General features: G+C 71.8%; 53 protein-coding genes (1 of these 53 running past the window's edge). 26 read left to right on the top strand and 27 right to left on the bottom strand.

The features are described from left to right. Positions 1-485: the 3' portion of a 4'-phosphopantetheinyl transferase superfamily protein gene (locus tag AB0O28_RS07505; RefSeq protein WP_363637373.1), read on the top strand. Its footprint begins 202 nt before the window's first position; the window shows 485 of its 687 coding nt (coding positions 203-687); the start codon falls outside the window, past its left edge; the stop codon is at positions 483-485. A 111-nt stretch (positions 486-596) separates the two neighbouring features. Here the strand turns inward: AB0O28_RS07505 and AB0O28_RS07500 are convergent, their stop codons facing one another. After that, a complete protein-coding gene (locus AB0O28_RS07500) occupies positions 597-1,529 on the bottom strand; it encodes an SDR family oxidoreductase (RefSeq protein ID WP_363637371.1) in 933 nt (310 codons plus the stop codon). Positions 1,530-1,651: 122 nt separating this feature from the next. Between AB0O28_RS07500 and AB0O28_RS07495 the strand changes: the two genes are divergently transcribed. The 5 genes from AB0O28_RS07495 (at position 1,652) to AB0O28_RS07475 (ending at position 8,071) form a co-directional block, all read left to right on the top strand. Continuing rightward, positions 1,652-2,218 (top strand): helix-turn-helix domain-containing protein, encoded by a 567-nt coding sequence (locus tag AB0O28_RS07495; RefSeq protein WP_363637369.1) that lies wholly within the window; start codon positions 1,652-1,654, stop codon positions 2,216-2,218. A 260-nt stretch (positions 2,219-2,478) separates the two neighbouring features. Next, a complete protein-coding gene (locus AB0O28_RS07490; RefSeq protein WP_363637367.1) occupies positions 2,479-3,372 on the top strand; it encodes an SMP-30/gluconolactonase/LRE family protein in 894 nt (297 codons plus the stop codon). Positions 3,373-3,446: 74 nt separating this feature from the next. Continuing rightward, the gene (locus AB0O28_RS07485; RefSeq protein ID WP_363637365.1) at positions 3,447-4,460 is read left to right on the top strand and encodes an alcohol dehydrogenase catalytic domain-containing protein; all 1,014 of its coding nucleotides are present in this window, start codon (positions 3,447-3,449) and stop codon (positions 4,458-4,460) included. Positions 4,461-4,500: 40 nt separating this feature from the next. Continuing rightward, positions 4,501-7,392: an FAD-binding and (Fe-S)-binding domain-containing protein gene (locus AB0O28_RS07480; RefSeq protein WP_363637364.1), complete on the top strand. Its 2,892-nt coding sequence runs from the start codon at positions 4,501-4,503 to the stop codon at positions 7,390-7,392. A gap of 256 nt (positions 7,393-7,648) precedes the next feature. After that, positions 7,649-8,071, top strand: coding sequence for a hypothetical protein (locus AB0O28_RS07475; RefSeq protein ID WP_363637362.1), 423 nt, complete (start codon positions 7,649-7,651; stop codon positions 8,069-8,071). A gap of 57 nt (positions 8,072-8,128) precedes the next feature. On the opposite strand, the gene AB0O28_RS07470 is transcribed toward AB0O28_RS07475, so the two are convergent. Further along, positions 8,129-8,755, bottom strand: a complete 627-nt coding sequence (locus tag AB0O28_RS07470; protein WP_363637360.1) for a MarR family transcriptional regulator — start codon at positions 8,753-8,755, stop codon at positions 8,129-8,131. A gap of 81 nt (positions 8,756-8,836) precedes the next feature. Here AB0O28_RS07470 and AB0O28_RS07465 point away from each other — a divergent pair, with 81 nt between their 5' ends. The 4 genes from AB0O28_RS07465 to AB0O28_RS07450 all read left to right on the top strand — a co-directional run bounded on the left by AB0O28_RS07465 (position 8,837) and on the right by AB0O28_RS07450 (position 12,759). After that, the gene (locus AB0O28_RS07465) at positions 8,837-10,018 is read left to right on the top strand and encodes a flavin-dependent oxidoreductase (RefSeq protein ID WP_363637358.1); all 1,182 of its coding nucleotides are present in this window, start codon (positions 8,837-8,839) and stop codon (positions 10,016-10,018) included. Continuing rightward, a complete protein-coding gene (locus tag AB0O28_RS07460) occupies positions 10,015-10,464 on the top strand; it encodes a DUF3237 domain-containing protein (RefSeq protein WP_363637356.1) in 450 nt (149 codons plus the stop codon). Before AB0O28_RS07465 ends, AB0O28_RS07460 begins: the two co-directional genes overlap by 4 nt. Positions 10,465-10,482: 18 nt before the next feature. After that, entirely contained in the window at positions 10,483-12,075 is a 1,593-nt protein-coding gene (locus AB0O28_RS07455; protein ID WP_363637354.1) for a CocE/NonD family hydrolase, read from the top strand. 165 nt (positions 12,076-12,240) lie between these two features. Then, on the top strand, positions 12,241-12,759 hold the full coding sequence (locus AB0O28_RS07450; protein ID WP_363637352.1) for a hypothetical protein: 519 nt from the start codon (positions 12,241-12,243) through the stop codon (positions 12,757-12,759). A 219-nt stretch (positions 12,760-12,978) separates the two neighbouring features. On the opposite strand, the gene AB0O28_RS07445 is transcribed toward AB0O28_RS07450, so the two are convergent. From AB0O28_RS07445 to AB0O28_RS07435, 3 genes are all read right to left on the bottom strand, one after another. After that, positions 12,979-13,908: a hypothetical protein gene (locus AB0O28_RS07445; RefSeq protein ID WP_363637350.1), complete on the bottom strand. Its 930-nt coding sequence runs from the start codon at positions 13,906-13,908 to the stop codon at positions 12,979-12,981. 404 nt (positions 13,909-14,312) lie between these two features. Continuing rightward, on the bottom strand, positions 14,313-16,421 hold the full coding sequence (locus tag AB0O28_RS07440) for a hypothetical protein (protein ID WP_363637348.1): 2,109 nt from the start codon (positions 16,419-16,421) through the stop codon (positions 14,313-14,315). 94 nt (positions 16,422-16,515) lie between these two features. Further along, positions 16,516-17,055, bottom strand: a complete 540-nt coding sequence (locus AB0O28_RS07435; protein WP_363637346.1) for an RNA 2'-phosphotransferase — start codon at positions 17,053-17,055, stop codon at positions 16,516-16,518. Positions 17,056-17,167: 112 nt separating this feature from the next. Between AB0O28_RS07435 and AB0O28_RS07430 the strand changes: the two genes are divergently transcribed. Continuing rightward, positions 17,168-18,085: a phosphorothioated DNA-binding restriction endonuclease gene (locus tag AB0O28_RS07430; protein WP_363637344.1), complete on the top strand. Its 918-nt coding sequence runs from the start codon at positions 17,168-17,170 to the stop codon at positions 18,083-18,085. Positions 18,086-18,132: 47 nt separating this feature from the next. After that, positions 18,133-18,870, top strand: a complete 738-nt coding sequence (locus tag AB0O28_RS07425) for a helix-turn-helix domain-containing protein (RefSeq protein WP_363637342.1) — start codon at positions 18,133-18,135, stop codon at positions 18,868-18,870. 20 nt (positions 18,871-18,890) lie between these two features. Here the strand turns inward: AB0O28_RS07425 and AB0O28_RS07420 are convergent, their stop codons facing one another. After that, a complete protein-coding gene (locus tag AB0O28_RS07420; protein WP_363637340.1) occupies positions 18,891-21,104 on the bottom strand; it encodes a hypothetical protein in 2,214 nt (737 codons plus the stop codon). Positions 21,105-21,519: 415 nt separating this feature from the next. On the opposite strand from AB0O28_RS07420, the gene AB0O28_RS07415 reads away from it, so the two are divergent. Next, complete coding sequence (locus AB0O28_RS07415) at positions 21,520-21,897, top strand: helix-turn-helix transcriptional regulator (RefSeq protein WP_363637338.1); 378 nt, start codon at positions 21,520-21,522, stop codon at positions 21,895-21,897. Between the two features lie 3 nt (positions 21,898-21,900). Here the strand turns inward: AB0O28_RS07415 and AB0O28_RS07410 are convergent, their stop codons facing one another. Next, positions 21,901-22,497, bottom strand: a complete 597-nt coding sequence (locus tag AB0O28_RS07410) for an ATP-dependent Clp protease proteolytic subunit (protein ID WP_363637336.1) — start codon at positions 22,495-22,497, stop codon at positions 21,901-21,903. Further along, positions 22,494-23,102, bottom strand: coding sequence for an ATP-dependent Clp protease proteolytic subunit (locus AB0O28_RS07405; RefSeq protein WP_363637334.1), 609 nt, complete (start codon positions 23,100-23,102; stop codon positions 22,494-22,496). The genes AB0O28_RS07410 and AB0O28_RS07405 overlap by 4 nt, the downstream gene beginning before the upstream one ends. Before the next feature lie 214 nt (positions 23,103-23,316). Here AB0O28_RS07405 and AB0O28_RS07400 point away from each other — a divergent pair, with 214 nt between their 5' ends. From AB0O28_RS07400 to AB0O28_RS07385, 4 genes are all read left to right on the top strand, one after another. Further along, positions 23,317-23,592 carry a StsA-related sactipeptide RiPP gene (locus AB0O28_RS07400; RefSeq protein WP_363637332.1) on the top strand — a complete coding sequence of 92 codons (276 nt, stop codon included), beginning with the start codon at positions 23,317-23,319 and terminating at the stop codon, positions 23,590-23,592. A gap of 84 nt (positions 23,593-23,676) precedes the next feature. After that, the gene (stsB, locus tag AB0O28_RS07395) at positions 23,677-25,140 is read left to right on the top strand and encodes a StsB family radical SAM/SPASM domain sactipeptide maturase (RefSeq protein ID WP_363637330.1); all 1,464 of its coding nucleotides are present in this window, start codon (positions 23,677-23,679) and stop codon (positions 25,138-25,140) included. A gap of 11 nt (positions 25,141-25,151) precedes the next feature. Beyond that, positions 25,152-25,463: a PqqD family protein gene (locus tag AB0O28_RS07390; protein WP_363637328.1), complete on the top strand. Its 312-nt coding sequence runs from the start codon at positions 25,152-25,154 to the stop codon at positions 25,461-25,463. A 22-nt stretch (positions 25,464-25,485) separates the two neighbouring features. Further along, positions 25,486-26,967 (top strand): FAD-dependent oxidoreductase, encoded by a 1,482-nt coding sequence (locus tag AB0O28_RS07385; protein WP_363637326.1) that lies wholly within the window; start codon positions 25,486-25,488, stop codon positions 26,965-26,967. A gap of 120 nt (positions 26,968-27,087) precedes the next feature. On the opposite strand, the gene AB0O28_RS07380 is transcribed toward AB0O28_RS07385, so the two are convergent. Then, a complete protein-coding gene (locus AB0O28_RS07380) occupies positions 27,088-27,423 on the bottom strand; it encodes an EthD domain-containing protein (protein WP_204052833.1) in 336 nt (111 codons plus the stop codon). Positions 27,424-27,563: 140 nt separating this feature from the next. On the opposite strand from AB0O28_RS07380, the gene AB0O28_RS07375 reads away from it, so the two are divergent. Continuing rightward, a complete protein-coding gene (locus AB0O28_RS07375; RefSeq protein WP_363637324.1) occupies positions 27,564-27,935 on the top strand; it encodes a MerR family transcriptional regulator in 372 nt (123 codons plus the stop codon). A gap of 346 nt (positions 27,936-28,281) precedes the next feature. Here AB0O28_RS07375 and AB0O28_RS07370 read toward each other — a convergent pair whose 3' ends face one another. After that, entirely contained in the window at positions 28,282-29,361 is a 1,080-nt protein-coding gene (locus tag AB0O28_RS07370) for an amidohydrolase family protein (protein WP_363637322.1), read from the bottom strand. Between the two features lie 109 nt (positions 29,362-29,470). Between AB0O28_RS07370 and AB0O28_RS07365 the strand changes: the two genes are divergently transcribed. Then, positions 29,471-30,049 (top strand): TetR/AcrR family transcriptional regulator, encoded by a 579-nt coding sequence (locus AB0O28_RS07365; RefSeq protein WP_363637319.1) that lies wholly within the window; start codon positions 29,471-29,473, stop codon positions 30,047-30,049. A gap of 124 nt (positions 30,050-30,173) precedes the next feature. On the opposite strand, the gene AB0O28_RS07360 is transcribed toward AB0O28_RS07365, so the two are convergent. From AB0O28_RS07360 to AB0O28_RS07335, 6 genes are all read right to left on the bottom strand, one after another. Then, positions 30,174-31,238, bottom strand: coding sequence for a methyltransferase (locus tag AB0O28_RS07360; protein ID WP_363637318.1), 1,065 nt, complete (start codon positions 31,236-31,238; stop codon positions 30,174-30,176). Next, positions 31,231-32,496 carry a cytochrome P450 gene (locus AB0O28_RS07355; RefSeq protein ID WP_363637316.1) on the bottom strand — a complete coding sequence of 422 codons (1,266 nt, stop codon included), beginning with the start codon at positions 32,494-32,496 and terminating at the stop codon, positions 31,231-31,233. The genes AB0O28_RS07360 and AB0O28_RS07355 overlap by 8 nt, the downstream gene beginning before the upstream one ends. Before the next feature lie 198 nt (positions 32,497-32,694). Continuing rightward, a complete protein-coding gene (locus tag AB0O28_RS07350; RefSeq protein WP_363637314.1) occupies positions 32,695-34,050 on the bottom strand; it encodes a TfuA-like protein in 1,356 nt (451 codons plus the stop codon). Positions 34,051-34,102: 52 nt separating this feature from the next. Next, positions 34,103-35,266: a YcaO-like family protein gene (locus AB0O28_RS07345; RefSeq protein WP_363637312.1), complete on the bottom strand. Its 1,164-nt coding sequence runs from the start codon at positions 35,264-35,266 to the stop codon at positions 34,103-34,105. A gap of 115 nt (positions 35,267-35,381) precedes the next feature. Next, positions 35,382-36,194 carry an ABC transporter permease gene (locus AB0O28_RS07340; RefSeq protein ID WP_363637310.1) on the bottom strand — a complete coding sequence of 271 codons (813 nt, stop codon included), beginning with the start codon at positions 36,192-36,194 and terminating at the stop codon, positions 35,382-35,384. Between the two features lie 2 nt (positions 36,195-36,196). Further along, a complete protein-coding gene (locus AB0O28_RS07335) occupies positions 36,197-37,114 on the bottom strand; it encodes an ABC transporter ATP-binding protein (RefSeq protein ID WP_363637308.1) in 918 nt (305 codons plus the stop codon). A 309-nt stretch (positions 37,115-37,423) separates the two neighbouring features. Between AB0O28_RS07335 and AB0O28_RS07330 the strand changes: the two genes are divergently transcribed. Then, the gene (locus AB0O28_RS07330; protein WP_363637306.1) at positions 37,424-37,675 is read left to right on the top strand and encodes a LuxR C-terminal-related transcriptional regulator; all 252 of its coding nucleotides are present in this window, start codon (positions 37,424-37,426) and stop codon (positions 37,673-37,675) included. A gap of 78 nt (positions 37,676-37,753) precedes the next feature. On the opposite strand, the gene AB0O28_RS07325 is transcribed toward AB0O28_RS07330, so the two are convergent. Both AB0O28_RS07325 and AB0O28_RS07320 read right to left on the bottom strand, forming a co-directional pair. Further along, positions 37,754-38,068, bottom strand: a complete 315-nt coding sequence (locus AB0O28_RS07325) for a hypothetical protein (RefSeq protein ID WP_363637304.1) — start codon at positions 38,066-38,068, stop codon at positions 37,754-37,756. 112 nt (positions 38,069-38,180) lie between these two features. Further along, on the bottom strand, positions 38,181-39,032 hold the full coding sequence (locus AB0O28_RS07320; RefSeq protein ID WP_363637302.1) for a siderophore-interacting protein: 852 nt from the start codon (positions 39,030-39,032) through the stop codon (positions 38,181-38,183). A 175-nt stretch (positions 39,033-39,207) separates the two neighbouring features. On the opposite strand from AB0O28_RS07320, the gene AB0O28_RS07315 reads away from it, so the two are divergent. From AB0O28_RS07315 to AB0O28_RS07305, 3 genes are all read left to right on the top strand, one after another. Continuing rightward, entirely contained in the window at positions 39,208-39,873 is a 666-nt protein-coding gene (locus tag AB0O28_RS07315; RefSeq protein WP_363637300.1) for a GntR family transcriptional regulator, read from the top strand. A 47-nt stretch (positions 39,874-39,920) separates the two neighbouring features. Further along, positions 39,921-41,183, top strand: a complete 1,263-nt coding sequence (locus AB0O28_RS07310) for an MFS transporter (RefSeq protein ID WP_363637298.1) — start codon at positions 39,921-39,923, stop codon at positions 41,181-41,183. 253 nt (positions 41,184-41,436) lie between these two features. Further along, positions 41,437-42,753, top strand: coding sequence for a glycoside hydrolase family 6 protein (locus AB0O28_RS07305; protein WP_363638372.1), 1,317 nt, complete (start codon positions 41,437-41,439; stop codon positions 42,751-42,753). Between the two features lie 90 nt (positions 42,754-42,843). On the opposite strand, the gene AB0O28_RS07300 is transcribed toward AB0O28_RS07305, so the two are convergent. After that, positions 42,844-43,452 (bottom strand): TetR/AcrR family transcriptional regulator, encoded by a 609-nt coding sequence (locus AB0O28_RS07300; RefSeq protein WP_363637296.1) that lies wholly within the window; start codon positions 43,450-43,452, stop codon positions 42,844-42,846. A 226-nt stretch (positions 43,453-43,678) separates the two neighbouring features. Here AB0O28_RS07300 and AB0O28_RS07295 point away from each other — a divergent pair, with 226 nt between their 5' ends. Continuing rightward, positions 43,679-44,239, top strand: coding sequence for a hypothetical protein (locus AB0O28_RS07295; protein WP_363637294.1), 561 nt, complete (start codon positions 43,679-43,681; stop codon positions 44,237-44,239). A gap of 114 nt (positions 44,240-44,353) precedes the next feature. Here AB0O28_RS07295 and AB0O28_RS07290 read toward each other — a convergent pair whose 3' ends face one another. From AB0O28_RS07290 to AB0O28_RS07280, 3 genes are all read right to left on the bottom strand, one after another. Beyond that, on the bottom strand, positions 44,354-44,722 hold the full coding sequence (locus tag AB0O28_RS07290) for an MmcQ/YjbR family DNA-binding protein (protein ID WP_363637292.1): 369 nt from the start codon (positions 44,720-44,722) through the stop codon (positions 44,354-44,356). Between the two features lie 21 nt (positions 44,723-44,743). Then, on the bottom strand, positions 44,744-46,159 hold the full coding sequence (locus tag AB0O28_RS07285; protein ID WP_363637290.1) for an MFS transporter: 1,416 nt from the start codon (positions 46,157-46,159) through the stop codon (positions 44,744-44,746). A 151-nt stretch (positions 46,160-46,310) separates the two neighbouring features. Further along, the gene (locus AB0O28_RS07280) at positions 46,311-46,613 is read right to left on the bottom strand and encodes a hypothetical protein (RefSeq protein WP_363637288.1); all 303 of its coding nucleotides are present in this window, start codon (positions 46,611-46,613) and stop codon (positions 46,311-46,313) included. Positions 46,614-46,837: 224 nt separating this feature from the next. On the opposite strand from AB0O28_RS07280, the gene AB0O28_RS07275 reads away from it, so the two are divergent. Then, on the top strand, positions 46,838-47,275 hold the full coding sequence (locus AB0O28_RS07275; protein WP_363637286.1) for a Fur family transcriptional regulator: 438 nt from the start codon (positions 46,838-46,840) through the stop codon (positions 47,273-47,275). Positions 47,276-47,308: 33 nt separating this feature from the next. Beyond that, positions 47,309-49,540 carry a catalase/peroxidase HPI gene (katG, locus tag AB0O28_RS07270; RefSeq protein WP_363637284.1) on the top strand — a complete coding sequence of 744 codons (2,232 nt, stop codon included), beginning with the start codon at positions 47,309-47,311 and terminating at the stop codon, positions 49,538-49,540. Positions 49,541-49,607: 67 nt separating this feature from the next. Here katG and AB0O28_RS07265 read toward each other — a convergent pair whose 3' ends face one another. From AB0O28_RS07265 to AB0O28_RS07245, 5 genes are all read right to left on the bottom strand, one after another. Beyond that, positions 49,608-50,633: an alpha/beta hydrolase gene (locus AB0O28_RS07265; protein WP_363637282.1), complete on the bottom strand. Its 1,026-nt coding sequence runs from the start codon at positions 50,631-50,633 to the stop codon at positions 49,608-49,610. A 208-nt stretch (positions 50,634-50,841) separates the two neighbouring features. Next, entirely contained in the window at positions 50,842-52,842 is a 2,001-nt protein-coding gene (locus tag AB0O28_RS07260; protein WP_363637280.1) for an erythromycin esterase family protein, read from the bottom strand. A gap of 168 nt (positions 52,843-53,010) precedes the next feature. Beyond that, positions 53,011-53,613 carry a hypothetical protein gene (locus tag AB0O28_RS07255; protein WP_363637278.1) on the bottom strand — a complete coding sequence of 201 codons (603 nt, stop codon included), beginning with the start codon at positions 53,611-53,613 and terminating at the stop codon, positions 53,011-53,013. Between the two features lie 107 nt (positions 53,614-53,720). After that, positions 53,721-55,262, bottom strand: a complete 1,542-nt coding sequence (locus AB0O28_RS07250; RefSeq protein ID WP_363637276.1) for a protein kinase — start codon at positions 55,260-55,262, stop codon at positions 53,721-53,723. Positions 55,263-55,571: 309 nt separating this feature from the next. Continuing rightward, positions 55,572-56,402, bottom strand: an 831-nt coding sequence (locus AB0O28_RS07245; protein ID WP_363637274.1) for an endo-1,4-beta-xylanase, incomplete at its 5' end; no start/stop codon positions are given.

Raw genomic sequence — 56,402 nt, 5'->3', positions numbered from 1 at the left:
AGCGGGGCGCGCCCGTCTGGCCGGCGGGCACGGTCGGCAGCATCACGCACTGCCCGGGATACCGCGCGGCGGCCGTCGCCTCCGCCGAGGTCGCGCGCGCCGTCGGCATCGACGCCGAGACGCACGAGCCCCTCCCGGAGGCGGTCCTCTCCATGATCGCCTCCCCCGAGGAGATAGCCGCCCTCGAGGCACTGGGCCGCGCGGACGGGGCCGACGCGGAGGGCACGGACGCCGTAGGCGCGGGCGGCGCGATCTGCTGGGACAGGATCCTGTTCAGCGCCAAGGAGTCGATCTACAAGGTGTGGTTCCCGCTGACCGGCCGCTGGCTCGACTTCTCCGAGGCGGTCGTCGACATCGACCCCTCGGGCACGTTCCGGGCGAGGCTGCTGGTCGCCGACCCCGCCATGGGAACGCACACCCTGTCCGGGCGGTGGCTGGTGCGCGACGGGCACATCGCCACGTCGGTCGCCCTCCCCCGCCCCTGAGAAACGCTGTCTCTGAGAACCCCCGCCCCGGGAAGGCCCCGCGCCCGAGCCCCCCGCCCCCGGGAGATCGTGGAGGCGGGCGGACCGGCAGAGAGCAGATCGGCCGCCGTGTCAGGCGGACGGGCGGCGGAAGTAGTGGCCCTTGCCGAGGTCGTCGAGCAGCCCCGGCTGAGTCGGCTGCCATCCCAGCAACTCGCGGGTCAGCGCGCTCGACGCCGGGGCGTCGAGCCCCACCATGCCGCCCAGCCAGGAGAAGTGCTCGCCTGCCTCCTCGGGGGAGATCGAGACCACCGGCAGGCCGAGGTGGCGGCCGATCACCTCGGCGACGGCGCTGATCGGCACGCCCTCGTCGGCGACCGCGTGCAGCACCGATCCCGCCGGGGCCTCCTCCAGCGCGAGGCGGAACAGGCGCGCGGCGTCGAGCCGGTGAACCGCCGGCCAGCGATTGGATCCGTCGCCGACGTGACCGGAGACGCCCTTGTCGCGGGCGATGCCGACCAGGGCCGCCATGAAGCCGTGGTCGCCCTCGCCGTACACGGTCGGGGGCAGACGCAGCACCGACGAGCGGACCCCGTGGGAGGCGAGGTCAAGGGCCCTGAGCGCGGTGGCGTGCCGGGCCCGCGGGCCGTCGTCGTGCGCCACGTCGGAGCCGGAACCACGCCCGTCCCGTTCGGTCGCCACCCGTCCCGGCGCGAGCCCGAGGAGCCCGGAGGCGAGGACGAACGGGCGATCGGTGCCCGCGAGCGCATCGCCGAACGTCTCGACGGCGCGGCGATCCGCCTCGGCGGCGCCCCGGAAGTCGCCGGTGAAGGCGATGTCGTGCTTGAACGCGAGGTGGACCACGCCGTCCGACGCGGCGGCCGCGTTCCGCAGGGTGCCGAGGTCGTCGATGGTGCCGCGGCACACCTGCGCCCCGGCCTCGGTGAGGGCGGCGGCCGAGGCGTCGGACCGCGCCAGCCCGACGACCTCGTGACCCGCGCCGATCAGTTCGGGGACGACGGCGGAACCGATCCAGCCGGACGCGCCGGTGACGAATACCCGCATGACGTACTCCAAGTGGTTGGTCGCCCTCCACGCCGGATAACCACCCGGTGGAGGGCCATGTCAGTGACTGTCATCAACCTAGCACCGATGTCAGGAACTGTCATCAGGGTAGGATCCGGGGCATGGGTCGATGGGAGCCGAACGCGCGCGGCCGCCTCTCGGAGGCGGCGCTGGAGCTCTACGTCGAGCGCGGCTACGAGCAGACCACGGTGGCGGAGATCGCCATGCGGGCCGGGCTGACGGAGCGCACGTTCTTCCGGCACTTCGCCGACAAACGCGAGGTGCTGTTCTCCGGCTCGGACGCGCTGCGGGAGCACCTCGTGAACGCGGTCGCCGGCGCCCCGGACTCCGCGGCGCCGATCGACGCGGTAGCGGCGGCCTTCGAGAGTGTCGGCGTCCTGTTCCAGGAAGGCCGCGAGCGCTCCTTGCGGCGGCAGGCCGTCATCACCGCCAACGCCGAGCTGCGGGAGCGCGAACTGATCAAGCTCGCGTCGCTGTCCGCGGCCCTCGCCGACACGCTGCGCCTGCGCGGCGTCCCGCATCCGGCCGCGAGCCTGGCCGCCGAGGCCGGGGTCGCCGTGTTCAAGGTCGCGTTCGAGCGCTGGGCCGACGACCCCGGCGAACCCGACCTGTCACAGCTCATCCGGGAGTCGTTCGACGAGCTGAAGGCCGTGACCGCGGGCAGGTGACCGTCTCGGCCGATCACGGCCGGTCGCGGAGCGGCGACGGGAGCGGCCGGTCGCCGGCGGGGCGTCGGAGCCCGATCTCCGATAGGCAAAGACCTTTCGGGGCCGGCCCGCCATTCCGGAAGGTCCCGGCGAATGCCTTTTCTCCCGCCCGATATCGGCTCTAGTATCCGGGACATGACCGCAGTTCCGCTCGCTCCGCCGCGGGCGGTTCCGGGGGACCCGCCGTCCGCCCGTACGGCAGCCGGCGGCGAGGAGGTCTCATGACCAGGCGGTTCACCGCCACCCAGGCCTGTGGCGAGGTGTACGCCCTCGCCGAGGGGCCCGTGTGGGACCCCCTCAGGGAACGCCTGCTGTGGGTGGACATCGACGCGGGCGCGGTGCACGAGGGACGGCTCGACCCCGTGACCGGCGCCGTCACCGCCACCACCGCGCACACCTTCGGCGGCACCGTGGGCGCGGTCGCGGTCTCGGCCGACGGCGAGCTCGTCGTCGCCGAGCGCGAGGTCCTCACCCGGGTCGACACCGCCGGCCGCCGCACCGAGATCGCCCGGGTGCTGCCCCCCGGCGTACGGAGCAGGCTCAACGACGGCGCCGTGGACCCGGCCGGGCGTTTCCTGATCGGCAGCATGGCGCTGGACGACCGGGAGGGCCAGGAGGTCCTGGCCCGGCTCGACGGCACCACCTGCGTCCACATCGACGAGGACCTGACCCTTTCCAACGGCCTGGCCTGGAGTCCCGCCGGCGACCGCCTGTACAGCATCGACAGCACTCCGCACGTGGTGTGGGAGCGCGACTACGACGCCGCCACAGGGCGGACCGGGCCGCGGCGGGAGCTGTTCAGGCTCGCCGACGGCATGCCCGACGGGATGTGCGCCGACTCCGAGGGCAACCTGTGGATCGCCGTCTTCGGCGGCGGCAGGGTCGAGTGCCGCGACCCCGGCGGGCACCTGCTCGCCGTCGTCGAGGTCGGCGCGCCCAACGTCACCTGCCCCGCCTTCGCGGGACCGGATCTCGACGTCCTCGTCATCACCACCTCGACCAACGACCTGTCGGCTCGCGACCTGGCCGAACATCCGGGATCGGGGCATCTGTTCACCGCCGAAGTGGGCGTCCGCGGCGTGGCGACGCCCTATTGGGCGCCACCGCGCCCATGAGCTCCGCTTACTCCCGAGGAGAAACGGTCGTGCCCGTCGTTCCCGTCGTCCCCGTCTCGCGGTAGGGCGGGCGGGTGCGGGCATTGGTCATCACCGGCCCCGGCAGGGCCGAGGTCGGGGACGTCGAGCCGCCGGTCGCCGCGCCCGGGCAGGTGATCGTGGACGTCGAGCGGGTCGGTGTCTGCGGCACCGACGTGGAGCTGTTCACCGGCGAGATGAGCTACCTGCACTCCGGTCACGCCTGGTACCCGCTGCGCCCCGGCCACGAGTGGTGCGGCGTCGTCACGGCGCTCGGCGAGGGCGTCGACCCCGGCTGGCTGGGCCGCCGCGTCACCGCCGACACACAGCTCGGCTGCCGCCACTGCCGCCTGTGCGGCGACGGCCTCCACCACGTCTGCCCCGACCGGGCCGAGATCGGCATCCGCAAGGGCTTTCCCGGGGCGCTGGCCGAGCGGCTGGCCGTACCGGCGTGGGCCCTGCACGCGCTGCCGGAGACGATCGACGCGACGATGGGCGCGCTCGTCGAACCCGGCGGCAACGCCCTGCGCGCGGTGCGCGGCGCCGCCGCAGGACCCGGCGACCGGCTGCTGGTCCTGGGCACGGGCACGATCGGCCTGCTCGTCGCGCTGCTCGCGCGGGCGCGCGGCGCCGAGGTGCACCTGCTGGGCCGCGACGAGCCCACACTGCGGCTGGCCCGCGACCTCGGCTTCACGGGCGTCTGGACCCGTGCGTCACTGCCGTCCCTGCCGTGGAACGCCGTGGTCGACGCGTCCAACGCGGCGGACCTCCCGGCGCTCGCGATCGACCTGGTCAGGCCCGGTGGCCGGGTAGTCTATATCGGTCTCGCGGGGTCCCCCAGCCGCATCGACACCCGCGACCTCGCGTTCAGGGACGTCACCGCCGTGGGCGTGCTCAGTGGCTCGGCCGGTCTGGCCGGGACCATCGAGGCGTACGCGGACGGATCGGTCGACGCCCGCCCGCTCGTGGCCGCCACCGTGGGCCTGGACGACGCCGCCGGCGTGCTGGCGGGGCGCCGCCCGGCCGGTGCGGGCCCGGGCCCGAAGATCCACATCGATCCCCGGCGATAGAGGGGGCGCATCGGCGCCTCCGGACGGAAGCGTTGAGATCATGAGCCTTACCCACGCCGAACCGCGACGGCCCGGGCCGTCCGACCCCGCTGTGCTCGCGGCGGTGGAGGCCGCCGTCCCGGGGATCACCCGTGCGCGGGCCAGTGACCGGCTCGGCATGGCGCACGACGCCTCGCATTACCTGCTGACTCCGCAGGCCGTCGTGGTGCCGGAAAGCGCCGCGCAGGTGGCGGCGCTGATGCGGACGGGGCTGCCGCTGACCTTCAGGTCCGGCGGCACCAGCCTGAGCGGGCAGGGCGTGAGCGAGCACCTGCTCGTCGACACCCGCAGGCACTTCAGGGGCATCGAGGTGCTCGACGGCGGCGCCCGGGTCCGGGTGCAGCCCGGGGCCGTGCTGCGTCAGGTCAACGCCCGGCTCGCCGCGTACGGCCGCAAGCTGGGTCCCGACCCGGCCAGTGAGTCGGCGTGCACGATCGGCGGGGTCGTGGCCAACAACTCCAGCGGCATGACCTGCGGCACTCACGCCAACACCTACCAGACGCTGGAGTCGATGGTCCTCGTGCTGCCCAGCGGGACCGTCGTCGACACCGGCGCGCCGGACGTCGACGCGCGCCTGCGCGCCCTCGAACCCGCCCTGGCCGAGGGCCTGGAACGGCTGCGTGACCGGATTCGCGGCAACCCCGGCTCCGTACGCCGGATCAAGGCGCAGTTCTCCCTCAAGAACACCATGGGCTACGGCCTCAACAGCTTCCTCGACCACGACTCGCCCGCGCAGATCCTCGCCCACCTCGTCGTGGGCAGCGAGGGCACCCTCGGCTTCGTCGCCGAGGCCGTCGTGCGGACGGTGCCGGCGCACCGCCTCGCCGCGACCGGCCTGGTGGTCTTCCCGACACTGCGGGAGGCGATGGCGGCCGTGCCGGAGATCGTCGCCGCGGCGCCCGCCGCCGTCGAGCTGCTCGACGCGGAATCGCTCCGGGTGGCCGGGACCGACCCGTACGCCGACGACGTCCTGCGCACCCTTGAGGTGCGCGACCACGCGGCGCTGCTGGTGGAGTGGCAGGAGTCCGGCCCCGAACCGCTCGCCGCCCGCGAGCGGGAGGCCGGACGGGTCTTCGCCCGCCTGAACCTCGCCGCCCCGGCACGGCTGAGCGGGGACACGGCCGGCCGGGCGGCCCTGTGGCGCATCCGCAAGAACCTGTACGCCGCGGTCGCGGGCGCCCGGCCCAGCGGCACGACGGCCCTGCTGGAGGACGTGGCCGTCCCGGTGCCCGCCCTGGCCGATCTCTGCGACGACCTGGCGGAGCTGTTCGCGAAGCACAGGTACGAGCGCAGCGTGATCTTCGGCCACGCCAAGGACGGCAACCTGCACTTCATGCTGAACGAGCGTTTCGGCACCGGCCTCGGCCGCTACGCCGAGTTCACCGAGGAGATGGTCGACGCCGTGCTCGACCGCGGCGGCACGCTCAAGGCGGAGCACGGCACCGGACGGGTCATGGCCCCCTTCGTGCGCCGCCAGTACGGCGACGAGCTCTACGAGGTCATGCGGGAGGTCAAGCGGCTGTGCGACCCCGCGGGCACCCTCAACCCCGGGGTCGTGCTCACCGACGACCCGCGGGCGCACCTGCGCGACCTGAAGACGGTGGTCAGCGTCGAGCCGGAGGTCGACCGGTGCGTGGAGTGCGGCTACTGCGAGCCGGTGTGCCCGAGCCGCGACCTCACCACCACTCCCCGCCAGCGGATCGTGCTGCGCCGCGAGATCGCCGCGGCCCGGGCGGCGGGCGACGACGCGCTCGCACGGCGGTTGGAGGAGGAGTACGGCTACGACGCCGTCGACACCTGCGCCGTGGACGGCATGTGCGCCACCGCCTGCCCCGTGCTGATCAACACCGGCGACCTCACCAAGCGCCTGCGCGCCGAGCGTCACGGGCGTGCGGCGCGAGCGGGGTGGAAGACCGCCGCCAGGCACTGGGACGCGGTCACCCGTGCCATGGACCTCGCGATGGACGCGGCCGCCGCGGCCCCGGCCGGGCTGGCCGAGGGGGCGAGCCGGGCGGCCCGCGCCGTCGGCGACCCCGACGCCGTTCCCCAGTGGAGCCGCGACCTGCCGCGCGGCGGCACCCCCCGGCGCGCCGCGCCGCACGACGAGGCCGACGCGGTCTACGTGCCGTCGTGCCTGAACACCATGTTCGCTCCCGCCGGCGGCGGACCCGGGGTGATGACCGCGGTGCGGCGGCTCGCCGAGCGGGCCGGCCTGCGGCTGCGCGTGCCGGAGGGCGTCGGGAGCCTGTGCTGCGGCACGCCGTGGTCCTCCAAGGGCTTCGGCGAGGGCTACGAGGTGATGCGCCGCCGGGTGCGGGAGACGCTCCTGACGGCGACCGACGGCGGCCGTCTTCCGGTGATCAGCGACGCCGCCTCCTGTACGGAAGGCTTCGAACGCCTCGCAGCCGCGGGCGTGCCCGGACCGCCCGCCACGGACGTAAATAAGGCGCCCGGCGTGGGAGGCGTGGGGAGTGCGCCCGGCGCGGCGGCCCCCGTCGTGCGGGTGCTCGACGCCGTGACCTTCGTGGCCGAGCACGTCCTGCCGAGGCTGCCCGCACCGCCAGAAGGCCGCAGGCTGGCCTCGCTCGCCCTGCATCCGACCTGCTCCTCGGTCCGCCTCGGCCTCGACGCCGCCATCACGGCGATCGCCGAGGCGGTCGCCGAGAAGGTCGTCGTCCCCGACGGCTGGCAGTGCTGCGCGTTCGCCGGCGACCGGGGCATGCTGCATCCGGAGCTGACGGCCTCCGCCACCCGCGCCGAAGCCGCGTCGGTGGCCGGCGGCGGTTTCGCCGCGCACGCGTCGGTCAACCGCACGTGTGAGATCGGCATGACCCGCGCCACCGGGAAGACCTATCACCACCTGCTCGAACTGCTCGACCAGGTCACCGCCTGACGCCGTCACCGCCCTGAGGGACGCCGCGGCTCACCTGCGGGATGTCGACGGCCCGCTGGACGCGTACGCGCGAAGGGGGGTCGCCCCGGCGGAGGCCAGGGCCTGCGGACTGGGGTGGGCGACCCGACCGCGGCAGTGCCGGTCGGCTCCGGCAGGACGCCGTGCTCGCTCGTACGGCCCCGGTCGCCGGTTCCACCCGCCGGGCGAGTATCGTCGCAGGCCGGACGGCACGGACCGACACGGACAGGAGTCGCCGATGAAGTTCATGAAGGCACGGGAAGTGCCGGGCCGCGTCGCCACGGGCGCCTACATCCTGCACTCCGGTGTGGAGAAGTGGAACGGCGGCGACGAGCAGGCCGCCGGTCTCCACGGCATGGCCGTCGGCGCCTTCCCGTTTCTGAAGTCCGTCCCGCCCCGCCGTTTCCTCAAGCTGCTGTCGGCTGCCGAGATCGCGACAGGTGTGGCGCTCCTGGCGCCGTTCGTGCCGGCCGCGGTCGCCGGGGCCGCGCTCACCGGGTTCTCCGGCAGCCTGGTCGCGCTCTACCTGCGGACGCCCGCGCTGCACAAGCCCCGCAGCATCTGGCCGAGCCAGGCCGGCATCGGCGTCAGCAAGGACATGTGGCTGCTGGGCGTCGGGCTCGGGCTGCTCGCCGACGCCGCGAGCCGGCGGCGCGACTGACCCGCGAGGTCCTCACGCGTAGTTTTCGACCAACCGCCCCGGCTCGTCCCGGCGCGACTACGAAAGGTCCGCCGGGCGGGCGCGGAGGATGCGGGACAGCAGGGCCGTCATCTGCTCGCGCTCGGCGGCGCCGAGACAGGCGAACCACTCCCGCTCCCTGACGGCCTGATCGGCGAAGGCCTCGCGCACGGCCGCCTCCCCCGCCTCGGTCAGCGCGACCACCACCGCACGGCCGTCCTCCGGCACCCGGCTGCGCTCGACCAGGCCGCCGCGTTCCAGGGTGTTGACGGCGTTGGTCACCGCGGACCGCGACATGGCGGAGATCTCGGCCAGCCGGACGGGCTGGGTGGGACCGAGCAGCCAGAGCTTGAACATCAGCCGGAATCCGGGCAGCGTCAGGCCGCGCGGGCGGTGGATGCGGGTCTCCAGGTCGGTCACCAGCAGGTAGGCGAGCTGCAGCAGGTGATAGGCCAGCGCGAACGCCTCGGCGTCGGCCGGAGGCGACATGGCCGCCAGGCGCTCGCGCGCGTACGCGGCGTACCGCAGATCCGGCGGCAGGGAGGCGGAGCCCGGGGCCGGGTCCGATCGCCCACCGGGGGCCTCCCCACGCCCGGCACGACGCTCCGCGCTGTCGCCGCGGCCGTCCCCGCCGAGGTCAGGCCGGATGTCGCTATCCCTGTTCACCGGTCAAGTCTTGCGCAGTCACAGGGGCGTCGTGAATATTGTTACGGTCATAACAACCCTCTCTCTTTTCCGGAGGCGCGCGTGCGCATCGTCATCGCCGGAGCGGGCATCGGCGGGCTGACCGCCGCGCTCAGCCTGCACGCGGCCGGCTTCGAAGACGTGACCGTGCACGAGGCCGCCCCCGAGATCCGGCCGCTGGGCGTCGGGATCAACCTCCTCCCCCACGCCGTACGGGAGCTGACCGAGCTGGGGCTGGCCGACCGGCTGGCGGAGATCGGCGTGGCCACGGCCGAGCTGGCCTACTTCAACCGGTATGGCACGCCGATCTGGTCCGAGCCCCGGGGGGTGGCGGCCGGCTACGCCTGGCCGCAGTACTCCGTCCATCGCGGGACGCTGCAGATGCTCCTGCTGGAGGCGGTGACCGAGCGGCTGGGCCCGGACGCCGTACGGAGCGGGAGCAGGATCACCGGTCCCGGCGACGAGGACCTGCTGATCGGCGCGGACGGCATCCACTCGGCCGTGCGCGCCCATCTCTACCCCGGCGAGGGCCCGCCGCCGTGGAACGGCCTGGTCCTGTGGCGGGGCGTCACCTACGGCGAGCCGTTCCTGACCGGCCGATCCATGATCATGGCCGGGGACGGCACGCAGAAGTTCGTCGCCTATCCGATCGAGACCGGTGAGCGCACGCTGATCAACTGGATCGCGGAGCGGCCGCTGGACGGCGAGGCCCCGGACCGGGGGAACTGGAACCGCCCGGCCGACCTGGCCGAGATCGGCAGGCACTTCGCCGACTGGCGCTTCGACTGGCTCGACGTGCCGGGGATCATCGCCGGGGCCGAGACCGCGTACGAGTACCCGATGGTCGACCGCGATCCCCTGCCCCGCTGGACCTTCGACGGCGTCACACTGCTCGGCGACGCGGCGCACGCCATGTATCCGATCGGCTCCAACGGCGCCTCGCAGGCGATCATCGACGCCCGGGTGCTGGCGTACGCCCTCGCCCGCGGCGACCTCGCGGCGTACGAGGAGATGCGCCGCCCGGCCACGACGGCGCTGCAGTTGTCCAACCGGGAAATGGGCCCGGAGGTCGTCATGAAGCTCGCCCATGAGCGCGCGCCCGGCGGGTTCGACGACATCGAGCAGGTCATCCCCCACGCGGAACGGGCCGAGATCGCCGCCTCCTACAAGCGCACAGCGGGCTTCGATCCCGCCTCGCTCAGCGAACGCCCCTCCTGGAGCATCGATCGGAGTGCCGTCTCGTGAACCTGGAACCGCTGGCCACCTTCCACGTGGAGCTCGACTCGATCCTCGACCTCGGCGACTCGCAGTGGGGCCGCCGCCGCGTCATCAACATCGTGGGCGGCAGTTTCGACGGCCCCCGCCTGTCGGGCGCGGTGCTGCCGGGCGGCGCCGACTGGCAGGTGGTGCACGCCGACGGCACGATCAGCGTCGACACGCGCTACACGCTGCGCACCCACGACGGCGCGCACGTCTACATCACCACCAGCGGCGTGCGGCACGGCTCCCCCGAGGTGCTCGGCCGCCTCGCGCGGGGCGAGGACGTGGACCCGTCGGAGTACTACTTCCGCCTGCACTGCCGCTTCGAGACGGGCGACGACCGGTATCTGTGGCTCAACCGCACCCTCGCCGTGGCCTCGGCCGCCCGCAAGGCCACCGTCGTAAGCTACGACGCCTACGCCCTGACCTGACCTGACCCGAGGAGCCTCATGCCGAAGCTCGACCGCTCGCCGCTCCAGGTCACCGTCGAGCACGACGCTCCGATGCCGATGCGGGACGGCACCGTCCTGCGCGGCACCGTCCACCGTCCGGCGGAGGGTGGTCCCTTCCCCACCCTGCTCGTGCGCACGCCGTACGGCGAGGACTCGTTCCGGACGGAGCCGGTGACGCCCGCACTGCGGGCCGGGTTCGCGGTGGTGCTCCAGCACTGCCGGGGGCGCGGGAGCAGCGACGGCGAGTTCCGGCCGTGGGCGGACGAGGGCGCCGACGGCCACGACACGATCGCCTGGATCACCTCGCAGTCGTGGTCGAACGGCGAGGTCGTGATGAGCGGCATGTCCTACCTCGCCGGGTGCGCGCTGCAGGCGGCGGCGACGCGCCCGCCCGGGCTGAAGGCCGTGGTCGCCGCGATGACGCCGCACGACTTCCACGACGGCCTCAAGTATCACGGCGGGGCCTTCGCGCTGGGATCGGCCCTGAACTGGGGCGCCTTCCAGACGATGCTCGGACTGCTGCACGCCGCCGAGGCCGGCGAGGACACCGGCGAAGGGCTCGCCACGGTTCTTCCCGTTCTCGGCGACCAGGACGCCGCGGCGCGGACCCTGCCGGTGGGCGACATCCCCGGCATCCCCTGGTGGCGCGACTGGACGTCGCATGTGGAGCGCGACACCTACTGGGAGGACCTGGCCGAGACCCTGCGCCATGACCGCATCGAGGTGCCGGTCATGCACGTGGCGGGCTGGTTCGACCTGTTCCTGGGCGGGACGCTGGAGAACCATCGTCGTCTGGGCGGCCCTCTGGTGATCGGTCCCTGGTCCCACCTCGCACCGGGCGCCGCGGGCACCGGGCGGCTGTTCTTCGGCGCCGCCGCCTCGGCGCAGGCGATCGGCCTGGAGCAGCGGGAGCTCGCGTTCCTGAAGGGCGAGGACACCGGCCCCGCCGTGAAGATCTTCGTGATGGGGGACGACGTCTGGCGGGACGAGGAAGCCTGGCCGCTGGAGCGCGCGGTCGAGACCCCTTACTTTCTGCACACCGGCGGCCTGCTCTCCCCCGAGCCGCCCTCCGTGCGGGAGCCGGCGACCTTCACCTTCGACCCGCGCGACCCGGCGCCCACGGTCGGCGGCCCGACCCTGCTGCCCGACCTCACCAATGTCGGCCCGCAGGACCAGCGCGACGTGGAGCGGCGGCCCGACGTGCTCTGCTACTCGACCGACGTCCTCGCCGCCGACGTCGAGGTGACGGGCCCGGTGACGGTGACCCTGCACGCGGAGACCTCGGCCGCCTCGACCGACTGGACGGCCAAGCTGGTGGACGTGTATCCGGACGGACGGGCGATGAGCGTGATCGACGGCATCGTCCGCGTTCTCGAGCCTTCCGGGACGTTCCTCATCGATCTGGTCGCCACCAGTCAGGTCTTCAAGGCCGGCCACCGCATCCGGGTGGAGATCTCCAGCTCCAACTTCCCGCGCTTCGACCGCAACCCCGGCACCGGCCGTCCCGACGCGACCGAGGCCGACCTGGTCGTCCAGCACCAGAAGGTCTTCCCCGACTCGTACATCACACTGCCGATCGTCCCCCGCTGACGCGGTCGCCGGTCCTCCCCGGGGTCGGCCTCCCGGCCGCTCCGTCCAGTGGTGGCGGGCGACCCGTCATCCGTCCGGATCGCGATCGGGTGAGACCCCACTGAGAGCGCAGCCAGGCCGGTACGGCGTACGGCCTCGCCCCGGACATCCGATACCGTGCCGATCGTGACCGCATACCTGTTGATCCTCGGGGAGCGGGAGGCCGTCGCGTGGGTGCTGCGCGAGTCCAGGATGGCCTTCCCTCCGACCAGTCGCAGCGAGGTGAACCGGCTCAAGGCGGGGGACGATCTTTTCGTCCTGACCACCCGCGGCTGCTGGCACAACCCGACCCGTGACCGGACGAGGATCATCGGCATCGCCGAGGTCACCTCGCAGGTGATCGCCTACGAGAAGCCGGTCACGATAGCGGGCCGGGACTTCACCCGTGGGTGCGACATCGGCCTGCGGTCGCTCACGCCGTACCTGACCGGGGTCGAACTGGCGCCCCTCGTGCCACGGCTGGATGCCTTCCCCGACATCACGTCCTGGTCCATCCGCCTCCGGCGTCCCCTGCTTGAGCTGAGCGCATCCGACGCCGCCCTGCTCGAACGCGAGCTCGGCGGCGTCGCCCGCGAACCCGCCTCGGTCATCCCGGAATACCTGTCCTCGATTCGACCTGTGCGGCAAACCCCTACTCGCGCCTGACGTACTGGTCAGCCCACGCCTGCGTATGAGGCGGGCTCCGAAGGCCCCGTCGATGGGAATCGCCGCCGGGGACGAGGTGCACATCACGCGCCGCCCTCTGCCTCGCAGACTCCAGCAGCGCAGCCTGGTCATCACGAGCTGTCGCCGTCGTGATCAGAGGCCGTGCGGTCTCCCCTGGGCGCCCGGCCCAGCGGGAGCCGCGGCACCGCAGGGACGACATCAGGAGAAGCCGTCGAGCAGAGCGTCAGAGGACTCGGCCGTGGCGGCCGCTCGGAGCCAGGCAGCCAGTCGGTCGAGGTCGTGACAACTACGGATCTTCTCCGAAGTATCCTCGGACACCTCGATGCCCCGGGCCGACAGCACAGTCAAGATCGCCTCGGCCTGTCCTTCAGCCTTGCCCTCGGCCTTGCCTTCAGCCTTGCCTTCAGCCTTGCCCTCGGCCTTGCCTTTGGCGATGTTGTCGCGGGCCCAGTCACTCAGGTACTCGTAGGTCTCGGTCTTCAAGTGCCTCTCCAAGTGATCCCAGATCTCCCCGGGCAGCGCAGCACGCACCATGTCAGCGTACATACCCGCCTGATCGCGATCGAGATTGTGCAGCGCGGTGAGCAGGGCTTCGAGGATCTCCGGGCCCTGCGGCGTGTCGGCATGATGGATCACCGACAGTACGGCGAGTTCGAGGTCCTCCGCCACCCGGCCGGGGTCGGTGATCACCGGGACCTCGGCCGGCCCGACGACGAGCGGGGTCAGCACCATACCGGGGTGACCCAGCCCGATGGGGCGGGCGCACCAACGGGCGATCGCCGCGTCGGGCGCGACGACCAGGAGCATGACCGGGCATTTCAACCGGCTGCGCAGACTGCTGAGGTACAGCGGCCACGACCAGAGCTTGTCTGAATCACGGTCGCGCTGGACTTCCACGATCACAGCAAGGACAGGTTCGGGCTCGTCGTCGGGGCTCTTACGACGGAAGGCTATGACCGAGTCGGCGCGACGTTCGGTCGGTATGACCTCGGTGAGATCGGCCGATTCAAGACCCGCGTAGTCGTAGTCGGGCAACTCGACCCTGAGGGACCGAGTGAGCAGGTCGGCGGCGAAGTCAGGTCGTTCGCAGAACAGACGGACGAGCGCTTCGTGTTCGGCTAGTGCCACTGCGTGAACGTATCGCTGCCGAGATCGACAATGAGCCTGTGGTGATTTTCTGTAATGAGTTCGTTACTAACTGTTCAAGCCGGCCTCGCGGGACCGGCCTTCCCCGGCTCGAGAGGCCGGAGCAGATCCCTCGGTGCGATCGGGGGAACGGGAGGGCGAAGACTGTTACCGGGAACCGGTTGGCCGGCCGGACGGGTGAGGAGGGCTCGGAGGCTAGATGTACCAGCAGGCCCATGGGCCTACCTGGAATCGAACCAGGTGAGAAGGAAGCCACCGAATGGCCTCACCCGCCGGAGCGCGAGGAAAGCGGAAGAGCTGGAACCAGACCGGCGCCCGTACGGGCAGACCGGTTCCCAAAGAGGTGAGAAGGAAGCCCTCCCATGGCCTCGCGCTGAGCAAGATTATCAGGCCGGGATCAGCTCGTGCAGCGTGGCGGGCGTGTAGACCCGCGCCCCCTCCGGAAGGTCGGCGGGCGCCTCAAGCCCGATGTACGTGACGGGCCCGCCCATGGTGGACTTGGCCCGGAGCAGGTCGGCAAGATAGCCGACCCGGAGGTAGTCCCGCTCCACGATCGAGCGCACGAGCAGCGACGCGGTGACCCGGTTGCCCTCCACCTGGTTGAACGCCGGATGGCCCGGCAGGTAAAGGTGCAGCCACTTCACCCGCCAGGCGCCGTCGTCCCCGCGCAGGAAGACGAGCGGCAGCGCGACACGACCGGCCCCGCGCAGGTCGGACTTCATCCGCACCGTACGCGGTTCGAACGGCCTGCCCTCCTGGGCGGCGTCCCTGGTCATGTAGCCGAAGAAGGCCTCCGCGGCCTCGTCGAACCGCTCCCCCGCAAAGACGTGGACCTGAGGGATGATGATCGGCTTGGTGGCGCCGGACAGACGTACGTCGATGAACTCCGAGGCGCCGTCGGGGGCCTCGGTGAGGTCGCCCGAGTAGGTCGCGAAGTCGTTGGTGTACGACGTCCACGAGATGTGGGTCGGCTTGTCGTAGGCGGCGTCGAGCATGAGCGCGGACAGGTCGTAGTCGGTGCGCCGCTCGGCCTGGCGCCAGTGAACGAAGAACCGGAGCAGCTCGCCGTCCACGGCCGACAGCGAGCCGCGGGGCAGCATCCCGAGCCCGGGCGCGACCGCCTTTCCCGACAGGGGCAGCGCCACGTCGAGCACGGCGGGGTCGACGATCAACTCGCCGAGGTCGGGCAGACGGCGGCCGATCTCCTCGTCCAGGATGGCGAGCGTACGGTTGAGCGCCTCCTCGTCGAGCGGGGCGCGGGTGTCGGGCGCCGTCCACGCTCTGCCGGCCCGGTTGGTGAAGACCCGGTTCGCCGGAGCGAGCCGGTTCTGCAGGTGCTCGCGCAGGGAGAGCAGCACCCGGCCGGAGGCGCGGGCGGCGGACCTTTCCGCCGCCTCCAGTACGGCGGAGCCGCCGCCCGCGCGCAGCAGGTGGTCGAGACGGCGCAGCAGCGCGCCGGGCGTGTGCTCCAGCAGCGAGACGGCCTCTTCGGTACGGCCCGCGGCCAGCGCGGCCTCGACGCGGCTGCCGAAGCTCGCCACCTCGCGCACGCCTCTGGCCACGTCGAAGACCTCAGCCGCCCGGGGGAACCGCGGGTACTCGTGGGGGTGCAGCCGCTCGCCGAGCCGCTTCCACTGCTCCCGATGACGGAGCACGTCCCCGTGCTTGGCGGCAGGGACGGTGTCCAGGGCGGCCAGCAGGATGCGGCGTTCTGCTCGGCGGAAGGAGCGCAGGCGGGTGGGGGTGGCCAGGGTGACGTCGCCGTCGGAGCAGAGCGCGGCCAGCCGGAGCACGTCTGTCACGGTGTCGACGAGCAGCGACTGCCCGGCGGCCAGCCGCACCTCGTTGATGACGGCCCGGTTCTCGCGTACCGGGACGTGCCCGGGCTGGTCGTCGGCGTGCAGGTCGGCACAGAAGGCGGCCAGCGCGCGCAGGGCGGCCAAATCCTCGGCGGCGAGCGGGACCTCGGAGCCGGCCAGCGAGAGGTAGAGGTCTCGCGCTTCGTCCCGCAGGCTCCCGCCCAGCTGCAGCACTGTCACCCGGTCTTTCGCCAGGGGGACCAACTCGGCGTGCGCGGCCAGCAGGTCGGCGTAGGTGTGCTGGTAGCTGCCGTATCGCGGCAGGTCCAGCAGGTTGACGATGCCCGGCTGGATCCGGGCGGCGGCGACCGGGTCGAGCATGGCCTCGCGTAGCAGCCCCGCCCAGAACTCCAGAGTGTCCGGAACGTTTTTCGGAAAGTCGATAAAGTAGGCGTTGTGTTCGACGTGGTCGCCGACCAGGCGGCGGACCGCGGCCAGGACGCGCACGCCGAGGTCGATCACCTGCTCGCCGGGCAGCCCCGCCAGGCGGTCGAGCAACGCCGGCGAGCACGTGAAGCCGACGCTGAGCAGCGCCGCGTCGAGCTGCCGGGCGGCCACCCCGCCCCACCCGGCCGCGTCCTCCCCCACAGCGTCGACGGGAACGCGCAGGCGCCGGGCGATGATGAGATCTTCCACGCAGGCACGATAGGGATGGATATGCCCGGCTCGCCACCGAAAAACAGGCGCCTGCCGATGATTCTCACGGGCAGGCAGCGGTCCGCCGGCTGCCTCATCGCCAGCGGATGAAGCCGGGCGGGACGTGGTCCACCAGCCAGACACCGTTGGCGCTCACCCGGAAGTGATGCCCGGCCGCGTGCATCGCGCCCGCGTCCACAGCGAGCACGACCGGCTTCCCTCTGCGCGCGCCGACACGGGCGGCGGTTTCCCGGTCCGGCGACAGATGGACGTGATGACGTGCCATCGGCCGCAGCCCTTCCGCGCGGATCGCGTCCAAGGCCCGGGCGACCGTACCGTGATAGAGGTACGGGGGCGGCTCGACCACCGGCAGGTCGAGGTCGACGGGCACCGAGTGCCCCTGGCCGGCCCGGATCCGATCGCCGTCGATCACGTACCGCCGCTTGTCGTTGTCGGCGACCACCTGCTCCAGCTCGGCGCGCGAGATCGGGAACCCGTGCGCGGCCGCCGCCGTCAGCAGCACGCCGACATCCACCCAGCCATGCGGATCGAGCTCGACGCCGATGCGCTCGGGCTGATGCCGCAGATGCTTGGCCAGGTATTTCGAGACCCGCACCAACCGCCGTTCGTCCATCGGTCTCCTCCAGTGCCCGCCGCCTCGCCGTTGAACCGGCTCGCATCCGATCCGGCACCCGCGCAGGAGAAGTGAGCCGCGTCGAGGTGAAGATCACCCTATTGTGTCGGTCATGGACTGGGTCGAGCGTGTCGCGAACATCCGGCGCTGGACGCGGCAGGGCGAACGGGCACCGCACAAGCCGCTTCTGCTGCTCTACGCCCTCGGCCGCTTCCAGCGCGAAGGCGGCCGGCCGATCCCGTTCGGCTCCGCCGAAGCGGACCTCAAGGCACTGCTCAAGGAGTTCGGGCCGCCGCGGGACACCAGCCCGGGTTACCCGTTCCATCACCTCACCAGCGACGGCGTCTGGCTCGTCGACACCGTGCACGGACCGGGCAGCCCCGGCTCCGAACTCGGCCGCCTCCGGGAGGCCCAGGCCGCCGGGCGGCTCCACCCCGACCTGCTGCGTGCCCTGACCGACGACTCCCACCTCGTCGTACGGCTCGCGCGGCACCTTCTGGACGCCAACTTCGAGCCGTCCCTGCACCCCGACATCTGCCGTTTCGTCGGCCTCGATCTGCACGACCAGGTCACCGCCGCCGAGCAGCTCGTGCCGTCCCCCAGGCCCGGCCGGGATCCGGCGTTCCGGGAGAGCGTGCTCGTGGCGTACGAATACTGTTGTGCCTTCTGCGCCTACGACGGGTGGCTGGACGGCATGGCGGTCGGTCTGGACGCCGCGCATGTCCGCTGGCGGGCCTTCGAGGGACCCGACGACGTCGCCAACGGGCTGTGCCTGTGCTCGATCCACCACAAGCTGTTCGACAAGGGCGTCCTCGGGGTGACCCCGGACCGGACGATCGCCGTTTCCGGGAAGTTCGTCGGCCGGAGCCCGGCGGCCGGGCAGATGGTCTTCTCCCTGGCCGGGCGGCCCGTCCGCGACCCCCAGGGCGGTTTCGACCTCGTCGATGACGATCACATCGCCTGGCACGGCCGTCAGGTCTTCCGCGCCCCCGCCCGGCAGGGGCGGCACGTGCAGGGCCAGCACGTGTAGGGGCAGCGCCCGTCCCCTGGTCCATGAGCCGATAGGCTTCCGGGCCTATGGACAGCTCGATCTTGGAGAAGGTTCGCGAGCTCCGCGGACAGGGCCACTCCCCCAAGCAGATCGCCCGCGCGCTGGGCATGTCGCCTGCGGCGGTCGCGCCGTACGTCCGGGCGGTGGCCCAGCAGACGAGCACGAAGGCATCGGAGCCCGAGCTCGCCGGGTGCTGGATCAACGCCGGCTGGAGCGAGGGGCTGGGCGTCCCCGGCACGGACGGCTGGGGGGACGACGTTCCGGACGGCCAGCAGACCGCGGGCACGGTGAGCGTGGTGGTGGCGCGCAGGCACGGCTGGGACAAGCTGTCGGTCTGCGCCTACCTCGTCGACGTCTACTGCCTGGGCGTCAAGCACACCCGCGGACCCGACGTGATGAGCGAGGTGGAGCTGCACCGCTTCCTCCCCAAGTGGTTCAGGATCTACGCGCACGGGTGGCGGGAGGCGCCGCTCGACCTGGTCCGGCACCTCGTCTTCGGCGCGGTCGACTACGCGCGCGACCTCGGCTTCGAGCCGGCCACGGACTTGGCCGGGGCGGCCGACCACCTCGGGGCCTGGGAGGACAAGTCGGCCATCGTCTTCGGCAAGGACGGCAGGCCCCTCTACCTCGCGGGCCCGAACGAGGACGTCCGGCACGTGGTCAAGACCCTGGAACGGCGGGTCGGGCCGCCGCCCAACTTCGACTTCTTCGCTCCCGTGCCCGAGACGCAGATCTCCCTGGGCGGCCACCGGCTCGCGCCCTGACGCCGACGCCTGCGGCGCCGCTATCGCAACCCCCGGAAGCCGTCGCGCATCCGGCGGACGTCCTGCAGCCGTGCCTCATAGGTGGCCCCGATCAGGACCAGCGCCATGCCTCCCGCCGCCACCGGAACCCAGCGAGGCACGGCCGTCACAAGCTGCGCGATCCATGGCGCGAGCTCGTGCACGGCGACCGCGGCCAGCGTGAACCCTCCGAGCGCCACGGGCGCCTGGAGCCGTGATCTCGCGCCGAGCAACAGGACCACGAACGAGGCGACTCCCAGTGTCAAAGGGCGAATCCAGCCCCCGGGCTGCGCGTAGACCGCCAGGAGGCTCGGCAGGAGGGAGAAGGACAGGCCCGCGCCGTAGGCCGGCCACGACGACGACTCTCGTGCCCGCCGCCAGCCGATCGCGAGCAGCACCAGGGAGAACGGCACCGTGTAGGCCTCCACCAGCTCGACCCGCTCGGCCAGGAGCCGAGTCCAGCCGGCCAACAGCAGGAAGGCGGTTCCGACGTATCCGGCCACCCGCCGGTCCGGCCGTAGAGCCGTACCGATCGCCAGGACGCCGGCCGCAGCGCAGGCCAGGCTGAACATCGGCAGGTCCACAGCCAGGAGCAGACCGGCCGACCCGAGCGCGTATGCCGTGATCTCCACCGCCACCCGAGGCCCCGCCTTGAGCAGCGCGGCCTTGGGCGGCGCCGCGACGATCATGGCCACGGCGGCCACTCCGAGGAGGACGAAGGTGACCGAGCGCGGCTGAAGGCCGGCTGCGATCCACAGCGCGACCGCTTCACCACCGAAGAGCAGCGTCGCCGTCACGGCGGCCCCGGTGCGTACGGCCGGCGTACGGGCGACGGGGACGGTCACCGCGGCCGTGACGGCGAGGACCCCCAGCACGACCAACGTGGCCGGCTCGGACACCAGCGCCCACGCGCACACCTCCAGCGCGGCCGCGAGCGCCAGAACGCTCACCAGGGCGGTCCTGGCCGACATCGCGGCGAGGCTGACAGCGAGTACGAGTTGCACGGCTATCGCCGCCGGGTACGGCAGGCCGAGCGCGACAGGGCAGACGGCCACGGTCACCGAGGCGATCGCCAGCCCGACAACGATCAGCGTACGATGCCGGGCGCGCGAAACGGCGTCGTCCGTCCTGCCGTGCCGGGCGACGAAGAGCGCGAGCACCGCACAGACGAGTGCGAGCGCCGCGAGCACGACCAGGTCGGGCGGCCCGGCGACCGCCTGCGCACCGAGTGCTTCACGGACTCCCGTCGTCCCGATGCCGCTCCAGACCCCGCCCCGGTCCGGTGGTACGGCCAGTGGCCCAGCCAGTGTGACGATAACCGGCATCGCCACCGGCGTCGAGAGCAGAGCTGTCGCGATCGCGGCCGTGACCGCCGCAGTGACCGCCGCGGTGACCACTGAAGCAGTACGGGAGGACAGCACGGCGAGCACGGTCACGGCCAGCCCGGCGAGAGGCGCGGGCGCGACGGCCCAGGGGCCCTCCAGCACCACGCGCGCGGGAACCGCGAGTGCCGTGATCAGCGTGATCGCCGAGATGGCGGTGAGCGCTACCGACCACGGCCTCGTCGCGCGGACGGCGACGACCAGCCCCGCCACCACGGCGACGATCAGCGCCCCGGAAAGCGGCCAGGCACTACGCGGTTCGTACGTGTCCACTGCTTCCGCGAGCCCGATCACCACGCCGAGCGGCCACGTGCACCCGAAGCAGACAGCCACCATCCTCCACCGCCCGGCCAGCCAGACCGTCGCGTCGGCGCAAGCGGTGGCGAGCAGGGCCGCGACGAGCCAGAAGACTCCCTCGTCGAACGCCGGCACCGCGAGCGGAAGTTGCATCAGCCCGACAGCCACGGGGATCGGCAACCTGAGCCGGGCAAGCCGGCCATAGGTCGCGAAGGCCACGGCGACGACCCCGATGAGCCCGGCCGTGTAAGGCTGAGGACCGATCGCGTCGAGACCGGCCAGCCCGACCTGCCGGGCGGCGTAGCCGTCGAGGAACAGCAGCGCCAGGCCGAGCATGGCCAGGGTCTCCGCCGTCGCGGCCAGGCCACGTCGCCGCAACGGGATCGGGGCCGCGAGGACGAGCCCGGTCAACCCGAGCAGAATCGCCGCCCGACCCCCGATGCCGAGGTGCCCCCAGCTCACCGCCGTGAACACGATCGCGGAGACGACCAGCAGGAGCCCGCCGAGTGCCAGCAGCAGGTTCTGTACTGCTTTCACCGACAGATCCCTCGGCCGTCCAAGGCCGGGCGCCGGTGACGACACGGCGCCGGAGTGGCCCTCCGCCCGGTTGGTCCCGGTACGGGCGGTCCGCAACGCCGCGACAAGTTCGTTCCGCCTGGCCGTCAGTTGCGCCTCACGCGTCCTGAGGTCGGCGAGCGCCATGTCGACCCGCCATAGTTCGCCGGCGACAGCGCCTCGCAACGGCAGCGCGCAGGCCGGGCAGACCGTGAGGGGACCGGTGAGAGGCTCACCGCAGTCCGGACAACGGGGATGTGCGCCGGGTTGCATTCCACCAGGATTCCCGAGTCCGATCATCGCCGCCATGCGCCGGACCACTCAGTTACTCATTGGTAACGAACGCTGTCCGCGAACACGCGGTCTGCCCGAGATCCGGACGTGCCAGACTGCGAGCATGACAGTCTCTGGCCGATCGGTGGTCATCGACATCCGGACGCGCCGGGCCGCCAAGGAGCGCGACCCGGCGATCCCCGACGGCCCTGACCCGTTGCTGCGGACGGTGTACGGCGAGATCCTGCGCGACGAGAGGCTGGACCAGGACCGCACGCTCGACGACGTGGCGCGTGCGGTGGGCATGTCGAAGCAGTATCTGTCGGAGGTCGAGCGCGGCCGCAAAGAGCCGTCGTCGGAGATGTTGCATTCGGTGTGCGACGCGCTCGGGTTGCCGATCGAGCAGCTGCTCACCCGTGCCGTCCGGCGGATCAGCGCGTCGCGCCGGCTCGCGACGCGCGGGTCGTCCCGTACGCCACGGGTGGAGCTGCTGGCGGCGTGAGCGCTACGGCGCCTCGCGGGTGAAGATCAGCTCGTCGGCGAGGCCGTACTCGACGGCCTCGCGAGCGCCGAAGATGCGGTCCCGGGCGGTGTCCTCGCGCAGCCGGGCGACGTCGACCCCGGTGTGACGGCTGAGGATCTCCTCCGTCTGCGCGCGCATGCGCATCACCTCGGCCGCCTGCAGGGTCAGGTCGGAGATGGTGCCCTGCCCCTGCGTGGACGGCTGGTGCAGCAGCACGCGGGAGTGGCCGAGCATGAACCGCCGTCCGGGGGCGCCGGCGGCGAACAGCACCGCGGCCGCGGAGGCCGCCTGGCCCATGCAGTACGTCGCGACCTTCGCGCGAATGAACTGCATGGTGTCGTAGATCGCGAGCATCGCGGTCGACGAGCCGCCCGGGGAGTTGATGTACAGGTTGATCTCCTGGTCCGGGCTCTCCGCCTCCAGGTGCAGCAACTGTGCCATCACGACGTTGGCGACGCCGTCGTCGATCTCCGTGCCGAGGAAGATGATCCGCTCGTTGAGCAGCCGGCTGAAGATGTCGAACGACCGCTCCCCCACCGGGGTCTTTTCGATGACATACGGGATCGTGTACTGGCTCATGACGAGAACCCCATCCGGTTGGGAGCGGCGTACGGCGCGATGGTGTGGAAGGAGTCGACGATCTCGTCGATCATTCCGTAGTCGCGGGCCTGCTCGGGGGTGAACCAGCGGTCCCGGTCACTGTCGGCGGCGATCTCCTCGACCGTGCGTCCGGTCTCCGCGGCGAGGATCTCCTCGGACTGCCGCTTCATGTACTTGAGGTTCTCCGCCTGGATCGAAATGTCGATCGCCGTGCCGCCGATGCCGGCCGACGGCTGGTGCATCATGATCCGGCTGTGTGCGAGGCTGATCCGCTTGCCGTGGGTGCCGGACGCCAGCAGCACCTGACCCATGCTCGCCGCCATCCCCAGGGCGACGGTGACCACGTCGTTCGGCACCAGCTTCATCGTGTCGTAGATCGCCAGCCCGGCCAGCACCGACCCTCCCGGCGAATTGATGTACAGGATGATGTCCCGCTCGGAATCCGCCGAGGCCAGCAACACCATCTCGGCGCACACCCGCTCGGCCATCTCGTCGTCGACCTCTCCGGTCAACATCAGGGTCCGTTGGTGGAACAGCTTCTCGTTCAGCCGGTCCCGGTAACTCCCGCTCGGTGAAACACTCATGACGCTTTTCTATTCGCCGTGACCCCGCGACCTGTCGATGTGTCTGCCGAGGGCAGACACATCCGGGCACACGCCCACCGGCCCTTGGCGGTCACGCGACGCCCATAGCCCAGCGGCATCGCGGCTAGCCCACGTTTGTGGGGTTGTCTCACCCACTTCCCACCTGCACATACTCGACATACACCGCATTCCCGTCAGACAGAGAGGTGAAGGCATGGCCTTCGATCCGAGGGAAGCTCTGCGTGAAGCCGGCATTCTGAACAGCCCGCTGGCCGCCGAGGTCGAGGAGGCGTTCGCCACCTTGACCCGGGAGGAAGTCGACCTGCTCATCTCGCTCAAGGACAAGCTCCCCACCGCGCTGCCCGGTGTGCTGGCGCACGCCGGCACCGGCGGCGAGTGGTCCCGGCCCGAGGTGGAGGCCCACACCGTTCCGGTCGAGAGCAAGTGCCTGTGCGGGGCCTGGTCGGGCTCCGGGTCCGGGGCGAACTAGTCAGGACGGTTCGCGGGTGCGGCTCCGGCCGCGCGTCGCCCACAGAATCTGGGGCCGCACCTGCGGCTGGGAGCGCAAAGGGGAATGATGCCTGGACAACTCGCCCGGAACCGCTCGTTGATCGACGTACCGGCGGACCTGACCTACTTCGTGCACGACGAGAGGTACCTGGTCGTCAACCCACAGGTGGGCGGCCGATGCGTCCTCGACGCGCGCGAGTTCGCCGTCCTGGCGGCCCTGTCCCGCCCGGGGGCGGGCGGGGAGCCGGCCCTCCTCGACGAGACCGACGAGACCGATCGGGCCCTCGCCAAGCTCATCCTGAACTGCATCGTCTACTACAACGGGAACCGTCCGAGGCTCAGCGTCAAGGAGCCGACGCTCCTCCAGGTGTATTACGCGATCACCGACGGGTGCAACCTCCGCTGCCCGTACTGCTACGCCTCATCGGAGAAGTGCCTCCCCGGGGAGCTCAGCACCGCCGAGTCGCTCGACCTGGTCTCCCAGGTCGCCGCCATCGGGGCCACGACCATGATCTTCACCGGCGGCGAGCCCATGCTCCGCAAGGACCTGTTCCGGATCGTGGAGCACGCCAACGGCAGCGGGCTGACATCGAACATCGTCACCAACGCCACGATGATCAGAACGCCCGCGCAGGCCAGGCGCTTCGCCGAGCTTTTCGGCATGGTCACGGTGAGCGTCGACGGCGGCACGGCCGAGACCCACGACCGCACCCGCGGCGCCGGCTCCTTCGCCCGGACCCACCGCGCCCTGCGGCTGCTCAACGACGCCGGTGTGGTGCCGCGGATCAACCACATCGTCACCTCGGACAACGTGGACGAGCTGGAGGACTTCGCGAGGTTCGCCGAGGGGCTCGACGTCCACAGCATCCGGCTGATGTACCACAACGACCTGGGCCGGGGCGAGACCGACGAGTACGACTTCGGCTGGGAAGACCACATGCGGATCCAGCGGATCACCTGGACGTCTCCGGCCGCCGGCAAGCTGCTGCCGGACGGCCCGAGGCCGATCACGCCGTGCTCGGTGAAGGCCAACTGCGGGATGGGCGGCAACGAGATCTACGTCAACTCGCTGGGCGACGTGTATCCGTGCAAGCTCGTCACCGGACGGTCACACCACGCGGGCAACGTACGGCGGCAGCCGCTGTCGGAGATCTTCGCCGGGCCGCTCCTGCGCGGGATGCGCACCAGCACGGTGCTCGGCGGCGACTACCACGCCGACTGCGCGAAGTGCTACATCAAGGCGTCCTGCGGCGGCGGATGCCGGGCGGCGCACATGGCCGAGTCCAAAGACCTGCGGCGCAACAGCCGCCACCAGTGCCGGATCCTGCGGCACGGCATCGCCACGCAGCTGTGGCTGGAGGCCGGTGTCAGCCCGTCGGAGCTCGCCGCCGACGACCGCGCGATGACGACACCCCGCCTGGTCGTCAACGGCGACGTCCACCCCGTCTTCGACGACTGGAAGACCTACGTTCCCCCCTCGCGCGGCACCGTCAGGGTCGGCGAGTTGCTTCCCATCACGCCGCTATAGAGGAGGTCAGTGTGTCACTGCGGATCAGCGAGGCCGTGATCTGGCAGGAGACCGGGGAAGGCGTCTCGCTCTACAACACCGAGACGGGCGACTTCCACAGCCTCAACGACACCGGCTCCCGGATTTGGAAGCTGGTGGCGAGCGACGGCGAACGGGAGCCGGTCATGTTCAGGCTCTCCCGCGAGTTCGCCGGCAGCAACTCCGCGATGAGCAGGCGCATCCTGGCCGACGTCGAGGAGTTCATCGGCTCCATGATCGAGCAGGGCCTCATCGAGGAGGTCCCCGCCGAGGAGCCCGCGGACGGGGAAGAGTCGCCGTCGTGACGCGTTCGCCGGGCCTCGTTCCGTGAGCAGGGCGGTCGTCCTCGGGGGTGGCCTCGCGGGCGTGCTCGCCGCCACCGTGCTCGCCGGGCACGCGGACGAGGTGGTCCTGATCGAGGGCGACCGTTATCCGTCCGGTCCGCGCCCGCGACGAGGGCTGCCGCAGTCGCACCACAGCCACGTGCTCGTGGCCGGCGGGGCGCGAGCGCTTGACGCGTTGCTGCCCGGAACGGTCGACGCCCTGCTCGCCAGCGGCGCGCATCTGCGGGACCTCCCCGGCGACGCCCTCATCTACTCCGCCGACGGCTGGTTCCGCCGTCTCCACACCGGTGCCCACCTGATCTCCTGCACTCGAGGGCTGCTGGACCAGGTGGTGCGGCGGCGTGCGCTCGGCGGCGACGTCGAGGTCTGGGACGACACGCGGGCGCTCGGGCTCACCGGGGACACGGCCAGGATCACCGGTGTCTCGGTCAGCCGGCGGGGCGCCCCGTCCGGGACCGTACGCGCGGACCTCGTCGTCGATGCGACGGGACGCCGCTCGCGGTCACCCCGCTGGCTCGCCGAGATCGGTGCCGGGGACATCGAGGAGGTGTCGGTCGCGACCGGGCTGGCCTACGCCACACGCCTCTACCGGGCGCCCGGCGACCTGGCCGCCACGATTCCGGCCATCATGCTGCACCCCGGGGCGGAGAAAGGGCGGCCGGCTCGGGGGGCGACGTTGTTCCCGGTCGAGGACGGCCGGTGGATCGTCACGCTGACCGGCACCAGGGGCGGCGAGCCGCCGACGGACGAGCATGGCTTCGCGGCCTTCGCGCGCTCGCTGCGGCACCCGATCGTGGCGGACCTCATGGCGAAGGCCACTCCCCTCGGCGCCGTCCGGCCCTACCGCGACACCGCCAACAGGAGGCGGTTCTTCGAACGGGCGCCCCTGCCCGCCGGTTTCGCCGTCGTCGGCGACGCGGCCGTCGCGGTGAATCCCGTGCACTCGCACGGGATGTCGGTCGCCGCGCTGGGCGCGCTCAGGCTGCGCGAGGAGCTGGCACGGCACGGGATGACGCCGTCCCTGTTCGCTGGGCTGCAGGCCGCCCTCGCGGCGGAGGCGGAGCAGTCATGGCGCATGGCGGTCGAGGCAGACGGTGAACGGGCCGGCGCAGGGGCCGGCACAAGGGCTCGCGCAGGGGCCGGTGAACGGGCGGGGCTCGACGGGACTCCGCGACGCGAACCGAACGCCTTCGAACGCGAGATCCGCACCCGCCTGGCCCAGGCGAAGCTGAGCAGCCCGAAAATCGCCGCCGAGTTCTTCGGCCTCCAGACGTTGCTCTCCACCGCTACCGCGCCGGACAGGTCGGAGATCGCCCGCGTGCTGACCGGGCGGGCGGAGCCCCTCCTCACCGGCGAGGAGGCGATCGGGCAGTATCCCGCCCTGGCCGCGTGGCTGCGCTCGCGGTACGCCACCACGCTGAGCGGTACGCCCAGCCGAGATCCGGCGGGACGTGCAACAGGCTGACCACCGGAATCACCAAGACGATCACGCAGATAAGTAGCATGACGGTCGCGTCCTGAGCCGTTCGCTGCGGAGCTGGACGACAGGCTCCGCCTCGTCGTCCAGCTCCGCCTGCAGCGCGTATCAGATCACGACCTTTTCCTCGGTGACCATGACCACCACCGAATCCAAATCGATGAACTTGCTTTCGTCCGGGTTCAGCAGCTCCTTGTAGTTCTTCGATCCGAAGAAGGCGTCATGGTCCGCCCAGGTTTCGAACCAGATCTCAGTGAGGCCGTCGTAGCCGGGGCTCGGGTAGCCGTCCGCGGGAACCGGGTGAGAGACGGTGTACTTCTTCACATACCGTCGCGCCTCGGGGATGGAGGCGAACAATGGGGCGTGGTGGTTCCGGTGGTAATCAACGAATTCCTCGAGGGTCATTCCCCCGACACGGTTGATCATGTAGGCGAACTTGATCATGCTTTGCCTCCTTCGTCCTCGCGGCACGGGGGAGGCGACCGCCTGCCCCGGCGCCGGGTTGCGAGCTACGGGATTACGCTAAACACTCACATCGATGTCATGGGCAAGGCATTGTGACCCAATGCACACGAGGAGTTGAGATGCGGATCGGTGAGCTGTCGGCCCGGACAGGAGCAAGCCGTCGATCGCTGCGCTATTACGAGCAGCAGGGCCTGCTGGTCAGTACGAGATCGCCCAGTGGCCAGCGGTGCTACAACGACGATCACGTCGAGCGGGTGGCGCTGATTCAGACATTCCTGGCCGCCGGTATGTCCACCATGAGCATCGCTCAGATGGTCCCCTGCATGTCGGAGCCCACCACGGCCAAGGCCCTGCATGCCTTGGCCGTCATGAACCATGAGCGAACCCGCCTTACCTCGACGATCGACAGCCTCATGGCCGCCAGGGGAGCGCTTGATCACCTGATCGAGATCAACCGATCCTTCCTGGCGAATGCGGCGGATGCTGGTTGAGTGACGGTGGGCGGTAGTGGTGACATGGCCTTCAGGAAACCGGCCGATCCGTTCCGTCGAGGATCCGGCACACTTTTCGTGATCGGACCCGGCTGAGCTGATCACGTTCAGACGTCCCAGCCCTCGCGCCCATGCCGATCGAGCTTCCGTCGAGGCGGGGGCAGCAAGTCGGCCTGTGCCCAGCGGTGGCGGGAGGTAGGGGACGCGGCCCTTGAGCCGGTGGTCGACCGGATCGTCGAGCGCCGTTGTCGACTGCGGGGGCCGTCGCCGGCGTGTGGCGGTACTGCCTCGATCCGCTCGACGCCGCTGCGGTCACGGAACCTCCGCTCGTGCAGCCGCTCAGGTGTCAGGGCTCGCGAGCGGTGGCCGGAGTGACCGGGCGACCCACGCACCAGACGGCGCGGATGTCGCGGGTGGCCGTGATGTCCCGGGTCGGGTCGCCGTTGACCAGCAACAGGTCGGCCCGCATGCCCGGCCGGACGGCGCCCCGGTCGGCCAGGCCGAAGGCGCGGGCGGGCAGCACGGTCGCCGAGCGCAGGATCTCCACCGGCGTCATTCCGGCCCGCGCCATCAGCTCGAACTCGTGATGCAGGCTCTCACCGTGGGGCACGGGCAGCGGCGCGGACGACTCAGCGTTCGCGTCCGTCCCGGCGAGGATCTCAACACCGGCCCGGTGCAGACGGCCGACGTCGCCCAGCACCTCCCCCAGGTGGTCGGCACGCCCAGGCGGCGGGCCGGAGGTCATGAAGGCGGTGAGCAACGCCTCCATCATGGTGATCGTCGGGATGGACCTCTGGCCGGCGGTCCTCATCGCGGCCACGTCGTGCGCCCTGATCCCGCCGGCGATCGGCGTGTGCGTGACGAACTCCGCTCCCGACTCCACGGCCATCGTGTAGGCGCCCGGAGTGGCGGCGTGCACGATCGTCTTGAGCCCGTACTCGCGCGCCGCCTCCACCAGCGCGCGCAGCGCGTCCGCGGGCGGCCCGCCCTCGCCGGGGGCCTCGGCGACGCCCTTGATGTAGTCGGCACCTTCCGCCGCCCGCGCCTCGACGTGCCGCCGCGCATCGGCCGCCGTCAGGATGACGGCTTCCGGCGGCATTCCCGGCATGCGGGCGTGGTGGCCGCCCGGCCCGATCGCGGGCAGCCCGGCAGTACGGAAGTCGGCCGCTCCTCCGGCCTCGCGCAGCGAGGCCACCCGCTCGGCCGGCCAGCAGGCCATGTCGAGTCCGGTCGTCACTCCCCAGGCGGCCAATGCGGCCAGGTTCCCGGGACCGTGCAGATGGACATGCGCGTCGATCAGCCCGGGCAGCAGCGCCGCCCCCGCCGCGTCGATCTCCTCCGCCCCTGCGGCATCGTCGCCGATCAGCGCACCGTCGATGACGACGGTACGGGGTTCGCCGAGCCGCTTGCCATCGAAGACCCGCACATTGCGCAAGGCTGTCCTGCCATCACTGGACATGGGTCCCCCGTCTATAAGGAACAAGTTTGTTCACTAACGGAGGCTAGCATGGCGAAGTGCGTGATAATCCGTCCTCATGAGTCCCACCCGCCGCCGCGGAGACGCGCTCACCACCGCGATCTTCCAGGCCGTCCTGAGCGAACTGGCCGGGAGCAGCTTCGAGGAGCTGACGTTCGACAAGATCGCCTCCGCGGCCGGGACCGGGAAAGCCGCCTTGTACCGGCGCTGGTCCACCCCGGCCGAACTCGTCCTCGCCGCGCTGAGCGACCCCGCGACCGGCTTCGGAGACCCGCCGGCGCCGCCCGGCACGGGCGCGCTGCGCGATGATCTGATCGCCCTGCTCGAGCACTTCGTACGGGCGCTCGACGAGCCGCGCGGCCGCGCGCTGCTCCCGCTCATCGCCCACCGCCACCGCCATCCCGAGCTGTTCGAGCAGGTCCATCGGCTGGTGGTCCGCCCGCACCAGGAAGTACTGCTGTCCGTCCTGCGCCAGGCGGTCGAACGCGGCGAAGCCGCACCCGGCAGCCTCACCCCGCGCGTTGTCTCAGTCGGGCCACGCCTGATCCTCCTCCAGGCGTGGGAGGGCGGTCTCGTGGACTCCGGCGAGATCGCCTCCATCGTCGATGAGGTGCTCATTCCGCTGACCAGGCCATGACCCCCTGGCCGGCATCCCGCAGGGCAGTGCGAGATGAACGGTGCACGTTGTGAGTGGATCACGTTTGAACCACTCCGACTTTCGTGCAGATGATGTTCACCCGAGCTTCGGCGGGCAGCGGAGCTCAGGCCGGTATCGCGACGAGGGCCCGGATCGCCGAGCCCCCCAGCGGGGGAGTCACCTCGGCCAGGCCGAAGCCGGCCGCGGCGAACAGGTCCCGGAACTCGGTCATCCCGCGTTCCCTGCCGCCGGTGTAGACGAGCATGGCGATGTCGCTCATTACGGCTCCTGCCGCCTCCGGCGTGCCGAGGCCTGACGGCATCACCGGCTCGAGCACGAGCAGGCGGCCGTCCGCCGCGATCGACCTGCGGCAACTGTGCAGAAGTGCGACGCAGCGCCGGTCGTCCCAGTCGTGCAGGACGCCCTTCACCAGCATGACGTCGCCCTCGGGCACGGCCTCGAAGAAGTCGCCGGTCTCGATGGAGCATCGGTCGGCCAGCCCCGCCCGCCGGAGCTCCTCCGCGGCGCCCGTCACCCCCTCGGCGGTGTCGAACAGGATTCCCTTGACGCCCGGGGTCGCGGCCAGCACCGCGGCCAGCAGCGAGCCGTTCCCGCCGCCGACGTCGACCACGGTTTGGGCGCCGGTGAAGTCGTACGCCATGGGGAGCGCGGGCGCGATCCGTTCGGTGCCCTCGCGCATCGCCCTGTTGAACACCGCCGACAGCTCCGGGTGGCGGGCGAGGTGGGCGAACAGCGGACCGCCGTGCACGTGGTCCCACGCCGCCTCACCGGTCCGCACGCTGTGGGTCAGCGCCCCCCATGCCCGCCAGGTGTCGGGGTCGCCGAGCAGCAGGAGGCTGGAGCGCATCGACCACGGATGGTCGGCGCGCAGCGGCTGCCCCTGCTCCGTCAGCCCGAACCACCCGGGCTCGCCCTCCTCCGCCACGCCCAGCACCACCAGCGCGCGGAGCAGCCGGTACAGCGCGTGCCGGTCCGATCCGGTCGACTCCGCGAGCCGTGTCACCGGTGCGGGTCCCTCCACCAGCAGGTCCGGCACCCCGAGCCGGACGGCCGCGTAGAGGATCTGCGAGGACGCGTACCCGAAGGCCATCCGGGACAGGTTCGCGTATCCCTCGAGGCCTCGTGGCCGGTCGCTCGGCGGTCGCTCACTCGGCGATCGGTCACTCATTGGCCGGTTCCTCTCGGCGTCCGACGGGTGTCTGGTGAGCGCGCAGCCGCAGCGGCAGGCGGCGTACGCCGTGCAGGAACAGGTCAGGCGTCCACTCCAGGCCGGCGGGGTCGACCGCCAGGGCGATCCCGGGAAAGCGGCGCACCAGCGCGCCGACGGCGGCGGCGGCCTGCAGCCGCGCCAGCGCCGCGCCGAGACAGAAGTGGGCGCCGTGACCGAAGCCCAGGTGGCGGTTCGGGTTGCGGCCGATGTCGAAGACGTCCGGCCGGGGAAAGACCGCCGGGTCGCGGTTGGCCGCCAGCAGCACCGGCACCACGATGTCCCCGCGGGGGATCACGGTCCCGCCGATCTCGACGTCGGCGAGGGCGTACAGCGGCCGGGAGTGCCCGACCGGGCCGTTGTACCGCAGCGCCTCCTCGACCATCGAACCGATCAGCTCCGGGCGCGCGCGCAGCCGCTCCAGCTCGCGGGGGTGCCGCAGCAGCTCCAGCACGCCGTTCCCGATCAGGTTGACCGTCGTCTCGTCCCCGGCGAGCAACAGCTGGAACACGCTGGAGACCAGTTCGACGCGGCCGATCGCGCCCGCCCGCTCGGCCTCGGCGAGCCGGGACAGCAGGTCCTCCCCCGGATGCGCCCGCCGCTCGTCGATCCTCTCGTTCGCGTACGCCATGAACTCGACGCCGGCGCGGCGCACCCGGAGCGGGTCTCCGCTGCCCACGATCTCGTCGCTCCACCCGCGCAGCCGGGCGCGGTCCTCGAAGGGCAGGCCGAGCAGCTCGGCGACGACCAAAATCGGCAGCGGCAGCGCCAGGTCCCCGATCAGGTCGGCCTCGCCTCCGGCGGCCGCCATGCCGTCCACCAGCTCGCCGGCGACCCGATGGACGTGCCGCTCCAGCACGGCCACCGTACGGGCGCCGAAGGCCGGCGCCATCAGCCGGCGTATGCGGGTGTGGTCGGGCGGATCGAGATGGAACACGTTGCGCCGCAGCATGGCCAGCGGGTCACGGCTCTCCGCCCGGCGGTGCGGCGCGGCGAGATCGGGGGGCAGCCGGTCGAGCTGGCGCCCGACGTCCGGGTCGAGCAGCGCGCGCTGCACGTCGGCGTACCGCGTCAGATACCACAGCACCCGGCCGCTCGCCGGGCTCACGTACCGGTAGACCGGCGCGTGCTCGCGCATGCGGTGGAACAACGGGTGGGGGTTCGTACGATGCCGCGCGGCCGCCGGGTCGAACGGCTGCTCGAGCGTGGTCGCGGTCATGCCCCTCTTCTCACGGGACGCGCCGGCGCTTCCGGACATGGCCGTCCGCCGGGGCGCACCCAGCCGGCGTCGGCGGCTCCCGTGCTCATGGTCGCGCTCGCCTCTCCACTCATGGTCGCGCTCCCCTCCTCATTCGCCACGCGGGCGGCCTCGTCCCCCGGCCCACCGCTCCACTCACTCGCCGGCTCGCCGCTCCGCTCATGGTCGCGCTCGCCGCTCGGCGGCACGCGCGTTCTGGACGTCGAGGGCGAAGAACCTCCTGACGGTGTGTCCCAGCTCCTGCATGCCGGTGAAGCCCCGCCGGGCCAGCTCGACCTTCGCCGGGGTCCCCTCGCGGTGCCAGTGGCGGAGGAAGATCTTCGCGCAGATCTCCGGCGGCGGGACGGCGAGCCTGCCGCGGGTCCGCTCCGCGGCCTCGTCGGCGCGGGCGACGATCTCGGACCACTCGCGCCAGTCGTCCGACTCCCTGACCCGTTCCAGGACGACCGGCCTCCAGTCTTCCGACTGCCAGCTCGGCCAGACCCGCACCATGACCAGCCGGAGCCGGTCGGCGGCCGGCAGAACGGCGAGCTCCGTTTCCGTGAGCCACGACGCGAGGACGGGCGGCAGGGCGGCGGGCTCGGCGACCCCGAGCCTCGCGCGGGCGTACGCCTCCAGGCCGAGGCCTTCCGCCGCGGCGAAATCCGTCAGCAGGCCGGTCAGCGCCTCCTCGTGCAGGCGGGGATAGTCGTCGCCGAACAACCGCCCGGCGTTCACGACGTCGAGGTCGGTCATCCACCTGCCCGGCGCGTACTCACGCCTCGACCGCCATTTGAGCGCCTCGTAGTGGGTGATCCCCGTCAGCACCGTGCCGGCCGCCCAGTCCGCGGACCTCTCGCCAGGCCTCTCGCCGGACCTCTCGCCGGGGCGCTCGCCGACCGCCCGCAGCGCCGCCATCGCGTCCAGCCGCTTGACGTCCCACTCGCCCGTGCCGATCAGCCGCTCCAGCGTCGCGAGGAAGGGGCGGTCGCCGGAGTCCACCGCCGCGTCCAGCTCGCGCCAGGTCCGCCGCATGAAGGGCAGCGCCTTCGCGGCCCGCACGATCCGCTCCCCGGCCGCCGCCGGGATCCGGCCGGTCCGCGCGCCCTCGCGACAGCCGTACCGGATGTTGACCAGCGCCGCCGTCCCGGCGGGGTATCCGCGGTCGGCCGGTCCGTGCACCACGGCGACCTCGTCGTCGCCGTCGACCTCGCCGAGCGCGTACATGTCGAAGACGGTCCCGGCGCCGCTCATTCCGTACGGGCTCAGCTCCGCCGCGCGCAACGCGCCCATGCTGGCCGCCCCGACGACGCGCACGCCCTCGTCGAGCAGCCAGAGGATCTCCTTGTGGCCCACCGACAGCCGTTCGCGGTAGTAGCCGTCGATGATGACGGCGGTGTCGCCGGGCCTCCAGGTCTCGGCGAGGAGGTCGCCCCGGGCCACGGGCGGCCGCACCCGCGCATGCGGCACGACGCTCAGGACCTCGTGACGGGAGATCGTCGGGCCGGCGTAGACGACCACGTTGTGCGAGCTCATCAGGACACCCTCACTCTCCGGAAAGCCCCGCTCATCGGGAAACCCCTGCTCATCAGAAGATCTCCGCGCAGACGCGGCTCCCCGGCGCCAGCACCCTGACAACGGGAACTCCGACGTCCTCCCTCGTCAGGTCGACGACGAGGGGTGCGTGGCAGAAGGCGACCGCGGCCCGCTTCACCACGTCCTCCAGGTCGTCGCCCAGGCTCTCGTGCGCGTGCATGGGCGATATCGGCGCACCGGCCTCCCCCACCGGCTCCGGCCGGCGCTTGGCGCCCAGGTCGTCCTGGATGTCGGGCCGCAGGTCGTCGCGCGCGCCCGAGACGTAGCCCAGCCTGGCCTGCGCGGCCTCGGTGAGGGCGCGGCTGAGCGCGATCTCCGAGCTCAGGTGGCAGCCGAAGCCCATGAACGGCGGAGGATAGTCGTCGCAGGTGATCCGGGCGACGAAGCACGGCAGCCCGGTCGGGGAGGTGAGGGACCTCGCCTCCAGGCGGATCCCGGCCCGCTCCATCGTCACGCACAGGTCGTCGACGACCGGCGACCCGAGCGAGCGCGGGTCGACCTGTACGCCCGGGTCGCCGCCGGTGACGAAGGCCGTCACCGCGTCCCGCTCGATCACCTCGTACAACGCGTGCAGGACGGCCTCCGCCCGCGTGTTCCCGCTGGCCAAGCCGTTGGTCGAGGAGAAGAACGCCGGCGGGTTCCAGCCCGTCCTGCGGATGAGGGTGAACTCCACCACGTCCCTCGGGACGAGGCACCGCGACCCGTCGGCGAGCGACCTGGCGGCGACCCAGTCCACCGGCAGGCCGTCGTGCAGCAGGGCCGGCGTGCACAGCGGCAGAGCGTGGACGTCGTAGCCCAGTTCCCCGGCCACCTCGCGGGGAGAGGCCGTGGTGACCGGCCGCATGGGCTGCTCCGCGTGCCAGAGCTCTATGGCCTCCATCATGGCGGACAGCTTCGCCAGGTCGGGGGTGGCGCCCTTCCCCTGGGAGACGGCGAGGGTCCGGGCGGTGGGCCGTATCGCCTGGAACGTCGGGATGCCGATCGTGTCGAGCATCGTGATGTCCGCGACCCGGGTGACGCCGGCTCTGCGCGCCGCACGGCCGGCCATCTCCAGCGAGGCGGCCGGGTCCCTGGCCCGGTCCGTCCCCGGCAACCGGACCTTCGACTGGTCGGAAAGGGAGAGGATCCATGAGTGGGAGGAGGTGTCTGTCCGCATCGTCCCCTTGCCCTGAACGAAGTGACTGCCGAAGTGATGCCGAGGTGAGGTGCCGGGATCGAGCCGGCGGGCTCAGATGTGGCCGGCTCGGTTGTTGCGGGCCCAGGTGGTGGGGTCAGATGTTGCCGGCGCGCTTGAGCAGGGCCCGTCCGCCCACGGCGTAGCCGACGGCCGCCATGACCGCGAGCACGAGCAGGTCCACCCATGCCTCGCCGAAGCCGAAGACCGCGGCGTCCCGCATGCCGTTGATGGCGTACGTCAGCGGGTTGACCACGGAGATCCACTGCAGCACGGTGGGCATGCTCTCGGTGGTGTACATCGAGGGGGCGCTGAAGACGAGAACGGGCATCGACACGTTCGACAGCACCATGAAGGCCTGGTAGTCCGTGATCGTGATCGCGGCCGCCAGGTACAGCCCGTTGAGCGCCAGGGCCGACAGCGTGAGCGCCGTCAGCAGCCCGAGCCAGTTCTCCGCGCCGAACGGGAGGTCGAACATGATCGCCGCGACGGCGAGGCCCAGCAGGGTCTGCCCCAGCACGAGCGACACTCCGGCGATCATCTTGCCGAGCAGGAAGCGCGACCTGCGCATGGGGTAGGACCACAGCTGCGTGGCCACCCCGCTCATCTCCTCCTGGAACACGGCCATGGCGGACGTGCCCGCCGCGCTGACGACCGACATCGCCAGCGTCATGGGGAGCAGGAAGACCGCGAACCCGACGCTGACGCCCTTGTAGTCGACGACCCTGACGAGGTTGCTCAGCGAGGTGTTCACGAGCAGCAGGTACACCAGCATCGGCGTCAGGCCGAGGATGAGGTAGACCCGGTTGCGGGCGAGCAGCGCGTACTCCCGGTAGAGCACCGCGGACAGGTCCGCCGCCCTCGCGGTGCGGGCGGGGGGCGCGGTGTGGAAGTGCAGCCCGGCGGCCATCGTCACCCCTCGTTCCCGGTCATCCGGAGGAAGACCTCCTCGAGCGAGTCCACGGCCGTCGACACTCCGGTGATCGCGATCCCGTGGTCCTGACAGTATCGGGACAACTCCGGCAGCACGTCCCGCACGTTCGCGTCGTCGATGCGCACCTCGTCGTCCTCGGCCTTCGCCCTGAGCCCGGCGGACTCCGCCCAGGCGGCCACCAGGGCGCCCGAGGCGGGGTCCTCGACGGTCACCAGCAGGTGGGTGCTGCCGAACTCCTCCACGAGTTCGCGCGGCTTGGCGAAGCGCAGCACCTTGCCCCGGTCGACGACCAGGACGCGCTGGCTGTTGCGCTCGAGTTCGTCGATGTGGTGGCTGGTCCACAGCACGGTCACGCCGTGCTCCTCGCGCAGCCACGTCACGAAGCGCTCGATATGGCGCCGTCCCGCGACGTCCAGGCCGGCGGAGGGCTCGTCGAGGATGAGCAACTGCGGGATGGTGAGCAGCGCCCGAACCAGTTGCAACCGCTGCCGCTGACCACCCGACATCTGGAAGACCAGGCGCTGCATCGCACCGGTGAGGCCGAGGAAGTCGGCCACCTCCGACGCCCACGGCCGCACGTCGCGCCACCGCAGCCCACGGAACCGGGCGGCGATCCGCAAATTGTCGAGCGCCGGCAGCATCATGTCGAACGGGCCGGTCTGGTGCATCGCGCCGATGCCGCTCTTCGCGAGGACGGGCTGGCGCACCGGATCGGCGTCGAAGACCCGGATCTCACCGGAGGTGGGGGTGGTGACTCCGCAGATCATCTTGATCAGTGTCGTCTTGCCGGCGCCGTTGGGGCCCAGGAGTCCGACGGTCTCTCCCCGGGCGATCTCGAAGGAGACGCCGTCCACGGCCGGTTTCTCGCTGCCCCGATAGCGTTTGGTCAGCCCCACGGCCGTCACGACATCTCGCAACACAGCCTGCCCTTCACTTCGCCCTCCCGCTGTCGGTGTGCTCCTGAGCGATGTGAGCGGCTCTCCGCTCGTCCCCGGCCTCGCCGTAACGCGTCGCAGGTCGAGTATGAGCCGGGGACGAGCAGGTAACACAACCCCACAAACGTGGGCTACCGACGCGGCCGGGAGGGCCGTAACCGGGGCCATGGTCAGGCCATACCGATCGTTAAGCGCCCCTTTCTAGGGTCGCCGCAAAGGGACCCGACCAGGTTCTCTTTCATCGAACGGCGATCCGACCCGGGACTGCACATGGACCCTGTTTCCGACGGCCTGATAAATGATCGCGACAGATGGCTGATCGTCATGCTGGCCAGGGGCTACACGACGACGAGGATCGCCCGTGAGATGCACCTGAGCCGATACACCGTGGCGGAGCGGATCAGCAAGCTGCTCGTCCAGTTCGCCTGCAGCAACCGCAGTCAGCTCGTGGCCTACTTCTACGCGCACCGGCTCCTGAACGTCGGCATCTGGCCGCCCAGCGTTTCCGGGGTCGTCGGATAGGCCGGGCACGGCGGACCCCGTCCTGCCGGGGTGAACCGCCGGCCGGCCACCGTGCCCGACCCGGCCCTCCGGGCCCCGTCAGCGGCTGGACGCCGTCGCCTCGGGCGACGCGCCGGCGGACGTCGACGCGGGCGACGCGGGCGCGGACGGCGTGGCCGAGGGTTTGACGGGTCCCGCCGTCGACGCCGGCGGCGAGGTGTTCGCCGCAGGCGTGGCCGTGTTCGTCGCGCCGACAGAGGTGAACACCAGCACCCCGGTCGCCACGGCCACCACCGCCACGACGGCGGCGGCGGCGTACGTGATCCTGCGCACCAGCCGCCTGCGCTCCTCGCGCCGTCTGGCCTCCTCGCGCCGCATGGCGGCGCGCATGCGCTTCACCTTCCGCTGTGACATGAGCACTCCCGAGAACGCTCACCGAGACATCGTCGGGCGTCACCATAGCCGCGAGCGCATAACGGGGATCTAAAACGGCCCGCACCCGGCGGGCCGGCGCGGACGCCCCGGGTCAGCCGCCGAGGGCGGCGGACTCCTCCTCCTCGATGCCGCGGTTCCACTCCCGCTTGGAGGACTGCCAGCCGTCCTCGTCACGGCCCCGCCGCCAGTAGCCGGAGATCGACAGCTGCTCCAGGGGAAGGCCGCGTTCCACGCGCAGGTATCGCCGCAACTCCTTGACGAAGTTCGCCTCACCGTGGACGAAGGCGTGCACGACGCCCGCGGGGAACTCCAGCTCCCGCACCGCCCGCACCAGCGCCTCGCCCACCTGCCCGCCTCGGCGGTGCAGCCACACGATCTCCGCGTCGCCCTCCGTCGGCAGCTTCTGCTCCTCCTCCGGGTCCTCCACCTCCAGGAACACCCGGGCGGGGGCCCCGGCCGGGAGCCGCTCCAGGGCGGCGCCGATCGCCGGAAGAGCGCTCTCGTCCCCTGCCAGCAGGTGCCAGTCCGCCTCCGCGCTCGGCGCGTACGCCCCGCCGGGGCCCAGGAAACGGATCACGTCACCCGGCCGGGCCCGCAGCGCCCAGGGGCCGGCCAGTCCCTCGTCGCCGTGGTAGACGAAGTCGACGGTCAGCTCCCGCGCACCCGGGTCCCAGGCCCGCACGGTGTAGGTCCGCGTCTTCGGCCACTGGTCGCGCGGCAGCTCGGCACGGATCACGGCCATGTCGAACGGCTCCGGGTAGGCCACTCCCGGCAGCGGGAACAGCAGCTTCACGTAGTGGTCGGTGAACTCGCCCGCACCGAACCCGGCGAGCCCCTCACCGCCGAGCACCACGCGGATCATGTGCGGGGTCAGCCGCTCGGTACGCACCACCACGCCCGTGGTCACGGGGGGCGTGCGCCGCGCCGGTTCGGTCGTCGCCATCGGAAATCCCTTCGTCAGATTCTTAGGTAAGCCTAACTTCTCCGGAGGACCCCGTCACCGCGCCGCCCTGGCCGGTGCGGGGCCGGACGCCGGGAACGGGGACCGTCCGCGGCGCGTCCGCCCGGCGCACACCCCCATAGATACAAGCTTGTATCCATACTGCTAGGCTCCTCACATGGCCGATCCCGCGAAACGCCCGTCCGCCGCCCACACCGCGTACGCCGTGACCAAGGAGCTGATCCTCTCCGGCGAGCTGCCGGGCGGCAGCCTCATCAGCGAGGGTGAGATCGCCGAGCGGGTACGCGTGAGCAGGACGCCTGTCCGGGAGGCCTTCCTGCGGCTGGAGTCGGAGGAGCTGCTGGCGCTTCACCCCAAGCGCGGCGCGGTGGTGGTGCCGGTGCCGCCGGGAGAGGCGGCGGACGTGCTGGAGCTGCGGCTGGCGCTCGAACGGTCCGCCGCGGAGCGCATCGCGCGAGACGGCCTGCCGGATGAACACCACACGAAGATGCGAGAGCTGCTGCGGCGTCAGCGGGCCCTGGCCGAGGCCGCGGACATCGGCGGATTCGCCGAGGCGGACGAGTCGTTCCACCGCTGCATCGTCGAAGCGTCCGGAAACCGGCTGGCCGGCCGGTTCTACGCCACGCTCGGCGACAGGCAGCGGCGGATGAGCATCTCCGCGCTGCGCCCGCGGCCCGAGCGGCTGTCCCTGCTGGCCGACGAGCACGAGGCCCTCCTCGAGCACCTCCTCGGCGGCGACGCCGCCGCCTTCGCCTCGGCCCTGCTCGGTCATCTCACCGCGACACACGGCTCGCCGTACACGGCGGGCCGCGACGACCGCTGAGACGCGTCCTCCTCACGCACGATCCCTGTGAAGGTCCGACCCTCCCCATGCACGAAACCCAGCAGGCCGTCTCGCCGCCTGCCTCCGCACACACGTCAGACTCCTGGCTGGCCGTCGCCGTCGCGATGTTCGCCTGTGGCTGGGGCGGCAACCAGTTCACCCCGCTGCTGCTGATGTACCGCCGGCTGGGCGGCTACTCCACGCTCAGCGTCGACGCCTTCCTCGGCGCGTACGTCGTCGGGCTCGTGCCGGGGCTCCTGCTCGCCGGGCCCGTCTCCGACCGGCGCGGGCGACGTCCCGTGCTCGTGGCCGGCGCCGTCGCCTCCGCCGTGGCGAGCCTGGTGCTCTGCTTCGGCGGGCAGAGCGCCTGGCCCATCTACGCGGGCAGGCTGATCACCGGCCTCGCGGTCGGCATCGCCATGTCGGTGGGCAGCAGCTGGGTGAAGGAGCTGTCGGCCGGGGCGGACGGCGGGCTCGCCGCACGCCGCGCCGCACTGTGCCAGACGGCCGGATTCGGGCTCGGCGCCGGTGTCGCGGGGGTGCTGGCCCAGTGGGGGCCGTGGCCCATGGTGAGCCCGTACGCCGTCCACCTTCTGCTCACCGTGGCGATACCCGTGCTGCTTCTGCGGGTGCCCGAGACACGGCCGCCGCTCTCACACGGGACGGGTTCGGTCCGGCGGCTCCTCGCGACGCTGGTGAACGATCTGCGTGTCCCCGCACCGGCACGCAAGCGGTTCCGGCTCGTGGTCCTGCCGATGGCGCCGTGGGTGTTCGGCGCGGCCGGACTCGCGTACGCGGTCATGCCCCAGCTGGTCGGCTTCCGTGTCGGTGACTGGGGACTCGCGTACGCGACCGGACTGACCGTGCTGACCCTGGGCACGGGGGCGGCCGTGCAGCCCGTGGCCAGGAGGTTGCAGGGCGAGGCCGGATCGCGCGCCGGACGGGCTCCGGTGGCGGCGATGGCGGTGATGCTCCTCGGCGCGGCGCTGTGCGCGGCGAACGCGGTGCTGCTGTCGCCGTGGCTCGCGGCCGTCGCGGCGTCCGCCCTGGGGGCCGGCTACGGCATCGCCGTGGTGTCCGGGCTGCTGGAGATCCAGCGCATGGCCGGCCCGGACGACCTGGCCGGCCTGACCGGTGTCTACTACACGCTCGCCTACGCGGGCTTCCTGCTCCCCACCGTGCTGGCGACCCTGTCGGCGTGGCTCTCCTATCCGGTCATGCTGACGGCGGTGGCCGCCGTGGCCCTGGTCTGCCTGGGCCTCGTCATGACCGGCGCCCGCGTCACGAAGCCGGCCGCCCCGATGCCATGAGGACCGATGCCATGAGGACCGGTGCCATCCTGAGGACGGCACGCCGCCACGCGTGAAGCTTTCATGAGGCGGGACGCGGCGGCATCGGGCGGCGCGGACGTTCGCCGAGATCAGAACGGGTGACCGCTCCCGGGCGCTCACCCGCGCGCGGCGGACGGTCCGATCCAACGCTGTACGAGCCCGCCCGGCGAGTGGATCGTGCGTGGTGACGAAGTCACTCACACGTCACCGGACGAGGAGGCACGGCGTGGCGATGCGTCTGGGAACGCGTCTCATGGCGACGATCGCGGCGGCGATCCTCCTGCCGGTCCTCACGTCCGTCCCGGCGACGGCGGACGCCCGCGTCGACAATCCCTACGTGGCCGCCCGCGGCTACGTCGATCCCTGGTGGTACGCGTGGGCCAGGGCCCAGCCCGGCGGGGCGCCGGTGGCGACCAGTTCGACCGGTGTCTGGCTCGACCGGGTTTCCTCCATCGAAGGAACCGCCTCCTTCCCCGGGCTGCGCGCGCATCTGAACCAGGCCGTCCTGCAGGCCGGCGGCTCGGGGCCGCTCACGATCCAGATCGTGCTGAACGACCTGCCGGACCGCAACTGCACCCACCTGGTGTCCAACGGGGACTTCAGCCTGGCGTCCGACGGCCTGAACCGCTACCGGAACGAGTACGTCGACCCGATCGCCGGGATCCTGGCCGACCCGGCCTACCAGCGGCTGCGCATCGTGGCGATCGTCGAGCCCGACTTCCTGCCCGGTCTGCTCGCGCCCGCCATCACCAGCCGCTGCGCCGCCGTACAGGCGAGCGGCGCCTACCCCGAGGCGCTGCGGTACGCGGTGAACCGGCTGCTCGCCATCCCCAACGTGTACGTCTACCTCGACGCCTCCCATCACGGCGTCGTCGGCCATCCGGACAACTTCGGCCGGGCCGCCGGCCTGCTCGCGAGCATCGTGGGCGCGGCCGGAGGAGCGCCTTCACCCGTGCACGGCTTCACGGTGAACGTCGCCGGCTACGGCGCCCTGGTCGAGCCGTACTACAACACCCACATGGGCCTGCCGGTGAAGACCTCACGATGGGTCGCCGGGAACGATTACGTGGACGAGCTCTCGTTCGCCCAGGCGTTCCGGCAGCGGCTCATCGCGGCCGGCTTCGCTTCCGACATCGGCATGGTGATCGACACCTCGCGCAACGGCTGGGGTGGCCGGCGCCGCCCGGTCCACACCAGCACCGTCGGCGACGTGAACCGGTTCGTGGACGAATCCCGCACGGACCGCCGCCACAGCGTCGGCAACTGGTGCAACCAGGCCGGCGCCGGGCTCGGCGAGCGACCCCGTGCCATCCCCGCCTCCGGCATCGACGCGTACGCCTGGATCAAGCCGCCGGGTGTCTCCGACGGCTCCAGCGTGAACGTCACGGCTCCGGACGGCACCCGGCACGACCCGATGTGCGACCCCGCATACCTCCAGGTGAACAACGGAAACGTGCCCGGCGGGGCGCTCCCGGACGCCCCGGCGGCGGGGCAGTGGTTCGAGGCGCAGTTCCAGGAACTTCTCACCAACGCCTACCCGCCGCTGTGAGACACCGGCCTGAGGGAAACACCGCCGCCGCGCCGTCCGGCCGGCGCCCGCGGGCAGGGCTCGGCCGCTCCTGAGCGGAGGCCTGCGGCTTCAGGCGCCCTCCGGTCCGTCGTAGTCGGTGGCGGCATGGACCTGCAGGAGCCTCTCGACCCCGCGAAGGAAGGTCTCGCAGACCAGCACCGGGTCGAACAGGCAACCGGCGGCCATGGCGCCGTCGCGCATCATCACGAAGTGGCGGGCAGCGGGCTCGGCGCCGGTCTCCTGGATCCTCGCGAGCAGTTCCGTGACGGTTTCCAGGAACCAGTGGCGGTGGGCGAGCACGGCCTTGTGCACCGGCGACTCCGGGTCGGGATACTCGGCGGCGGCGTTGAGGAAGGCGCATCCCCGGAAGCCGGGGGACCGGATGCCCTGGGCGATGGACTCGCTGAGGGCCCGGATGGTGCCGGCGGCCGGTAGTCCGGCGGCGACGGCCTCGTCCGCCTGACCCCGAATGGCTCGGTCGACCTCGTCCAGATAGGCGAGGACGAGGTCTTCCTTGCCCGGGAAGTGCCGGTAGAGAGTGGCCCGCGTCACCTGCGCTTCGGCGACGATGCGATCGATGCCGACGGCATGGATGCCCTCCGCGTAGAAGAGCCGGGTGGCCGTGGTGAGCAGCCGGGACCGCGCTTCGGACGGCCGGCCTTCGGATTGGCTGGGCATACCACCACCTTAGCGGATAGAACGTTCGGTCTTGACAGTCTGCGCGACAGGTTGCCATGCTGTGCCCAAGACAGAACGATCGGTCTAGCTAAGACGGCCCGGCAGCGGCTCGTCGTGCTGACGTACGCATCAATGGCCGGCGTGACCAGGGGCGTCGCATCGAGAGAACCGACCGCGAGCCGCGCTGAACCGCTTTCCGCATCGCTCATCCACCGAAAGGATCACCATGAGCACTATCACCGCTTCGCCCGGTATGTCCGCAACCGTGTCCGCACTGCGGCGGCTGTACTTCGTCCGGTTCGCGTTCGCCATCGTCTGGGCCCTCGTGATGTTCACGACCGCCTCGAACCTGGGTGCGCTCGCGGTCACTCTGCTCGTGCTCTACCCGCTGTTCGACGTGGCCGCCGCCATCGCCGACGCCCGCGCGTCGCGCACCACCGGATCACCCGCCCTGCTGTACGTGAACATCGTGGTCAGTCTGATCACCGCCGTCGGCGTGGCCGTCGCCTGCGCGTCCGGTATCCCGGCGGTGCTGCGGGTGTGGGGTGCCTGGGCGGTCGTGGCCGGACTGGTCCAGCTGATCGTCGGTGTCACTCGCCGCACGATGGGCGGCCAGTGGCCGATGATCATCAGCGGCGGCATCTCCGTACTCGCCGGCGCGTCGTTCGTCGTCGGCGCCTCCGCGGACAGCCCGACGCTGATCAACGCGGCGGGGTACGCCATCCCCGGCGGCGTCTTCTTCCTCATCTCGGCCTTCCGTCTCGGCCGCGCCGCGAAGGGAAACTGACCATAGCCGATGCCACAGTGCGGGCAGGCGCGGCAGCACGGGCCAGACGCGCGTACGAGGGTGCGGTGACACGGGCCGCCCCGGACGCCGAGCCCGGTGCGGGGTCGCCGATGGTCAGGCGTTCGCCGGCGGTTCGCCGAGGAGCCGGACCAGGCGTTTCGGCGCGATCAGCCGGTAGCTGTCCTCGATCAGCCCGGCGATCTCGTCCCAGTCCTGCTCGGCGTCCAGGCGCGCGCCCACCCAGCCGTTGCGGCCGACGTACGGCGGGACGAAGAAACGCTCCGGATCCGAGGTCACGAGTGCCTCCTGCACCCCCGGCCCGGCCTTGAACGTCAGCGACCGCCCGTCCTCACCGGTCATCGCGAACAACCTGTCGCCGACGCGGTACGAGGGCGCGGTGTGGCCCCCGAACGGCTTCTCCACGGCCTCCGGCAGGCTCAGGCAGATCTCCCGGAGCCGGGCCGCCACATCCTCAGCGCTCACGCGGGCCCCTTCGCACGATCGTCATGACCGACCAGGGTAGGGGCCGCCCCCCGGCCCCACCACCCGGCTCGAAGCGGTGAGGGCGGCGAGCAGCGCCACTGCCGCCAGGATGGCCGCCGCGGCGCGGCCGCCCGCCTCGTGGGAGACTCCCGCGAGATGCAGGGCCAGGGTCACCGCGGCGATGCCGAGCGCCGTGCCGATGCCCCGGGCCATGTTCACCATGCCGCCGGCTGTGGCCGACACCCGTTCGGGGACGGCGGCCATGACGGCGGTGTTGTTGGCGGGCACGAACAGGCCGAGACCGGCGCCTGTCAGCGCCAGGCAGGCCCCGGCCCAGCCCTCGGCGGCGGGATCCGCGGCCAGCAGCGCGCAGCCGGCGGCCGCCGCCACGGCGCCGACGACGCACCTGCGCCGGTCGTCCCAGACACGGGGCAACAGGTGGTCGCCCATCAGGGCGCTCGCCGCGAAGCCCCCGGGCAGCGCCGTCAGGACCAGGCCGGCGACCAGCTCGCCGGTCCCACCGGCCACGAGGACCTGCGGGATCGACACCAGCGGGCCGAACAGCACCAGGTAGCCGCCCAGCGCTCCGGCGAGCCCCGCCGTGACGACGCGGCCGCGGAGCAGGACGGTGTCGATGAGAGCGGACGGGACCCCCGCCTCCCACCGCCAGAAGCCGATCGCGGCCCCGGCGGCGGCGGTGAGCAGAACGGGCACCGACCAGGACGGCAGGTCCAGGCCCGAGAGCACGGAGGCGGCGAGCAGCAGGGCACTGGTGGAGGCCGCGAGCAGGACCAGTCCCGGCCAGTCGAAGCGGCCGCCCCTCCCCCGTTGCCGCGTGCGCGGCAGCAGGTAACGTCCGGCGATCACGGCCGCGCAGCCGACCGGCACGTTGATCCAGAACACCCACCGCCATCCCGCCGTGGCGACCAGCACTCCGCCGAGGGCAGGCCCCAGGGCCAGGCCGAGTGCCTGGGCCGCCGCCTGCATGCCCAGGCCGGTCCGCATCCGCGCCCGGGGGACGCTCGACACGACCAGGGCCACACTGTTGGCCTGGAGCATCGCCGCGCCCGCCGCCTGCACCAGCTGGCCGGCCACCAGCACCGCCAGGGACGGCGCCAGCCCGCAGGCGGCCGAGGCGGCGGTGAACACGACGAAGCCGTAGAGGTAGACCAGCTTGCGGCCGGCCACGTCGGCGAGCCTTCCGGCCCCGGCCAGCAACGCGACCAGCACCAGCAGATAGCCCAGGGACACCCACTGCACGGCCGCCAGCGAAGCGCCGAACTCCCGTTCCAGCGCCGGGAAGGCCAGGGTGACGATGCTCGCGTCCAGCTGTCCCATGAACGCGCCGATGCACACCGCGCCGACCGCGAACCAGGGGGCGTACGGATGCTCGCGCACGCGGTGGGGGCGGCGCGACTCCCTCAGCAGATCACGCATCCTCCGACCCCTGCACCCACCCTATCCCCGCAGGTGGGGACCGCATGGCACGGCTCAGCCTGCACTGCCCCGCCCGAACGGCAGGCGGTGCCGCGAACCCCGGCCGCGTCGTCCGCTCCCCGCGGGGAAGCCCCGGCCGGAGGGTGTCCGCCTAGTGGTCATCCCAGTGACCGTCGTGGTGCATGTGGTGGTGCCCGTCGTGGATGTAGTCGACGTGGTCGCCGTGCGGCACGGCCACGTGCCCGCACCCCGGCCCGTGCTCGTGGTCGTGCGCGTCGTGGACGACGTGCCCGCTCACCTCGCATTCGTCGACATGGTTCTCGTGAACCCGGTGCAGGTGGCCGTCGTGGACGTAGTCCACGTGGTCGCCGTGCGGAACCGCGACATGGCCGCATTCGGCCCCATGATGATGATCGTGTTCCGTGTGCGGGTGGTGCTTGATCGTTGTGGACATGGGGGGATTCCCCTTTCCGAGAACCGCGGACTGGTGCGTAGGTACCCTCACGCGTACGCCGGAGGCGGCACCTCGACCGGCTTTTGCGCAAGCCGACGGGAGGATCTACCCGGGCGCGGCACGCCGGACCGCCGCGAGCCGGACGGTCGTTACCTGAGGCGGCCATAAGATTGGTTCATTCACTCTCTTGAATCAATCGTGTTTATGACTGTATGGTGAACGCCATGATCGCGCCCAGGACCCCGACCACCGCCGAGGAACTGCGCGGGGCCGGCCTGCGAGTGACGGCCGCCCGCGTCGCACTGCTCGAGACCGTCCGCAGCGGTGACCACCTCGACGTCGAGACGATCGCCTCCGGGGTGCGCGATCGCGTGGGCCATGTCTCCCTGCAAGCCGTGTATGAGGCTCTCCACGCCCTCACCGCGGCGGGACTCGTACGCCGCCTCGAACCGGCCGGCAGCCCGGCCAGGTACGAGGGCCGCGTCGGCGACAACCACCACCACGTCGTGTGCCGATCGTGTGGTCTCGTCGCCGACGTCGACTGTTCGGTCGGCGAGGCGCCGTGCCTGACCGCGTCCGACGACCACGGCTTCACGATCGACGAGGCCGACGTCATCTACTGGGGCCTGTGCCCCGGCTGTTCGAACGCCCGCACTACCTGAGCCCCATGATCCGCCTAGTGCAGAAGGATTGCCTTGACTGAGAACCACGACGCAATCGTTGTCGACCCGAAGACGGAGGGCGAAGGCGGCTGCCCGGTCGCGCACACGCGCGCCCCGCATCCGACTCAGGGCAGCGCCAACCACCAGTGGTGGCCGGAGCGCCTCAACCTGAAGATCCTCGCCAAGAACCCCGCCGTGGCCAACCCCCTCGGTGAGGACTTCGACTACGCCGAGGCGTTCTCGTCCCTCGACCTCGCGGCGGTCAAGCGGGACATCGCGGAGGTGCTGACGACCTCGCAGGACTGGTGGCCCGCCGACTTCGGCCACTACGGCCCGCTCATGATCCGGATGGCGTGGCACAGCGCGGGCACCTACCGCATCAGCGACGGCCGCGGCGGCGCCGGCTCGGGCCAGCAGCGCTTCGCCCCGCTCAACAGCTGGCCGGACAACGGGAACCTCGACAAGGCCCGCCGCCTGCTGTGGCCGGTCAAGAAGAAGTACGGCAAGAAGATCTCCTGGGCCGACCTCCTGATCCTCACCGGCAACGTCGCCCTGGAGTCGATGGGCTTCAAGACCTTCGGCTTCGCCGGCGGCCGGGTGGACGCCTGGGAGCCCGACGACGACGTCTACTGGGGCCCGGAGACCACCTGGCTCGGCGACGAGCGCTACAGCGGCGACCGTGAGCTGGAGAACCCGCTCGCCGCGGTCCAGATGGGCCTCATCTACGTCAACCCGGAGGGCCCGAACGGCAACCCGGACCCGATCGCCGCGGCCCGCGACATCCGTGAGACGTTCCGCCGCATGGCGATGAACGACGAGGAGACCGTCGCCCTGATCGCGGGTGGTCACACCTTCGGCAAGACCCACGGCGCGGGTCCCGCCGACAACGTCGGCCCCGACCCCGAGGCCGCCCCCATCGAGCAGCAGGGCCTGGGCTGGAAGAACAGCTACGGCACCGGCAAGGGCGGCGACACGATCACCAGCGGTCTCGAGGTCATCTGGACGCCCACCCCGACCACGTGGGACAACACCTTCTTCGAGGTCCTCTTCGGCTACGAGTGGGAGCTGTTCAAGAGCCCCGCCGGCGCCAACCAGTGGCGGCCGAAGGACGGCGCCGGGGCGGGCACCGTCCCCGACGCCCACGACCCGTCGAAGCGTCACGCCCCGACGATGCTGACGACCGACCTCGCGCTCCGGTTCGACCCGATCTACGAGCAGATCTCGCGGCGCTTCCTCGAGAACCCCGACGAGTTCGCGGACGCCTTCGCCCGCGCGTGGTTCAAGCTGACCCACCGCGACATGGGCCCGGTCGCGCGCTACCTCGGCCCGGAGGTCCCCTCCGAGGTGCTCCTGTGGCAGGACCCGCTGCCGGAGCGGACGTACGAGCTCGTCGACGCCGCCGACATCGCCGCCCTCAAGGACCAGATCCTCGCCTCGGGCCTGTCGGTGTCCCAGCTCGTGTCCACCGCGTGGGCCTCGGCCGCGTCCTTCCGCGGCAGCGACAAGCGCGGCGGCGCCAACGGCGCGCGCGTCCGCCTGCAGCCGCAGATCGGGTGGGAGGTCAACGACCCCGACCAGCTCGCGACCGTGCTGCGCACCCTGGAGGGCGTCCAGCAGTCGTTCAACGCCGCCCAGACCGGTGGCAAGCAGGTCTCCCTCGCCGACGTGATCGTGCTCGCCGGGTGCGCCGCCGTCGAGAAGGCCGCCAAGGACGCGGGCGTCGACGTGGAGGTCCCCTTCACGCCGGGCCGCGTGGACGCGTCGCAGGAGCAGACGGACGTCGAGTCGTTCGCCGCGCTCGAGCCGACCGTCGACGGGTTCCGCAACTACTACGGGAAGGGCAACCGCCTGCCGGCCGAATACCTGCTGGTCGACCGGGCGAACCTGCTGAACCTCAGCGCCCCGGAGATGACGGTCCTCGTCGGCGGCCTGCGCGTCCTGGGCGCCAACCACCAGCAGTCGAAGCTCGGCGTCTTCACCGAGACCCCCGAGGTCCTGACCAACGACTTCTTCGTCAACCTGCTCGACCTGGGCACGGAGTGGAAGTCGACCTCGGAGGACCAGAGCACGTTCGAGGGCCGCGACGCCGCCACGGGCGAGGTCAAGTGGACCGGCAGCCGGGCCGACCTCGTCTTCGGGGCGAACTCCGAGCTGCGCGCGGTCGCGGAGGTCTACGCCAGCGACGACGCCAAGGAGAAGTTCGTGCAGGACTTCGTCAAGGCGTGGGACAAGGTGATGAACCTCGACCGGTTCGACCTGGTCTGAGCATGACATGACGTCCGGGCCGGCCCACACGGGCCGGCCCGGACGTTCGCCGTTTCAGGCGGCCCATTCACGCGTGCAGGGAGGCGAGCCAGCCGGTCAGGATGTCGTTGACCTCGTCTCGGCGTTCCTGCTGGATCCAGTGGCCGCAGCCGTCGAGTACGCGCGAGGAGACCAGGCCCGGCAGCGTGACCGGGTAGGCCGCGACGGCGTCCGCCATCCAGGTGGTGGAGGCGTCCAGCGCGCCGCCGATGAACAGCGACGGCTGTGTGATGGGGGCACCGTCGAAACCGGCGAGGTCCTCCCAGTCCCGGTCCATGTTCCGGTAGCGGTTCAGCGCCCCGGTCATGCCGGTCCGTTCGAACTCCGCCGCGTACGTGTCGAGATCGTCCGCGCCGAGCCAGGCGGGCGGCCGGCCGGAGGGGAAGCGGTCGCGCAGCCTTCCGCCCCGGGACACGAAGTGCGGGTCCGGGGCACCGGCGGAGGGCATGGTGTCGGCGGACAGGGCGGCGTAGAAGCCGGCGAGCCAGCCGCGGACGTCCGGCTCGATCTCGCTCTCGGCCCGGCCGGGCTCCTGGAAGTAGCCGACATAGAACTCCTCCTCCCCGCCCATCCGCGCGAACACCTCGCTGGGCCGCGGCCCGCCGCGCGGAGCGTACGGCACGCTCAGCAGACCGACCGCGCGGAAGACCTCGGGCCTCACGAGGGCGGAGTTCGCGGCGATGGTCGCGCCCCAGTCGTGGCCCACGATCACCGCGGTCCGCTCGCCCAGGGCGTGCACGACCGCGACGTTGTCCTCGACCAGCTCCAGCATCCGGTACGCGGCCACGTCCCCGGGCTTGGAGGAGCGGCCATAACCCCTGACGTCCAGGGCGACGGCCCGGTAACCGGCCGCGGCCAGCACCGGCAGTTGGTGACGCCACGAATACCAGGACTCGGGAAACCCGTGCACCAGCAGCACCAGCGGTCCGGAGCCCTGCTCCACCACGTGGATGCGACCGGCGGGAGACGAGACCAGACGATGTGTGACCGCCGCGGCGGGAGCGGGCTGCGCCATCGATCCTCCAAAGTTCCTGGTGGTTCCTGTGAGGATCATGCGCCGGACCGTGGCGCCGCCGCGAATCGTGTTGCCGGTCCGGCAAATCGCTCCCGGCGCCGCGTCAAGGGGCCGGTCGAGGCGACCGGCCCCTGGCGTTCGCCGAGCCGGCCGCACGGCCACCACACAGGGGACCTCGGGAACAGGTTCTCCGGCCGGAAGGAGTCGCTCCGCGTGCCGTCGCTCCTCCGCCCCCGCCGTCCAGGTCTCAGACCGCCACCGGGTAGGTCTCGGGGACCTCTCCGCGCTCCCAGCGGGCCGTACGCTCCAGCGGCTCCAGCGCGCCGGTCTCGTCGATGTGGATCACCGCGTCGAACTGGTCGGGCAGGCGGGTCTGGAAGTAGTGGCTCTGCCGCTCCGTGCCGGGACGGTAGACGACGCCGATGGCCCGTTCGAGCAGCGCCCTGCGCAGCAGGTCGGCCGCGCCGGCCGCACGCGCGAGGTCGACCACGAACTCCTTGTGCCCGACCTCGTGGAACAGCTCCTCGACCGAGCCGGGCAGCGCCGGTCGCACGTTCTTCCGCTCGGCCGGGCGGCCCCAGTCGTCGGCCGCCGTGACGGTGCCGGTGTAGGTGGTGAAGCCGATGAGCCGGCAGTCCTCCGGGTTGTGCTCGCGCACCAGCCGGCCGAGGTTGAGTTCGCCGCGCGCGCCCATCTCCGTCGCCCGCGCGTCGCCGAGATGGGAGTTGTGCGCCCACACCACGATCCTCGCCGGCTCGCCGCGCTGCCAGCCGAGGTGCTCGGCCAGCGCGAACAGGGTGTCGGCCATGTGCCGGTCGCGCAGGTTCCACGACGACACCCGGCCGCCGAACATCGTGCGGTAGTACCGCTCCGCGGCCGCCACCACCGCGGCGTTCCGCTCGGCGTGGAAGAACTCGTCCTCGCCGAGCAGTCCCTGTGCCCGCTGGTAGCGCAGCGCGTTGCGCTGGAGGTCGACGAGCTGGTCGATCACCCGCCGCTCGCACGACTCCCCGGCGCCGAAGGCCGCGGCGAAGCCGTACGCCTGCCCGTCGTCTCCGTCGCTGTGGTCGAAACAGGAGTAGCGTTCGCGGGCCCGTTCCGCCGCGCCCGGGTCCACCTCCTCCAGGTACGCGACGACCTCGTCGGCCGACCGGTGCAGGCTGTAGAGGTCGAGCCCGTAGAACCCGGCCCGCGCCCGCTCGCCGAGCCGCTCGTTGTGCTCGCGCAGCCACCCGGCGAACTCCAGCACGTCCGCGTTCCGCCACATCCACGCGGGGAAGCGCTGGAAGCCGCGCAGCGCCTCCTCGGCGGTCGCGTCGTCGCCGCGCCCACGGACGTACCGGTTCACCCGGTACGCGTCGGGCCAGTCGGCCTCCACCGCCACGGCGACGAAGCCCTTGTCCTCGATGAGCCGCCGCGTCATCCGGGCACGCGCGGCGTAGAACTCGTGGGTGCCGTGCGACGCCTCGCCGATGAGCACGAACCGCGCGTCGCCGACGATGTCGAACAGCACCTCGTCCGGCGGGACGCCGTCCTGCGCGGGCGCGAGCACCGAGCGGAGGATCGCGAGGTCGGTCCTGGCGGGCGGGGCTCCGGCCCGCGCCGAGGCCGCCGCGCGGAGGAGTCTGCGCACCTCCTCGTCGGCGGTCTGGGTGAAGTGCCAATACGACTCCCCCACCGAGAAGAACGGCGTGGGCGTGGTCGCGCAGACGACCTCGTCCACCAGAGCGGACAGCTCCTGGCAGGTGGACTCGGGCGCGGCGGGCACGGCGACCACGATCCGGGCCGGCTCCCGCCGCCGGACCCCGCGGACGGCGGCGCGCATGCTCGCCCCGGTCGCGAGGCCGTCGTCGACCACGATGACGATCTTGCCGCGCAGATCCGTGGCCGGCGTGTCACCCCGGTAGCTCCGCTCCCGCCTCGCCAGCTCGCGGGCCTCCCGTTCGGCGACCTGCCGGACGGTGTCGGACCGGAGGCCGAGCCCGCGCACGACGTCCTCGTCGAGCACGATCACTCCGCCACCGGCGATCGCTCCCATCGCGAGCTCCTCGCGCCCGGGCGTGCCGAGCTTACGCACCAGGAACAGGTCGAGCGGATGGCCCAGCGCGGTCGCCACCTCGTACGCCACCGGCACGCCGCCGCGCGGCAGACCGAGAACGACGACGCCGGGCAGCCCGCGGTAGTGGTTGAGGAGTCCCGCGAGCACCCGGCCCGCGTCCCGGCGATCCGAAAACAGGCGATCAGTCATGAGCCTCGCCTCCCGGTCGCGCAGCCGCATACCCCCGTCCGACCGGCGCAAACACACCGTGATCACGAAATCGGTGCGCCTGCGGAGATCGGTCTGCCTCCTCCCGCGCGCCCGGCATTGCGAGGAGGACGGGGCTCCTGGCAGCCGTCGAGGCGGGCGCCGGGGCGGCTACTCGTCGTCGTCGCCCGAGCTGCGAAGCTCCTCGTACATGTCCCTGCACTGCTTCGTACGCATGTCGTCCGGGGCGCAGAGCCGCACGTCCAAGTCCAGGTCGACCGTGCGCTGACGACCGGCGGAGGTGTAGAAGACGCGGACGCCCCCGGCTCGCGCGGTGGCGTCGCCGGTTTTCCCGTACTGCAGGCCCAGCTCCGTGAGGAGTCCGTCGTGGTCCCTGTCGCCGCAGGGCGTTGTGACGGCGGGACTGCGGGCCGGGAAGCCGAGCTCGGTCAGAGGCCGTTCTTCCTCGCCGAGCATGGCACGCGTGCGGCTCTGCAGCCGGGAGGAGAACGCCTGCAGGACGATGCCGCCGCTCGGTCTGATCAGGTCGACCTTGTCGATGGTGACCGAACCGAGCCGGTCAAGGCACATCACCCAGCCTCCCAGGGAGTAGGGCCGGTGGGCCACGGTGTCGGGCAGGATGACGCCGATCGAGGCGGTATCGCCCGTGTCGGGGTCTTCGTCGAGGAGCAGCCGCGGGCCCTGCCCCGCACACCCGGCCGTCATGACCGCGATGACGACGGTCGGGAGGACCCGGCGAATGAGGACACGCATGGCGGAACCTTCTACCCCGATCTCCTCGTCATCACTACTCGTGCGCTCCGGCGATACGCGAGGCGGGCCCGGTCTGCCCCGGTGGGCGAAGGAACACGGCCCGGCGGTCAGCGGTACGTGTAGCAGTAGTTCGACTTGCCCTTGAACCGGTGGAAGGCCCGCTGGTCGTGGTATCGCCAGCGGCAGCCGGCGTCACGCTGCCCCTGGCTGAGATACATCGTGTCGCCCTTCCGCTTGACGCAGTACGCGCCGGGCGTGGGCGTCTCGCGGTATTCGACCCACTCCCAGCCGAGGCTCACGCAGTAGTCGGTGAAGTGTCCGGGGCCCAGCTCCGCGAGCCGCCTGGCCGGCGTGGGCGAGGGCTTCGCCGGCTTCGACGCCGGAGAGTCCGCCGGGACCGGCGCGGTCGTCTTCGAGCGGCGGACGGTCGGCCGTGCGGTGACCGTCCTCGTCGGGGCCGGCCGGGTGGTGTCCGGCCTGGCCGTGGACCGGCTCACCCGCGGCCGGTGCGAGGAGGCGGGCGACGCGGATCGCGAGGCGGCGGTGGGCGACGGGGCACCCGACGGAACGGAGGCGTCGTCGGCGGCCGGGGAGGCGGCAGGGGCCGTGCCCGCCGCCGCCGCTCGCTCCGTCGCGGCGGCGCCGCTCCCCCCGGACGGCAGACGCACGGACGGCAGCAGCGCCACGGCGGCGGCCGCCGTGACCGCCACCGCCACGACCACCGCGGCGACCGCCGCCCGGACCCGGCGGCGCCGGCCGCCACCCGGCACGGTGACCGGGCCCGGCCCGCGGGACGACCCCGGCGGACCGGCGGGTGCGACCGGCGCCGCCGCGGCCCGCGGATCGTGATGTGGACGGACGAGGCGGTCGAGGATCTCCCGGGCGGTCGGGCGCCGTCCCGGGTCCTTGGCGAGGCACCCGGCGAGCAGGTCGCGCAGCGGCGCCTCTATCCCCTCCAGGTCGGGTTCCCGGTGCAGGATCCTGTTGATGATGGCGGGGATCGCGTCGGCGCCGAACGGCGCGCGGCCGGTGGCGGCGAACGCGATGGTGGACGCCCAGGCGAACACGTCGATGGCGAAACCGAGCTCGCCCGCGGTGAACTGCTCGGGCGCCATGTAGGCGGGCGTTCCGACGACCTGGCTGGTCATCGTGCTCGTGGCGGCGAGGGCACGGGAGATCCCGAAGTCGATGACCCGCGGCCCGTCCGGTCCGATGAGCACGTTCTGCGGCTTGAAGTCCCGGTGGAGGACCCCGGCGTCGTGCAGGGAGACCAGAGCGGTGGCCGTGGCGATGGCGAGCCGTTCGAGCGCGCCGCCCGACAACGGCCCCCGCGCGGCCACCACCTGGTTCAGCGCGGGCCCCTGGACGTACTCGCTCACGATGTACGGCCGGCCGCCCTCCATGCCGGACTCCAGCACCTGGGCCGTGCAGAACCGGGCCACTCGGCGGGCGACCGCCACCTCGCGGGAGAAGCTCTCGAGGGCCGCGGCGTCCCGGCCGAGCCGCGCGTGGAAGAGCTTGACGGCGACGAGCTCGCCCGATTCCGACTCGCCGAGATAGACGACGCCCTGTCCTCCCTCGCCGATCCTGCCGGTGATGCGGTAGGAGCCCAGGCGTTCGGGGTCGCTCGGCTCCAGCGGCTGGGGCATGACTCTCCGGGGGGCGGGGACACGTACGGGACTTCCAGTATCCCGCTGGAGATCGACGACCTGACCGGGTTCGGAGAGATGCCCGGAAAGCGTGGCAGAACGGGTTCGTGTGAAGCGCGGTGGACCGGACGGGCCGGCGGTCGCGATCGTGGCGGAGGTGCCGCACAGGCGGCACAGGCCGGAGAACGGCCGCGGCCCGCGAACCGGCCGCCGCCGGTCGCGGTCTCGCCTGCGGGGCACCCCCGCGGGTGGCGGGGGTGCCCCTGCACGCTCCTCCTGGTCAGGAGCGCGTCATCGCGGTTCCACCGGTCAGGAGGCGCCGCACGTCAGGGTCGGCGTCTCCGCGCTGCCGTTGGCGACGAAGCCGAAGGTGGTGGTGCCGTTGGCGGCCAGCGTGCCGTTCCACGACTCGTTGCGCACGGAGACCGAGGCGCCGGATCCGGACTTGAGACCGCCCCACAACTGGGTGATGGACGGGGAGCCGGACCAGCTCCAGTTCACCGTCCAGCCGCTGACCGCCGAGCCGCCGGCGCGGACCGTGACCTCGGACTGGAATCCGCCCGGCCAGGAGTTCACCGTACGGATCGTCGCACTGCATCCGCCCGGCTCCGGCGAGTTCTCGGGCGACGGGCTCACCGGCGGGGTGGGACTCGGGCTGACCGGCGGGTTCGGGCTCGGGCTGACCGGTGGGGTGGGGCTGGGCGAGGTGTTCGGGGTGGCGGCGTTGAGGGCGTTCAGCACCGAGGTGTAGGCGGCCTTCTTGTTGCCGTTGCCGTCGAACAGCAGCGGGGTGTCGCCCGAGCGCCAGGAGTCGCTGTCGCGTACGCCCCACACGGTGATGCCGACGCACCTCGGGACGGCCAGGCAGTCGTTGACCACGTTGGCGTAGGTCGTGGCCGAGGCGCCCTGGATGTCCAGCTCGGTGATGGCCACGTCCACGCCGAGGGCGGCGAAGTTCTGCAGGGTGGTGCGGTAGTTGCCCGGGTAGGGGCTGCCGCTGTTGAAGTGCGACTGCAGGCCGACGCAGTCGATGGGCACGCCGCGCTGCTTGAAGTCCTTGACCATGTTGTAGACGCCCTGCGTCTTGGCCCAGGACCAGTTGTCGATGTTGTAGTCGTTGTAGCAGAGCTTGGCCGCGGG

Source organism: Microbispora sp. NPDC088329, from assembly GCF_040685655.1.
Classification (GTDB): Bacteria; Actinomycetota; Actinomycetes; order Streptosporangiales; family Streptosporangiaceae; genus Microbispora.
The sequence above is the reverse complement of the archived record's forward strand: the minus strand, read 5'-3'. Positions and strand labels throughout refer to the sequence as shown.

Bases quoted from the DNA above. Each gene is read 5' to 3' on its own strand.
- AB0O28_RS07500 (WP_363637371.1), bottom strand. From the start codon at position 1,529: ATGCGGGTATTCGTCACCGGCGCGTCCGGCTGGATCGGTTCCGCCGTC.
- AB0O28_RS07495 (WP_363637369.1), top strand. From the start codon at position 1,652: ATGGGTCGATGGGAGCCGAACGCGCGCGGCCGCCTCTCGGAGGCGGCG.
- AB0O28_RS07490 (WP_363637367.1), top strand. From the start codon at position 2,479: ATGACCAGGCGGTTCACCGCCACCCAGGCCTGTGGCGAGGTGTACGCC.
- AB0O28_RS07480 (WP_363637364.1), top strand. From the start codon at position 4,501: ATGAGCCTTACCCACGCCGAACCGCGACGGCCCGGGCCGTCCGACCCC.
- AB0O28_RS07475 (WP_363637362.1), top strand. From the start codon at position 7,649: ATGAAGTTCATGAAGGCACGGGAAGTGCCGGGCCGCGTCGCCACGGGC.
- AB0O28_RS07455 (WP_363637354.1), top strand. From the start codon at position 10,483: ATGCCGAAGCTCGACCGCTCGCCGCTCCAGGTCACCGTCGAGCACGAC.
- AB0O28_RS07435 (WP_363637346.1), bottom strand. From the start codon at position 17,055: ATGGACGAACGGCGGTTGGTGCGGGTCTCGAAATACCTGGCCAAGCAT.
- AB0O28_RS07430 (WP_363637344.1), top strand. From the start codon at position 17,168: ATGGACTGGGTCGAGCGTGTCGCGAACATCCGGCGCTGGACGCGGCAG.
- AB0O28_RS07425 (WP_363637342.1), top strand. From the start codon at position 18,133: ATGGACAGCTCGATCTTGGAGAAGGTTCGCGAGCTCCGCGGACAGGGC.
- AB0O28_RS07415 (WP_363637338.1), top strand. From the start codon at position 21,520: ATGACAGTCTCTGGCCGATCGGTGGTCATCGACATCCGGACGCGCCGG.
- AB0O28_RS07410 (WP_363637336.1), bottom strand. From the start codon at position 22,497: ATGAGCCAGTACACGATCCCGTATGTCATCGAAAAGACCCCGGTGGGG.
- AB0O28_RS07405 (WP_363637334.1), bottom strand. From the start codon at position 23,102: ATGAGTGTTTCACCGAGCGGGAGTTACCGGGACCGGCTGAACGAGAAG.
- AB0O28_RS07400 (WP_363637332.1), top strand. From the start codon at position 23,317: ATGGCCTTCGATCCGAGGGAAGCTCTGCGTGAAGCCGGCATTCTGAAC.
- stsB (WP_363637330.1), top strand. From the start codon at position 23,677: ATGATGCCTGGACAACTCGCCCGGAACCGCTCGTTGATCGACGTACCG.
- AB0O28_RS07380 (WP_204052833.1), bottom strand. From the start codon at position 27,423: ATGATCAAGTTCGCCTACATGATCAACCGTGTCGGGGGAATGACCCTC.
- AB0O28_RS07375 (WP_363637324.1), top strand. From the start codon at position 27,564: ATGCGGATCGGTGAGCTGTCGGCCCGGACAGGAGCAAGCCGTCGATCG.
- AB0O28_RS07365 (WP_363637319.1), top strand. From the start codon at position 29,471: ATGAGTCCCACCCGCCGCCGCGGAGACGCGCTCACCACCGCGATCTTC.
- AB0O28_RS07360 (WP_363637318.1), bottom strand. From the start codon at position 31,238: ATGAGTGACCGATCGCCGAGTGAGCGACCGCCGAGCGACCGGCCACGA.
- AB0O28_RS07355 (WP_363637316.1), bottom strand. From the start codon at position 32,496: ATGACCGCGACCACGCTCGAGCAGCCGTTCGACCCGGCGGCCGCGCGG.
- AB0O28_RS07350 (WP_363637314.1), bottom strand. From the start codon at position 34,050: ATGAGCTCGCACAACGTGGTCGTCTACGCCGGCCCGACGATCTCCCGT.
- AB0O28_RS07345 (WP_363637312.1), bottom strand. From the start codon at position 35,266: ATGCGGACAGACACCTCCTCCCACTCATGGATCCTCTCCCTTTCCGAC.
- AB0O28_RS07340 (WP_363637310.1), bottom strand. From the start codon at position 36,194: ATGGCCGCCGGGCTGCACTTCCACACCGCGCCCCCCGCCCGCACCGCG.
- AB0O28_RS07330 (WP_363637306.1), top strand. From the start codon at position 37,424: ATGGACCCTGTTTCCGACGGCCTGATAAATGATCGCGACAGATGGCTG.
- AB0O28_RS07325 (WP_363637304.1), bottom strand. From the start codon at position 38,068: ATGTCACAGCGGAAGGTGAAGCGCATGCGCGCCGCCATGCGGCGCGAG.
- AB0O28_RS07320 (WP_363637302.1), bottom strand. From the start codon at position 39,032: ATGGCGACGACCGAACCGGCGCGGCGCACGCCCCCCGTGACCACGGGC.
- AB0O28_RS07315 (WP_363637300.1), top strand. From the start codon at position 39,208: ATGGCCGATCCCGCGAAACGCCCGTCCGCCGCCCACACCGCGTACGCC.
- AB0O28_RS07310 (WP_363637298.1), top strand. From the start codon at position 39,921: ATGCACGAAACCCAGCAGGCCGTCTCGCCGCCTGCCTCCGCACACACG.
- AB0O28_RS07305 (WP_363638372.1), top strand. From the start codon at position 41,437: ATGCGTCTGGGAACGCGTCTCATGGCGACGATCGCGGCGGCGATCCTC.
- AB0O28_RS07300 (WP_363637296.1), bottom strand. From the start codon at position 43,452: ATGCCCAGCCAATCCGAAGGCCGGCCGTCCGAAGCGCGGTCCCGGCTG.
- AB0O28_RS07295 (WP_363637294.1), top strand. From the start codon at position 43,679: ATGAGCACTATCACCGCTTCGCCCGGTATGTCCGCAACCGTGTCCGCA.
- AB0O28_RS07285 (WP_363637290.1), bottom strand. From the start codon at position 46,159: ATGCGTGATCTGCTGAGGGAGTCGCGCCGCCCCCACCGCGTGCGCGAG.
- AB0O28_RS07280 (WP_363637288.1), bottom strand. From the start codon at position 46,613: ATGTCCACAACGATCAAGCACCACCCGCACACGGAACACGATCATCAT.
- AB0O28_RS07275 (WP_363637286.1), top strand. From the start codon at position 46,838: ATGATCGCGCCCAGGACCCCGACCACCGCCGAGGAACTGCGCGGGGCC.
- AB0O28_RS07265 (WP_363637282.1), bottom strand. From the start codon at position 50,633: ATGATCCTCACAGGAACCACCAGGAACTTTGGAGGATCGATGGCGCAG.
- AB0O28_RS07260 (WP_363637280.1), bottom strand. From the start codon at position 52,842: ATGACTGATCGCCTGTTTTCGGATCGCCGGGACGCGGGCCGGGTGCTC.
- AB0O28_RS07255 (WP_363637278.1), bottom strand. From the start codon at position 53,613: ATGCGTGTCCTCATTCGCCGGGTCCTCCCGACCGTCGTCATCGCGGTC.
- AB0O28_RS07250 (WP_363637276.1), bottom strand. From the start codon at position 55,262: ATGCCCCAGCCGCTGGAGCCGAGCGACCCCGAACGCCTGGGCTCCTAC.